The organism is Ruegeria sp. SAZD013 (assembly GCF_059612525.1).
Genome location: NZ_JBXWQT010000024.1, coordinates 56,109 through 113,779, shown reverse-complemented (window position 1 = coordinate 113,779; position 57,671 = coordinate 56,109). Strand labels below are relative to the sequence as shown.

The 57,671-nt window shown below is 57.8% G+C and carries 52 protein-coding genes and 1 riboswitch (2 of these 53 cut by a window edge); of the genes, 17 read left to right on the top strand and 35 right to left on the bottom strand.

Features of this window, described 5'->3' with window-relative positions; translation table 11 throughout:
* From AC2FLU_RS13365 to AC2FLU_RS13335, 7 genes are all read right to left on the bottom strand, one after another.
* On the bottom strand, positions 1-2,284 hold the 5' portion of the coding sequence (locus AC2FLU_RS13365; protein ID WP_496812008.1) for a DUF2339 domain-containing protein. It extends 425 nt beyond the left edge of the window; 2,284 of the gene's 2,709 nt are visible here — the first part of the coding sequence; its start codon is at positions 2,282-2,284; its stop codon lies off the left edge, out of view.
* A gap of 80 nt (positions 2,285-2,364) precedes the next feature.
* Positions 2,365-2,844 (bottom strand): DUF2269 family protein, encoded by a 480-nt coding sequence (locus AC2FLU_RS13360; RefSeq protein ID WP_496808856.1) that lies wholly within the window; start codon positions 2,842-2,844, stop codon positions 2,365-2,367.
* A complete protein-coding gene (locus AC2FLU_RS13355) occupies positions 2,844-4,160 on the bottom strand; it encodes an SDR family oxidoreductase (RefSeq protein WP_496808830.1) in 1,317 nt (438 codons plus the stop codon). The genes AC2FLU_RS13360 and AC2FLU_RS13355 overlap by 1 nt, the downstream gene beginning before the upstream one ends.
* Positions 4,161-4,236: 76 nt before the next feature.
* The gene (locus tag AC2FLU_RS13350; RefSeq protein ID WP_480494812.1) at positions 4,237-4,947 is read right to left on the bottom strand and encodes a VIT1/CCC1 transporter family protein; all 711 of its coding nucleotides are present in this window, start codon (positions 4,945-4,947) and stop codon (positions 4,237-4,239) included.
* A gap of 60 nt (positions 4,948-5,007) precedes the next feature.
* Positions 5,008-5,997, bottom strand: a complete 990-nt coding sequence (locus tag AC2FLU_RS13345; protein ID WP_496808829.1) for a YcjF family protein — start codon at positions 5,995-5,997, stop codon at positions 5,008-5,010.
* Positions 5,990-6,445: a GNAT family N-acetyltransferase gene (locus AC2FLU_RS13340; protein ID WP_480473754.1), complete on the bottom strand. Its 456-nt coding sequence runs from the start codon at positions 6,443-6,445 to the stop codon at positions 5,990-5,992. The genes AC2FLU_RS13345 and AC2FLU_RS13340 overlap by 8 nt, the downstream gene beginning before the upstream one ends.
* A complete protein-coding gene (locus AC2FLU_RS13335; RefSeq protein WP_496808828.1) occupies positions 6,442-7,857 on the bottom strand; it encodes a YcjX family GTP-binding protein in 1,416 nt (471 codons plus the stop codon). Before AC2FLU_RS13335 ends, AC2FLU_RS13340 begins: the two co-directional genes overlap by 4 nt.
* Positions 7,858-7,964: 107 nt before the next feature.
* On the opposite strand from AC2FLU_RS13335, the gene truA reads away from it, so the two are divergent.
* Positions 7,965-8,732: a tRNA pseudouridine(38-40) synthase TruA gene (gene truA, locus AC2FLU_RS13330; protein WP_480518784.1), complete on the top strand. Its 768-nt coding sequence runs from the start codon at positions 7,965-7,967 to the stop codon at positions 8,730-8,732.
* Between the two features lies 1 nt (position 8,733).
* Here the strand turns inward: truA and AC2FLU_RS13325 are convergent, their stop codons facing one another.
* The 3 genes from AC2FLU_RS13325 to AC2FLU_RS13315 are packed head-to-tail and all read right to left on the bottom strand — an operon-like array spanning position 8,734 to position 11,155.
* Positions 8,734-9,648, bottom strand: coding sequence for a nickel/cobalt transporter (locus AC2FLU_RS13325; protein WP_480605039.1), 915 nt, complete (start codon positions 9,646-9,648; stop codon positions 8,734-8,736).
* Positions 9,633-10,307 carry a DUF1007 family protein gene (locus tag AC2FLU_RS13320; protein WP_496715073.1) on the bottom strand — a complete coding sequence of 225 codons (675 nt, stop codon included), beginning with the start codon at positions 10,305-10,307 and terminating at the stop codon, positions 9,633-9,635. The genes AC2FLU_RS13325 and AC2FLU_RS13320 overlap by 16 nt, the downstream gene beginning before the upstream one ends.
* Before the next feature lie 44 nt (positions 10,308-10,351).
* Positions 10,352-11,155, bottom strand: a complete 804-nt coding sequence (locus AC2FLU_RS13315; RefSeq protein WP_496715072.1) for a thioesterase family protein — start codon at positions 11,153-11,155, stop codon at positions 10,352-10,354.
* Between the two features lie 232 nt (positions 11,156-11,387).
* Between AC2FLU_RS13315 and AC2FLU_RS13310 the strand changes: the two genes are divergently transcribed.
* Entirely contained in the window at positions 11,388-12,323 is a 936-nt protein-coding gene (locus AC2FLU_RS13310; protein ID WP_480554513.1) for a 2-hydroxyacid dehydrogenase, read from the top strand.
* Between the two features lie 15 nt (positions 12,324-12,338).
* Here the strand turns inward: AC2FLU_RS13310 and AC2FLU_RS13305 are convergent, their stop codons facing one another.
* A complete protein-coding gene (locus tag AC2FLU_RS13305) occupies positions 12,339-12,695 on the bottom strand; it encodes a hypothetical protein (RefSeq protein WP_480518776.1) in 357 nt (118 codons plus the stop codon).
* Between the two features lie 176 nt (positions 12,696-12,871).
* Between AC2FLU_RS13305 and AC2FLU_RS13300 the strand changes: the two genes are divergently transcribed.
* From AC2FLU_RS13300 to AC2FLU_RS13290, 3 genes are all read left to right on the top strand, one after another.
* Complete coding sequence (locus tag AC2FLU_RS13300) at positions 12,872-13,705, top strand: bifunctional allantoicase/(S)-ureidoglycine aminohydrolase (RefSeq protein ID WP_480554515.1); 834 nt, start codon at positions 12,872-12,874, stop codon at positions 13,703-13,705.
* Between the two features lie 111 nt (positions 13,706-13,816).
* On the top strand, positions 13,817-14,140 hold the full coding sequence (locus tag AC2FLU_RS13295; protein ID WP_480554517.1) for a hypothetical protein: 324 nt from the start codon (positions 13,817-13,819) through the stop codon (positions 14,138-14,140).
* A gap of 53 nt (positions 14,141-14,193) precedes the next feature.
* A complete protein-coding gene (locus AC2FLU_RS13290; RefSeq protein WP_480554518.1) occupies positions 14,194-15,180 on the top strand; it encodes a type I glyceraldehyde-3-phosphate dehydrogenase in 987 nt (328 codons plus the stop codon).
* Between the two features lie 36 nt (positions 15,181-15,216).
* Here the strand turns inward: AC2FLU_RS13290 and AC2FLU_RS13285 are convergent, their stop codons facing one another.
* Positions 15,217-16,152 carry a LysR family transcriptional regulator gene (locus tag AC2FLU_RS13285; RefSeq protein WP_480518770.1) on the bottom strand — a complete coding sequence of 312 codons (936 nt, stop codon included), beginning with the start codon at positions 16,150-16,152 and terminating at the stop codon, positions 15,217-15,219.
* Positions 16,153-16,483: 331 nt separating this feature from the next.
* Here AC2FLU_RS13285 and AC2FLU_RS13280 point away from each other — a divergent pair, with 331 nt between their 5' ends.
* Entirely contained in the window at positions 16,484-18,289 is a 1,806-nt protein-coding gene (locus tag AC2FLU_RS13280; RefSeq protein ID WP_496812007.1) for an autotransporter assembly complex protein TamA, read from the top strand.
* Positions 18,286-22,374: a translocation/assembly module TamB domain-containing protein gene (locus tag AC2FLU_RS13275; RefSeq protein ID WP_496812006.1), complete on the top strand. Its 4,089-nt coding sequence runs from the start codon at positions 18,286-18,288 to the stop codon at positions 22,372-22,374. Before AC2FLU_RS13280 ends, AC2FLU_RS13275 begins: the two co-directional genes overlap by 4 nt.
* Positions 22,375-22,395: 21 nt before the next feature.
* On the opposite strand, the gene AC2FLU_RS13270 is transcribed toward AC2FLU_RS13275, so the two are convergent.
* The 6 genes from AC2FLU_RS13270 to ychF all read right to left on the bottom strand — a co-directional run bounded on the left by AC2FLU_RS13270 (position 22,396) and on the right by ychF (position 30,458).
* Positions 22,396-22,917, bottom strand: a complete 522-nt coding sequence (locus AC2FLU_RS13270; protein ID WP_496808826.1) for a thioesterase family protein — start codon at positions 22,915-22,917, stop codon at positions 22,396-22,398.
* 10 nt (positions 22,918-22,927) lie between these two features.
* Positions 22,928-23,716: a cyclase family protein gene (locus tag AC2FLU_RS13265; RefSeq protein ID WP_496808825.1), complete on the bottom strand. Its 789-nt coding sequence runs from the start codon at positions 23,714-23,716 to the stop codon at positions 22,928-22,930.
* A gap of 111 nt (positions 23,717-23,827) precedes the next feature.
* A complete protein-coding gene (gene fdhF, locus AC2FLU_RS13260) occupies positions 23,828-26,611 on the bottom strand; it encodes a formate dehydrogenase subunit alpha (protein ID WP_496812005.1) in 2,784 nt (927 codons plus the stop codon).
* A 13-nt stretch (positions 26,612-26,624) separates the two neighbouring features.
* Complete coding sequence (locus tag AC2FLU_RS13255; protein ID WP_496808823.1) at positions 26,625-28,328, bottom strand: NAD(P)H-dependent oxidoreductase subunit E; 1,704 nt, start codon at positions 28,326-28,328, stop codon at positions 26,625-26,627.
* An 85-nt stretch (positions 28,329-28,413) separates the two neighbouring features.
* The gene (locus tag AC2FLU_RS13250; protein WP_480476813.1) at positions 28,414-29,295 is read right to left on the bottom strand and encodes a LysR family transcriptional regulator; all 882 of its coding nucleotides are present in this window, start codon (positions 29,293-29,295) and stop codon (positions 28,414-28,416) included.
* Between the two features lie 65 nt (positions 29,296-29,360).
* Positions 29,361-30,458, bottom strand: a complete 1,098-nt coding sequence (gene ychF, locus AC2FLU_RS13245; RefSeq protein WP_496808822.1) for a redox-regulated ATPase YchF — start codon at positions 30,456-30,458, stop codon at positions 29,361-29,363.
* 200 nt (positions 30,459-30,658) lie between these two features.
* Here ychF and AC2FLU_RS13240 point away from each other — a divergent pair, with 200 nt between their 5' ends.
* From AC2FLU_RS13240 to AC2FLU_RS13210, 7 genes are all read left to right on the top strand, one after another.
* Positions 30,659-31,147 (top strand): acyloxyacyl hydrolase, encoded by a 489-nt coding sequence (locus AC2FLU_RS13240; RefSeq protein ID WP_480518754.1) that lies wholly within the window; start codon positions 30,659-30,661, stop codon positions 31,145-31,147.
* A gap of 79 nt (positions 31,148-31,226) precedes the next feature.
* Positions 31,227-32,018, top strand: coding sequence for a tryptophan synthase subunit alpha (gene trpA / locus AC2FLU_RS13235; protein WP_496808821.1), 792 nt, complete (start codon positions 31,227-31,229; stop codon positions 32,016-32,018).
* Between the two features lie 145 nt (positions 32,019-32,163).
* Positions 32,164-33,330: an alpha-hydroxy acid oxidase gene (locus AC2FLU_RS13230; RefSeq protein WP_480546307.1), complete on the top strand. Its 1,167-nt coding sequence runs from the start codon at positions 32,164-32,166 to the stop codon at positions 33,328-33,330.
* 247 nt (positions 33,331-33,577) lie between these two features.
* Complete coding sequence (locus AC2FLU_RS13225) at positions 33,578-34,225, top strand: 50S ribosomal protein L25/general stress protein Ctc (RefSeq protein ID WP_480473778.1); 648 nt, start codon at positions 33,578-33,580, stop codon at positions 34,223-34,225.
* Between the two features lie 143 nt (positions 34,226-34,368).
* On the top strand, positions 34,369-35,049 hold the full coding sequence (pth, locus tag AC2FLU_RS13220) for an aminoacyl-tRNA hydrolase (protein WP_480518747.1): 681 nt from the start codon (positions 34,369-34,371) through the stop codon (positions 35,047-35,049).
* Positions 35,050-35,132: 83 nt separating this feature from the next.
* Positions 35,133-36,296: a serine hydrolase domain-containing protein gene (locus AC2FLU_RS13215; RefSeq protein ID WP_480473779.1), complete on the top strand. Its 1,164-nt coding sequence runs from the start codon at positions 35,133-35,135 to the stop codon at positions 36,294-36,296.
* A gap of 9 nt (positions 36,297-36,305) precedes the next feature.
* Positions 36,306-36,680, top strand: a complete 375-nt coding sequence (locus AC2FLU_RS13210) for a DUF2237 family protein (RefSeq protein WP_480473780.1) — start codon at positions 36,306-36,308, stop codon at positions 36,678-36,680.
* 28 nt (positions 36,681-36,708) lie between these two features.
* Here AC2FLU_RS13210 and AC2FLU_RS13205 read toward each other — a convergent pair whose 3' ends face one another.
* From AC2FLU_RS13205 to rpsA, 6 genes are all read right to left on the bottom strand, one after another.
* A complete protein-coding gene (locus AC2FLU_RS13205) occupies positions 36,709-38,364 on the bottom strand; it encodes an Ig-like domain-containing protein (RefSeq protein WP_496812004.1) in 1,656 nt (551 codons plus the stop codon).
* 698 nt (positions 38,365-39,062) lie between these two features.
* Positions 39,063-40,310 carry a tryptophan synthase subunit beta gene (gene trpB / locus AC2FLU_RS13200; protein ID WP_480554530.1) on the bottom strand — a complete coding sequence of 416 codons (1,248 nt, stop codon included), beginning with the start codon at positions 40,308-40,310 and terminating at the stop codon, positions 39,063-39,065.
* Between the two features lie 98 nt (positions 40,311-40,408).
* On the bottom strand, positions 40,409-41,053 hold the full coding sequence (locus AC2FLU_RS13195) for a phosphoribosylanthranilate isomerase (protein WP_480473783.1): 645 nt from the start codon (positions 41,051-41,053) through the stop codon (positions 40,409-40,411).
* Between the two features lie 5 nt (positions 41,054-41,058).
* Positions 41,059-41,409: a lipopolysaccharide assembly protein LapA domain-containing protein gene (locus AC2FLU_RS13190; RefSeq protein WP_209505811.1), complete on the bottom strand. Its 351-nt coding sequence runs from the start codon at positions 41,407-41,409 to the stop codon at positions 41,059-41,061.
* Between the two features lie 7 nt (positions 41,410-41,416).
* A complete protein-coding gene (gene ihfB, locus AC2FLU_RS13185) occupies positions 41,417-41,701 on the bottom strand; it encodes an integration host factor subunit beta (protein ID WP_050603110.1) in 285 nt (94 codons plus the stop codon).
* Between the two features lie 270 nt (positions 41,702-41,971).
* Entirely contained in the window at positions 41,972-43,648 is a 1,677-nt protein-coding gene (rpsA, locus tag AC2FLU_RS13180) for a 30S ribosomal protein S1 (RefSeq protein ID WP_480473784.1), read from the bottom strand.
* A gap of 629 nt (positions 43,649-44,277) precedes the next feature.
* Here rpsA and AC2FLU_RS13175 point away from each other — a divergent pair.
* Positions 44,278-44,754: a YHS domain-containing (seleno)protein gene (locus tag AC2FLU_RS13175; protein WP_480473785.1), complete on the top strand. Its 477-nt coding sequence runs from the start codon at positions 44,278-44,280 to the stop codon at positions 44,752-44,754.
* A 24-nt stretch (positions 44,755-44,778) separates the two neighbouring features.
* Here AC2FLU_RS13175 and cmk read toward each other — a convergent pair whose 3' ends face one another.
* From cmk to miaB, 10 genes are all read right to left on the bottom strand, one after another.
* Entirely contained in the window at positions 44,779-45,396 is a 618-nt protein-coding gene (gene cmk / locus AC2FLU_RS13170; protein WP_480488256.1) for a (d)CMP kinase, read from the bottom strand.
* The gene (gene aroA, locus AC2FLU_RS13165; RefSeq protein WP_480488258.1) at positions 45,393-46,739 is read right to left on the bottom strand and encodes a 3-phosphoshikimate 1-carboxyvinyltransferase; all 1,347 of its coding nucleotides are present in this window, start codon (positions 46,737-46,739) and stop codon (positions 45,393-45,395) included. The genes cmk and aroA overlap by 4 nt, the downstream gene beginning before the upstream one ends.
* Before the next feature lie 68 nt (positions 46,740-46,807).
* Positions 46,808-47,518, bottom strand: a complete 711-nt coding sequence (gene trmB / locus AC2FLU_RS13160; RefSeq protein WP_480473788.1) for a tRNA (guanosine(46)-N7)-methyltransferase TrmB — start codon at positions 47,516-47,518, stop codon at positions 46,808-46,810.
* Positions 47,519-47,612: 94 nt separating this feature from the next.
* On the bottom strand, positions 47,613-48,794 hold the full coding sequence (metK, locus tag AC2FLU_RS13155; RefSeq protein WP_480518737.1) for a methionine adenosyltransferase: 1,182 nt from the start codon (positions 48,792-48,794) through the stop codon (positions 47,613-47,615).
* Between the two features lie 5 nt (positions 48,795-48,799).
* Positions 48,800-48,848: riboswitch (SAM-SAH riboswitch) on the bottom strand.
* Positions 48,849-48,878: 30 nt separating this feature from the next.
* Positions 48,879-50,393 (bottom strand): apolipoprotein N-acyltransferase, encoded by a 1,515-nt coding sequence (gene lnt, locus AC2FLU_RS13150; protein ID WP_480554532.1) that lies wholly within the window; start codon positions 50,391-50,393, stop codon positions 48,879-48,881.
* Positions 50,390-51,277 (bottom strand): hemolysin family protein, encoded by an 888-nt coding sequence (locus AC2FLU_RS13145; RefSeq protein WP_480476819.1) that lies wholly within the window; start codon positions 51,275-51,277, stop codon positions 50,390-50,392. Before AC2FLU_RS13145 ends, lnt begins: the two co-directional genes overlap by 4 nt.
* A 35-nt stretch (positions 51,278-51,312) precedes the next feature.
* Positions 51,313-51,807 (bottom strand): rRNA maturation RNase YbeY, encoded by a 495-nt coding sequence (gene ybeY, locus AC2FLU_RS13140; protein WP_480473791.1) that lies wholly within the window; start codon positions 51,805-51,807, stop codon positions 51,313-51,315.
* Positions 51,808-51,843: 36 nt separating this feature from the next.
* Positions 51,844-52,866, bottom strand: coding sequence for a PhoH family protein (locus AC2FLU_RS13135; protein WP_480494855.1), 1,023 nt, complete (start codon positions 52,864-52,866; stop codon positions 51,844-51,846).
* 136 nt (positions 52,867-53,002) lie between these two features.
* Positions 53,003-53,824, bottom strand: coding sequence for an outer membrane protein (locus AC2FLU_RS13130; protein ID WP_496812003.1), 822 nt, complete (start codon positions 53,822-53,824; stop codon positions 53,003-53,005).
* 115 nt (positions 53,825-53,939) lie between these two features.
* A complete protein-coding gene (gene miaB / locus AC2FLU_RS13125) occupies positions 53,940-55,259 on the bottom strand; it encodes a tRNA (N6-isopentenyl adenosine(37)-C2)-methylthiotransferase MiaB (RefSeq protein ID WP_480554536.1) in 1,320 nt (439 codons plus the stop codon).
* A 122-nt stretch (positions 55,260-55,381) separates the two neighbouring features.
* Here miaB and AC2FLU_RS13120 point away from each other — a divergent pair, with 122 nt between their 5' ends.
* Entirely contained in the window at positions 55,382-56,245 is an 864-nt protein-coding gene (locus AC2FLU_RS13120) for a hypothetical protein (protein WP_496808818.1), read from the top strand.
* Positions 56,246-56,251: 6 nt separating this feature from the next.
* On the opposite strand, the gene AC2FLU_RS13115 is transcribed toward AC2FLU_RS13120, so the two are convergent.
* Complete coding sequence (locus AC2FLU_RS13115; protein WP_480494864.1) at positions 56,252-57,049, bottom strand: phytanoyl-CoA dioxygenase family protein; 798 nt, start codon at positions 57,047-57,049, stop codon at positions 56,252-56,254.
* Between the two features lie 83 nt (positions 57,050-57,132).
* Between AC2FLU_RS13115 and AC2FLU_RS13110 the strand changes: the two genes are divergently transcribed.
* Positions 57,133-57,671, top strand: partial view of a LysR family transcriptional regulator gene (locus AC2FLU_RS13110; protein WP_496808817.1) — the 5' portion only. The gene runs 385 nt beyond the window's last position; only the first 539 of its 924 coding nucleotides appear in the window; its start codon is at positions 57,133-57,135; its stop codon lies beyond the right edge, outside the window.

Below are 57,671 nucleotides of genomic sequence, written 5' to 3'. Positions count from 1 at the left end.
CCGAGAATCCAATGGTCAGTGCAGGCACCAGATAAGCAAGGACAAGGGTGTTCAGAAACGGTGGGCCAAGCACCGGGTCGGCGTTGGGGTTCAACAACGGGTTTTGTTCGGTCAACGCCAAGGTCAGACGGAACAAGCCATGACCGGCAAAGAACGCCGCCAACGCGTACCGGGCATAATTCAGCTTGCCGCCCAGCCCAAACCTCTGAACCTGAGCAAAGGCCAGCAGCAGCCAGATGACCGCCAGCAGGCCCAGACCCCAATGGCTGTTGTCGGCCCCGCCTTCACCGAAACCTTCAAGCCACCGCAGTAGCAACAGGGACAGCAGAATGCCGCCCGTCGCCCATGCCGCGCTTTCCAGCAGCAGTGCTGCAACCGGCCGCTGCAAGGGACGCAACAGCCACCAACCAGCCACGAAACCCAATGTGGCCGCGCCATAAACCATCGCCATTTCGGACACCGGGGCCGCGTTGGCCCAGTCCAGACCCGGGTCAAGCACCAAGCGCACGGTGACGGCGAAGACACCGGCCCAGATAAACCAACTCATCTGCGGCAAGGTGAATCTGCGATCCAAGGCTGCTGCTGCGACGACGCTTGCCACCAGCGCAATCGTCAGCGCGGCCGAGCTGAGCACGATGACGCAGGCAAAGACCAGACAGGACAGCGCCGACAACGTGGCCAGAGCAGCCCGCATCCGGTCATCGCCGTCGGCGCGACCAAAACGCCCGGCCAGAAACACCATCAGAACTGCCAGGACAATCGCGTGTAGGGCCCAGGCGTACGCACCGATAACCGTGGCGGGATGCCAGCCCATTTCCAAAGCGATGGCCAGCGCTGGTGCAAAAATTACAGCGCCCCCGGCCCAGATTGCGCGAAACTGGTTTGCCCTGAATGACCGCCACGACATCAAAATCGACATGAACGCGCCCCAAAAAACCAGCACGGTGGCCACCATCGGAAAGTCGGCCTCGGGCGTCTCGGCATAGGTGTCGGCGAAGCTGCGCAGAACCGCGCCGTATTCCAGCCCGTGAGAGGCAACAAAAAACACAAGGCCCGTTGCAGGTAGCACGGTCAAATCCTGAAGGGCTGGCGCATCCTTGGCCCACAAAAGCAGCGCCAGAAGTAGGGCGGACAGCAGGCAGACACCCAACCAGAATTCAGCCGCAGAGTCTGCCCAATGCCAGGACAGGATTGCAGTGCTGGCCGCAATCGCTCCGGCTGCGAGCCGAGTTGGAAACTCGGGCCACGGGCGGGTTCCGGGGGTGCGGATTACCTGAGACATCATACGCCCTGCATGATTCGGACAAACGCGCCGCACCGGAATGGCCGTTGCCAGAAGCGCCAGCACTGTTGTCGCAACCAGATACCCCGGTTCCGTATTCGGTGCGCCACTTATCAAAAGCAGGTTTGCCGCATAAACGCCGACCAACGTCAGAACAGAAATCCATGCCCAGCGCCGCACCGTGTCGATACCCAGCCCCAAAACGGCAACCAAAAGAAAATAGGCATAGAGCCACGAGGGATCGTCAGATGCGCCTCCAACCAGAAAGGGTGCAGCAAAAGCTCCGATCAGTCCAACCGCAGCCAACAGCGTGCCGTGGAACCACCCCAGAACAAGACCAACAAGCGCGACAACGACCATCCCTGCCAATGCCGTCTCGGCCCCGATCAAGCCATAGAGCTGCCGCGCAGACAGGATTGCCCCAAACAAGGTGACGAGGCCGGCCCCGGAAAAGACCGATGGCAAATAGGCAGTGGCCACCGCTTCGTCATCCCCGAACCTGCGGCGCAGAACCTCGCCCCCGACAATCAAAGCCGAGCCGAAACCAAGCGCGGCGAAAACGCGGGCCGTCGGAGGTAACAATCCATTCTCAACGCCATATTGCACGAGGAAAATTCCGGCCAATGCCAGCGACAGGGCCGAGACCGCGTAAAACCAGTTCTCACGCAGCCACGTGCCCAGCGCAGCAAACCTGTCATGGCGAAATACAATTGCAGGCGTAGCGGCGTCGGTGTTTACATCTTCGGCGCTTTCGTCTTCCTGTCGCTTTGGCGCGGCCCACGGCCCCGGGCTGTGAACCTGTTCCTCTGCCACAGGTTGCGGTGCAGGTGCATCCTGTTCCGGTTGCAGCGACGCCGGTGCATCACCCGACACCAACGCATTGATCTGCCCTTCCAGTTGTTCGACCCGGCGACGCAATCGGGAATGTCCGACCAGAAGGGCAATCAAGGTCACCGGGATGGCCAGAACAACCAGGCCAATAAGAACAAGCAGCGTTTCCAACCGAGTCTCTCCGATCCGTAATTTCGGCCAAGCTATCTTGTGCTGTCTGTCAGCAACAGTCAGGAAAGCCGTGACAAAGTCTAAAGTACCGAAATCGCCGGACGGGCGATCATCAGCCAAAGGATGGTCAAAACCGCCAGAAATGCCGGAACCCCGCAAGCAAACCAGAACCGAAACAAGCGGTAATACTCCGGTGGCAGTTGCATTCCCCGCTCTGCCGCCGTTCGCGCGTGGTCGCGCAACCGGATTTGAACCCAAACCACCGGCAACCAGTACAAGCCCGTCAAAACATAAAGCACCAGAGACAACACGATCCATCCTTCACCCAAATGCCACCCGATCTGCCAGGCAAGCAGAGCTCCGGTCACTGGTTGCAGGATGACGGCGGTCGTGGTGAACAGAAGATCGGCAAGCACCACGATACCCGCCGTATGGGCGATGACGCGCGGGTCGTTTGTCCGGTGCGCCATCAGCATGAAAAAGGCGATCCCTGCCCCTGTTCCCAGCAGCACACATGCACCGATGACATGCAGCCATCGCAAGATCAGTTCAGGGTCCATCATCGGCTCTCAAACAAAGGCAACGCCACAAGCGACAGGATCATCGCGGGCAGGATTTTCACCAGCGGCCCCAGCGGATCCAACCACAATTCCGGCATCGTGACCGAAGCGGCAATCAGGTAGAATATGGCTACTGTCAACTGCGCCACACAGGCCCGCGCCGCCCATCGGCGCCACAGGATGGCCAGACCAAGTGCAATGTCGATCAGGGACCAGAACACAACGCTGGTCACCGCCATGGCGGATGACCACCCTGCTTCGACCAGCATGCCAGAAGCCGTGGATAAACCCGCCAAACCAAACAGGCCCGACAGCAACCAGAACAGGCTGAGTGTTGCAACGATCAACGGCATCAACAGCGTCATCCGAGCGGTCAACCGATGCTCGCGCGCGAAAGGCCGCTTGGCGTAGACATCAGGCAAGGCGGCAATCCCGCGCCCGGCCGCTGCACGATAGGGGCCGGGGTCGCCATTCACGCCATCCGCCATGACCGTCATCGCCGTGCTGCGCAGCGGAGACCGCCAACCCAACCGGGCCAGACAGTCCGCCATGGACGCAACGGCTTTTGTCAGGACAGGCGGCAGGACCAAATGAAAGCGCGCGGCAGGAAACCCGAGCCACTGCCGCGTGCAGCGCACCACGTCCGACAAACTATGCGGGATATCCTCGACCAGATCGTAATTACCCTGCGGTAGGTGACCGGCAACGACAGCAATCACGACGTCACACAGATCGGGCATCCCGATGCATTGAACGGGTGTATCGGGGTAAGCCAGCGGTTGAACAAAAGGCACGGCAGCCAGCATTCGCAGCAACGCCGTTCCCCCATAATCCGTTTGCCCGATAACTAGCCCCGGCTTCAGGATCCAAAGTGTTACGCCCGATGCACGTAAAGCGGCATCTCCGCGTGCCTTGCTGCGCAGGAAATGCGTGCTCGCGTCCGGCTCTGCCCCGATTGCCGAGATCTGAACAACGCTGATGCCATCTTTAGCGCAGGCCTCTGCAAGGGCTGTGATTGCTGTATGGTGCACCGCTTCAAGGTTGTCCTGCGCGTTTTCCTGCAAAACCCCCGCGCAATTCACCACGACATCGACGTTGGCCAGCAGGTCCTGCCAGTCTTCCTTGTGCAACAGATCTCGCAAATCGCCCTGTTTCAGCGACACCCCCGGCAGGACCTTTGCCCCTTGCTCAGGATTGCGCCCCATGCCCTGAACCGTGGCACCTGCGGCTGACACTGACCGCGTGACGGCGGCGCCGATGAAGCCATAAGCACCCAGAACCAAAACGTTCTTTCCAGAAAGCTCGTGATCTGCCATTAGCCTTTGCACCCGTTTTGCGCCACTCTACCTATCCGGGAAGCTTTGACCAGTCGCGACTACCGAGCTGCGACATTTATGGATGGAACAGAGACCCGACGAGATACGCGATCAGTGCCGCCGAACCACCGATCAACAGCGTTTCGATACCTGATCGCCACCAAGCCGCCAACGACCACCGGCTTTTGAATGCTCCAATCGCAAAGAAAACCCCCAACGTCATCCAGATCGACATCTCAAAAGCGTTCTCCACCGACGCTAAAAACGGCAGCAGCGGGATCATCCCGGCCACAAGGAACGCGAAAAACGTGGCCAACGCGGCTTTCATCGGATGCGGGTCTACACTGCCCAGCCCATATTCACCCTCGATCATCAGGTTGACCCAATGTTCGTGGCTCGACGTGATCGCGGCGGTGGCTTCGTTCAGAATTTCCCCTGACAACCCTTTTTGTGACAGAATTTCACGGACCTCCTCGCGCTCGCCGTCGGGGTAGAGTGCGATGTGGCGTTCCTCGATCGCCCGAATGCGCCGTATGTTGTCCAGTTCGGCCTTCGTGCCCGAATAGTTACCTGCGGCCATGGAAAACCCGTCCGCCAGAACGTTTGCCAGACCAAGCGCCACGATGACAAACGGGGAAAGACCCGCCCCCGCGACACCGGCGACAATGGCAAACGTAGTGACGGAACCGTCAATGCCGCCATACACAACGTCGCGCAACACGCCACGCCCGGGCGGAGCATTGATCCGGTCGGCGATTTCCTGCGGACTGTGACCGTGATCCGTCATGGCTAGCTCCTTTTTCACAGGCAGAGTGCCGAAGGGAGTGTTCTGACGCTTTGCTCTGGATCAACCCTTGGAGAATAGACCCTGCAAGGCTCGCTTGATGATGCCCCGCGTGGAGGGTTTGTGGCGTTTTGAGAATGGTAACGGGCGGCAGACTTCCATCGCGGCCACGCCCACTCGGGCGCTGAGCGCACCGTTGACCAGACCTTCTCCGAACCGTCGGGACAATTTGCTGAGAACGGATCCGCCAAGAAAAGGTTCCAGCAGATCGTCACCAACGGCCACCGCCCCAGTTGCGACCAGATGCACAAAGACGGCACGCGTCAGACGCCAGCTTCCCAACGTGCCAGCCCGCCCCCCGTAGATTTCCGCAATGCGACGGATCATCCGCAGGGACGCAGCCAGTGCCGTTACAACATCCGCCAGTGCCAGAGGGACCAGAGCGGTCACGGTGGCAACCTGCCGTGCCGCGGCCTCAACCTCACGGCTGGCGGCGGCGTCGAGCGGGGCCAACAGCTCATCCTCGGCAAGGACTATAAGCGCCTCGGCATCGAACTGTTCTCCCATACGCTCGGACAATCGCTCACGACCCCAGCGGGTATCCTCGCGCCCTTTGTAGAATGCTATGATGCGATGTGTGACGGCACGCGCCTGAGCCAGGTCTTCATCAGCCAATGCAATATCCGCTGCACGGCGCATCCCATCAACACGGGACAACCGCCCCAAAGCCGCGAGCTCGCGCAGCGCGATGATCACCGCCACCAGAACCAATGCAGCCAACAGTCCGGCAACGATCCAACCCAATACGGGCGTCCGCTCCACCAGAGAGGTTGCAAAATCCCAGGCAGCCACCGATATGGCCGCCCCGACCACCGAAAGCGCAAGCCCCCAGAACCAGCGCGCAAGGGCCGAGGGTTTGCGGGCCGCCAGTCGGGCCGCGCTTTGCATCGCCTGCCCCTGAGGCGGCACAGTATCCGGCACCGGTTTTGCCTGCGCGACATCAGCAGCGGGTTCATCATCGTCAAGATCGATCAGAACCGGACCTTTAGCCATTTGTCGCATCCCTGCTGTGCCAGACAAACCTTATGTCCGGCAGGTTTTCATCGTTTTCTGCCCCATCGCTGCGCGCCACCTCGGCAAAGCCGTTTCGCTCATAGAACCGACAGGCACGGGAATTATCCTGAAACGCGTATAAGCCCAGCCGCCGCTGGCTTGATTTCGCGTGACCCAGCAATTGCTGACCAATCCCCTGCCCCCGAGCTTGCGCATCCAGATAAAGTGAATGGATTTCACCACCATTCAGCGCCAGAAACCCGACCACACCTGTCTCTGCCTCGGCCACAGTGACCCAATCCTGATCAATCATCCGGCCGCAAAAGGCGATGGTTTCAGCACAGCTGTGCAGTTTGGGCATCCAGTCGTTTTCCAAGGCGAAGCCGTGCAGGATCGTACCGATTGTACCGGCATCTGTGGTGCGTGCGGGGCGCAGTGTCGCGATCACAATCTGTCTCCGATCAGAAACTGCGCCGCACGATCCAGTCGGATATGCGGAGGGCCGTCACCGGGTTTCAGGGTTAGTTTTGCCGGGGCAAAGGCCATGAACCCATAGTCTTCGTTCAACCAACTCTCCGCTCCATTTCGCGCCGGACCCAACAGATGCGCCGGATCCTCGGGCAAGTCTCCGGGATAGAAAGCGGCCTGTTTGCCGCTGTCCAACAAAGTACCACGCACGCATGGCAGATCGGTTCCGTCGTGGCTGCGAATCTCTTCGGTCGTTGCACGCAGCGATGCCAGAGACAGGGCCGCGGTCCGGGCCCCGGCGAAATTCGCACGATTGCGCGCCTCGCGCGTCAAAGCCTCGATAATCGCGGTCAGGCGGGGATGTTGCGTGTGGTGCAGGTGGTCCGCTTTTGTCGCTGCAAACAGGATGCGTTCGACCTTTTTGCCCAGCAAAAGCTGGCTCAGCCATGCGTTCCGGCCCGGACGAAAAGCCGACAGGATATCGGCCATCGCGCGGCGCATATCTTCAACGGCCTGAGGACCCTTGTGAATTGCGCCCAGCGCGTCAACCAGAACCACCTGCCGATCAATCCGCGAGAAGTGATCCCGAAAAAACGGTTTCACGACCTGAGATTTATAAGCTTCAAACCGCCGTTCCATCTCGCGCTGAAGGGTCCTGCGCCGCGACGAGCCAGTGATTGCCAGCGGTGCAAAGGTCAGCACCGGAGATCCCGCCAGATCGCCCGGCAGAAGGAAACGTCCCGGCGTACAGTCGTAAAACCCGGCATCGCGCGCTGCGTTGAGATAGGCGGTGAACGACGCGGCCAGAGCTTGTGCGGCAGGTTCGTCGTGCCCTACCGACGGGTCTGTATTTTGGACCAACGCCAGATACGCGGCAGCCTCCGCACGGGTCTCGATCCGTGCCAGAGTTTCCTGAGACCAGTCTGCGTAAGATTTGTCCAGCAAGGCCAGATCCAGCAGCCATTCGCCTGGGTAATCGACGATATCCAAATGGACCGTGCGCGGCCCTTGCAACCCGGCAAGCAGCCCGGCGGGACGGGCCTTGAAGGACAAACGCAATTCAGACACCGCACGCGTGCTGTCTGGCCAGTGCGGTGTCGGTCCCGTCAGGGCAGACAGGTGCGATTCATAATCGAACCGGGGCACAGTGTCATCCGGCTGGGGTTGCAGAAAGGCGGCATTGATCCGCCCCTCCTGCTGCGCAACAAGCCCGGTCATACGGCCCCGATCCAACAGATTGGCAACCAACGAAGTGATGAATACTGTTTTGCCGGATCGTGCCAGCCCGGTGACACCCAAACGGATGACCGGCTCGAAAAATGTCTCGGACACGCTGTCGCCGATACTTTCGACGCCACGCGCAAGACTGTCTGCCAGTGAAGAGATGACCAATCCGCCGCCCCGCAATTTTCCTTTTACCCAAGATAGGTAGCGGTCGCGGCACATACCAGCGCTTTCGCCCCCTTGCCCGATCCTGCGCTGCGCTGTACCAGCGGCACATGCCCAGATATGCGTTGAAAGTTGAATACCAGGGGGAGCCGTTTGCCGGATGGCAGCGGCAAAAGGATCAACCATCCGTGCAAGGTGCCATCGAACAGGCGCTTTCCCGAATTCAGCCGGGCGGCCACACAATTGCCGCAGCAGGGCGCACAGACGCCGGTGTTCACGCTCTGGGGCAGGTTGCCCATTGCGACATGGCAATGGAATGGGACCCGTTTCGCCTGTCTGAGGCGCTGAACTATCATCTCAAGCCTCTTCCAGTGGCTATCGTTAAGGCCGCCCCAGTGGCCGAGGATTGGCACGCGCGGTTTTCAGCGGTTGAACGGCAATATCTGTTCCGCATCCTGATGCGCCGTGCGCCTGCAACCCACGACCGGGGACAGGTCTGGCAGATTAGCCACCAGTTGGATGTTGACGCCATGCAGGAAGGGGCAAACATGCTGCTGGGCCGGCATGATTTCACCACCTTTCGGTCCTCCATCTGTCAGGCGGCCAGCCCGGTCAAAACCCTTGATGAACTGCGCGTTGAACGGGTCGAGGGCTTTTCCGGCCCCGAGGTTCATTTCCACGTGCGCGCCCGGTCGTTCCTGCACAATCAGGTGCGCAGTTTCGTTGGCACTCTGGAACGTGTCGGGGCGGGAGCGTGGACCCCGGACAACGTGCGTGAGGCTTTGGAAGCCACCGACCGCGCTGCCTGCGGGCCGGTATGTCCGCCGCAGGGGCTTTATCTGGCGCGGGTCGGATACCCGGAACCGGTGTTCGACTGATCTAAACCGCGCGCAGAAGCAACCCGCCTGCAATCACCGCAATTGTAAGTCCTGCCACCAGTTCGATGCTGGGTGCCAAAATCGACGCAAAGCGCGTGGCCGAAGCCGAAGCCAGCAGCCCGCCGCGCAGACCAAAAGACGTCCACCCGACCAGCGTAGTCACAGTCGCCGTGCCAAGCGCCATGGCAAAAGCACCCGCGATCCCCACCATGGCGATGCCCATTTGCCACGTCAGGATCAGTACAAACAAGGCACCGGTACAAGGCCGTGCAGCTATGCCTGCGATCAGGATCAGGGCTTCGCGCAATGTGCCGACATTCGCAACCTCGTCCGCGGTTGGACCATGACGATGGCCGCACTCCGCGCAGTCTCCGTCATCATGATGGTGCTGATGGGTGTGATCGTTAGGGACATGCTTTTTTCGTTGTCGTGCGAAATTGCGCACAGACCGTACAACCAACCAAAGCCCAATCAACGCAATGGCTCCGTAGCTGATCGGAGCCATCACCTGTTCGGTCGTCCCAACAAGGCTTTCGCGGGACATCTGAAAGACCAGCACCCCCGCGTAGACCAGCACAACCGCCATCACCGCCTGTCCAAAACTGGACAATACGCTAATCGCCGACAACCGCCAGAAGGCAACACGCCGACCCAAACCGTAGCCCCCGATCAAAACCTTCCCGTGGCCCGGACCCACGGCATGAAAGAACCCGTAGGCGAAACAGACGGTCAGAAGCGTGGCCACCGCCTGAGGCTGTTCCGCACGCGCGGCACGCAAGGACCGCGCTATCTGGTTCTGAAAGTCCCGCTGCTCTCCGGCTGCCCAACTTGCCAGGCTGTCAAACCCACCACTGCCCCAGAACCAAAGAAGCAAACCGAAGGCCAGAGCGACCGGAACAATCAGGAAACGGGACATGAAACGAGGATCTCAGTCGCAAAGTTCTCACCAACCAATGGAATATCGTTTTCCTCCAGGTCGTAATCCGCGTCCAGTGTCAACAGAAACGCCTGCATCTGTGCAAGCTGCCCGTCTATGTCGGGATCGTTACGATCCACCCGGCATAAAGCCGGGCCCGTCACGGTTACAGGGCGCGTAATCTCGTAGGCCGTATAGAAGGACTCATCAAATGCCTTGGCGGAAAGCCCTGTGGCAAGTATCGCGTCGCCTTCGACCGCGCGCATGTGGGTGGTCACGACCCGCCCATCTTCCGTTGTCGCACTGGGCTCTAATGGACCGGACAGAGCAACCAGCGCTCCGTCTTTGGTGAGCACGAGGTCGCCGTCATACCCCTCGACCCATTGCATATCGAACCCGCTCAGACGTTCTTCTTCGCTTTTCGTCAAAATGCCGTCGGCATCCTGATCCAAATTCATGTCTTCCAGAACAAGCAGAGAGTAGAATTCGTCATATGCCCAAGTCACCCGGATATGGGTCAGGTGACCGGCCTCATCCACGATGAATTCCAGCCCGGTGTCGATAAAGACATGCGGGTGCGACAGGGCCGGGATCGGCAGGCAACAGGTCATGACAGTGAACAGCCAGCGCATATGCGCAAGATAGGTCTGAAGGGACACGGCGACAACGGCCTTTACACACGCCTGCGAAAACCAGCCGACCTTCAGACTGGCGGGAACAGCACCAGTGTTTGCAGGGCCGTCCCTACAGGACCCTGCGTGTCAAAAAGCACCGACTGAGACATGCCGATGCCCGTAGGTTGCCAGTGTGAAACCGAACGGGACGCCAGCCAATCTGACACCGGTTCGCGGTGGATATTCACGGTCAGATCGGTGTTCATGAACCCCATCTCCGACGTCGGAGCATTCCACGAGATTCCATTGCCGCAATCCGCCAACGGGCACAGTGCCTGAATGGGCGACTGATCTTCGCTGCTCAACAGCTTTGGGGTGCGCATCCAGACCGTTTTCGGTCCGGCCCCCTGTTTGCCGTCTTTGGGATAAAGGATGTCACTGTAGTGGGCAAACCCCTTCAAATCATGACGAATCTCGCCGATTGGAAAAGGACCTTCTACTGCGTCTTCCAACTGTGGCGCACTGATTTCGACGTTTGCCACCGCGCCCAGATCGCGTCGCGCCAGATGCATGGTGGTGGCCGTGGCGCAGAGTGTGTCATCCAGGTCGTGCACCGTAACCCGTGTGGTCGCCAGCGTCTTGGTATGGCGCGTGGTTTCTGCGGCAACCCGCAACCCGGCCAAGGGCAGAGGGCGCAACAGGTCAACTGTCAGGCGGGTCAGCATCTTTTCGGGGCCAACCTCAGTTTCCGCTGCCCGCACTATCAACCCGCTGACCGGCCCTGCGTGGCAATGATCGGCAGACCACGGACCGCGTGCAGGATCATGTCCTACAAACGCCCCATCCTCGCGCTGATGAAAATAGGTCTGATCCGTGAAGTCGAGCCCTGCCATCAGTCCCCTCTGGTCATTCGCTGCGTTGTGTGCCTCGGCTCACTCATACCGGTAACCGATTGCGATGTAACGTGGTTTCCCCGGTGCGCGGTGAGTGGTATCTTCACGAAACTGTCCTTTTCGGGTTTTGAAACCGGGCTGTACTTTTAGGCACGAGGATGGCTTAACAGACCTGATCCTGTCCACCGCTGTGACGGGACGTCACCACATCAAATCCAAGTGGGGTTCGCATATGGCGTTGTTGATTGAAACCGGGCTGTCGGACTGGATTGGGGATGAGGAAATCGCCGCCACTTTACAGGCCCTGGCGCCTGGTGCCGACATCCGCACACCCGAAACGCTGGGCGACCCCAACGACATTACGATGCTGGCGGTAGTCAGCATGCAAAGCAATCACCCGACGAAGCTGCCCAACCTGAAACTGGTTCAGAAGCTGGGGGCCGGGGTTGAGACCATAGTTGGCCATCCGGACCTGCCTCCGCATATCCGTGTGGCGCGATTGAAGCCAGACGCGCCTGCGCAGGGCATTGCCGAATGGTTTCTCGCCTATATTCTGCGCGCTCAGCGCCACATGGTCTTTCACGAGGCATCCCAGAGTCGCGCCGAGTGGTTGCCGCGCGCGCCCGTTTTCACACCTGATACGGTTGTGGGCGTTCTGGGTCTGGGCCATATCGGGGCCCGCACTGCCCGCATGTTACGTGCCGTCGGGTTTCAGGTCATGGGCTGGAGCCGCTCACCAAAGTCCATCGATGGTGTCACCTGCCAGCATGGGCAAGACGCGCTGCCTCGGCTATTGGGGCAATGTGATCACGTCTGTGCCATCCTGCCTTCGACGCCGCAAACCGTGGGTCTGTTTGACGCACAGACGCTGGCCGCGATGAAGCCGGGCAGTCAGTTGTTGAACGCCGGACGCGGAAACCTGATTGACGAGGCGGCACTGATCGCGGCGCTGGATAACGGTTCTCCGGGCCATGCGGTGTTGGACGTCACATCACAGGAACCGCTGCCGAAGGACAGCCCCTTGTGGCGGCACCCCGCTGTGACGATCACACCGCACGTCTCGGGCTGGTATCTGGGCGATGCACTGTCGGATGTGGCCGAGAACTACCACAGGCTCAAATCCGGCGATCCCCTGCTGCACGAAGTCAGCCGGGACCTCGGGTACTGATAGCCAAGTCAGAGATCAGGGTGTCAGGATCCAGTTTCCGTTACCGTCATTACACCGGCGGGTTCTGATTTCTCGGCTTTGATCGCTGCCTTCCGGCTGGATGACATGCTGAAGGCCGACGCAGTTGCCCTGAACGTTTTGCACCCTGATCGTTCCTTTTGAGCCGGTCTCGTCGTTTTGCCAGGACCGTTCCTGCCCTACAGAGGGCGTGCCATTGTTCAAAAGCGCATTCGAGGTTTCACTAACCACTTCAAAGTCTGCCGGGGACAGCCCCATCTCAGCTATGATTCGGGAGAGTGACTTGGCGTCGGCGGAACCGGTCATCAAAAGGGCGCCACACGCGGCAATGATGGGTAACAACTGGGCTTTCATAGGGGCCTCACAGAACTGAAATCATTTGTGACCAAGGATATACCTCTGTTTCAGCAGGGCCAAGCCCCGGGGTGCCGACCTTCAAAATATCCCGAACAAACCTATCGCGCGTCAGGACCTAATAGCGCCGCGCCTTTGTGCCCATAGTGCCATTCAAACGATCCCGAGGCAGACAAATGACCCATCCGACCTACTTCGCCCCGACCGGCGGCCATCCCGGCCAGAACCAGTTGCTGACCGACCGCGCCATGTTCACCGACGCGTATGCGGTCATTCCCAAAGGTACGATGCGCGACATCGTCACCAGCTATCTGCCGTTCTGGGAAGGAACACGCCTGTGGGTTCTTTCACGCCCGCTCAGCGGATTTGCCGAAACGTTCTCGCAATACATCATGGAAGTGCAGCCCGGCGGCGGCAGCGATCAGCCAGAGACAGACGCGCAAGCTCAGGCGGTGCTTTTTGTCGTCGAAGGAACAGTGACTTTGACACTGAACTCGGAAAACCATGTGTTGGAGACAGGCGGTTATGCCTACATCCCCGTCGGCAGCGACTGGACATTGCGGAACACTGGCCAGACGGCAGCCCGGTTCCACTGGGTCCGCAAAGCCTATGATGCTGTTCCCGGGTTGCCCGCGCCAGACCCGATCATCACCAATGAACGCGATGTGACGCCAGTCGAAATGCCGGGGACCGAAGGCCGATGGTCCACCACGCGGTTCGCAGACCCACAGGACCTGCGCCATGACATGCATGTGAACATTGTCAATTTCGAACCGGGCGGGGTCATTCCCTTCGCCGAAACTCATGTGATGGAACACGGGCTTTATGTTCTGGAAGGGAAAGCGGTCTATCGTCTCAATCAGGACTGGGTCGAAGTTGAGGCCGGAGATTACATGTGGCTGCGCGCCTTTTGCCCGCAAGCCTGTTACGCAGGGGGGCCGGGTCGATTCAGGTATCTGCTTTACAAGGACGTCAACCGGCATATGCCCCTGTCCCTGTCGCACCGCTAAACGCTGGTCTGGCTGGAAATCGCAGTGATTTTTTATCCCAGGGCTTCACACAAGGGTCGGAATTTGCTGAACTCCAGGTAAATTCTTGTTTAGTGCATTGGAGATTTGTCCATGAAACTGCGCCTTGCCCTGATACCCGTTGCCGTACTCTCTACCTCTGCAATCCTACACACAGCACCCGCCATTGCGGGGGAAGAGACCAAATCCGTCTTCGTCATGAGCCGCAACTGGGCTGTGACACAGGTCGCTGACGCACCGGTCATTTATCGCGCCACACGCGACAACAACAACCTGAACCCGTTCGGCCCGCCCCCACGCCTTCGCACGACGCAAGCTATTGTTGCCATTCAACAAGCGACGGGCTGCAAGGTGATCTTCAACAGCATGTACCAGAATATCTCGGGTCAGTTCTTTTCTCAGGTCAGTTGCAAGTAAGCTGTTGCTGATCAGGCATTGAGGTCGCCCCGACGCCCTGCCATAGCTTGCGCATGAAACTCGCGATAAACGGATTCGGCCGCATTGGCCGCACGATCCTGCGGCAGGTTCTGGCCCTGCCCGAAGGGTCGGATATCGAGCTGGTGTTGATCAATGACATCGCGCCGCTGGAGACCTGCGCTTACCTGTTCAAATACGACAGCACCTTCGGCCCTTATCCCGGCGATGTGTCACAGGGGGATGAAACGCTGATCGTGGACGGGCGCTCTGTTCCTATGACCCACAGTGTCGATCTGACACGCGTTGACCTGTCCGGCGTTGACGTGATGCTGGACTGTACCGGGGTCGCGCGCACATCCGACGTGGCGCGTCGCGGGTTATCTGCGGGCGCTAGCAAGGTCCTGATCTCGGGCCCTTCGCCCGCGGCCGACATAACCGTCGTTCTGGGGGCGAACGAGGATCAGTTGGGCAGCGCCCGGATCGTATCGAACGCCTCTTGCACAACCAATGGGCTTGCACCGCTGGTCAAAGTGCTGGACCACATTGGTGGTGTTTTGTCAGGCCATATGACAACCATCCATTGCTATACAAACAGCCAGCCCATGGTTGACGCCCCGCGCGGCGACCTTGCCCGGTCGCGGGCTGGTGCGTTGTCCATGGTTCCGACAACGTCTAGCGCCACACACCTGATCGACGTGGTCCTTCCACATCTGGCCGGGCGCATCTCGGGGGCCGCAGTTCGCGTCCCGACAGCCAGCGTTTCGGCGGTCGACCTCGTGGTCACATTGGAACGCGGCATGAGGGCCGAGGATTTCGATCATGCTTTGCGTCAGGCCATTGACGCGTCGCCGGTTTTGGGTTGGACGGATATGCCGCTGGTGTCCTCCGATTTGCGGGCGCGCCCGGAATCGCTGGTCATCGCCGGGCCAGAAACCCGCATGGTCGGTGAAAATCAGGCGCGCGTTTTTGGCTGGTACGACAACGAATGGGGCTTTTCGGCCCGCATGCTGGACGTGGCCTGCCTGATGGCCGCGCCGTGACCGGACTTACCTTCGTGCACAGCGTCGGGTCAGTGCCTATGGTTTAGGCCCCGCGATAGGGTATTCTGTAACGCGGACTACCTTACTGATCCGTTCAATCATGAAATCCATGAACAGGCGTGCCTTTGGGTCCTGATGGCGCCGATGCGTGTATAGGCAGGCCATCTGAACTGGAACAGGCGGAGTTTCCGTCGCAACCGGTACGAGGCGACCGGATTTCAGATGCTCGGCCACCTCGAAAACCGGCTTCATTGCAATGCCTTGACCGGACAACGCCCAGTCCGTCAAAACATCCCCATCATCACATTCGAAGCGCCCGGACACGGCAAAACGTTTCGGACCATCGGTCGTTTTCAGCATCCACTGAAACTCGGTCGCACCCGGAAAGCGCAGATTCAGGCATTCATGCTTGTCGGCAATCAGGTCAGCTCCGGTTTTAGGCATACCGCGCCGCGCCACATAATCCGGCGCAGTACACAATACACGCTGGCAGTCGGCAATCTTGCGAATACGCAACGTGCTGTCCTCGGGCTGGCCAATGAAAAACGCCAGATCAAGACCTTCCGTCGTCAGGTCAACCGAGCGATCCGTCAGGCGCAAGCGGACATCAATCTCGGGGTATTCTGCAAGAAATTCAGGCACATGCGGTGCCAGCAATCGCCGCCCCACCCCCAGTGGAGACGCCACGAACAACGACCCGCGCGGTGCCTCGGTCAGATGCGTGACCTGAGCCTCGGCCTCGTCCACCGCATCCAGAACCGCCACCGCACCGGGGTAGAATGCTTTTCCCTGCTCTGTCGGGGACAGGTTACGTGTGGTGCGCTGGAACAGACGTACACCCAGATGGTCCTCAAGCTGCGATATTCGCGCCGATGTCACCGCTGGCGAAATCCTCAGATCTCGCCCGGCCGCAGACATGCTGCCCAGATCGTAAACCCTGACAAAGGTTCGGATGTTGTCGAGATAGGACATTTTTTCGGTTTTTTTGATACCAGTTGACAATATATTGGGAATACCGAAGAACCGCCCGTTTGCCTAGTGAATTACACAGGGCCGAAGCCAAGGACTGGCCAGGACATTGGTTGTATACGGTTGGCTTTGGCCCGGACTGCGGCAATTCCGGTCTGCCAATCGAGGTGCGGCAAAGCGATTGTGTCAGCAAAGGCCGGGACAATTCGACCAAAATTTCCCGATCCCGCGTTTATCCCTTTTCCCAACGGCATTCAGATGTTCTAACCTGACACTATAAGACCGTGCATCACACGGTAGCTGAGATCTGGAACTGGGACAGTTGGGGCTATTCATGCAAGAGCGCATGCCGCAAGGCCGTTTGAAGTGCTGGCTGAGTGCCATTGTCATGGCACTGACCCCGACCGCTCTGATGGCGCTGGAAACCTCTCTGACGGCGCCGGGCGCTTCAAAGGAACTTGTTGAACGTCTGAAAAAGACATCATCGGTGACAACAGCGGAAGAGCGGGGTCTGGATACGCCACTTGAGATCCTGTCTGCCGCCTTGTCGGATTACCGCACGCTTGTGCAGATCTTGTATGACGAAGGGTATTTCAGCCCGGTTGTCAGCATTAAGCTTGACGGGCAGGAAGCCGCTGAGTTGAGCTCTTTGACTGTGCCAGCCCAGATCAACAGGGCCGCAATTACCGTTGAAACCGGGCCAAGCTTCAAATTCGGCACGGCCATTGTTCAGCCCTTGGCGTCTGGCACCGTGCTGCCCGAAGGTTTCGCCCCCGGCAAACTAGCAACAACAGGGGTCATTCAAAAAGCAGGCTCGGACGGTGTGCAGGGTTGGCGGAATGCAGGCCACGCAAAAGCAAAAATTGAGGATCAGACCATTATCGCCCGTCACGCACAGGCCCGTCTGGATGCGCAGATTGATCTGGACCCGGGGCGCAGGCTGACGTTTGGCAGAATGTTCATTAAGGGCGACACGGATGTGCGCCACCGGTCCATCGAAAAAATCGCCGGTTTCCCAAGCGGGGAAGTTTACTCACCAGAAAAAATCCAGAAGGTTGGAACGCGTTTGCGCCGAACCGGCACGTTCAACGTCGTCTCATTGCAGGAACATGAGACAGCAAACCCCGACGGGACACTGGATTTCGACGCCACATTCGAAGACCTACCAAAGCGTCAGCTGACCTTTGGGCTCGAGCTGGCCTCGCGCGACGGTCTCGACGTGACCGCGACCTGGACACATCGAAACATGTTCAAACGCGCGGAGCGTCTGCGTTTTGAGGCCGCGATACGAAATATCGGTGGTTCCGAAGATCTTGATGGGCGGATCGGATTGCGTCTGGATCAGCCCGATCGTCTGGGTCCGGACGACAATACATTCTGGAACGTGTTGCTGGAGCGCCGCAACACTGAAAACTACAATGTATCGGTTGCGTCTGTGGCATATGGTGCGCGCCGCACATTCTCGGACACGCTCTATGCCGAAGCCTCGGCTGGGTTACAGTGGTCAGATGCTGACGACGCCTATGGAAGTGGCCGCAAGTTCAGGTACTTTATCCTGCCCTTCCGCTCGGAAAGGGATGAACGCGACAATAAAGTCAGCGCCACGCGCGGCTATTATCTGGATTCCGAAGTCATGCCTTTCATTGGCTTTTCCGGCACCGATACGGGCATTCGCCTGTTTGTCGACGGCCGGATCTATACCAGCCTTGGAACCGGCGGCAGGGTTGTGCTGGCAGCGCGGGCGCAACTTGGATCAGTCATTGGCCCGCCAGCAGATGGCGTTACACCCGACTTTCTGTTTTTTTCCGGTGGTGCAGGAACCGTGCGCGGGCAACCCTATGAAAGCCTTGGCATCCCGGTCGGGACCGGTGTCGCAGGCGGCAAATCGTTCCTTGGACTTTCAGGCGAGATCCGGGGCAAGGTGACAGATTCTCTGTCGTTGGTTGGGTTTTACGACTACGGTGTCGTCGATACCTCTTCCTTTATAGGAAGTGGCGCGGAAGATCATGCAGGTGCCGGTATCGGCGTAAGATATGATTTGGGCGGCTTCGGACCCCTGCGGTTTGACCTGGCCTTCCCGGTAAGCGGCTCCAGCGGCAATGGTCTGCAATTCTATATCGGGATCGGGCAAGCGTTTTGAGGCGGCACCTTTCATACCTTCTGCTGATTGGCACGCTGATGCTTGTGCCAGTGGCCGGCCCCGCGCAGGAGGACGAAGGCGGTAGCATGATCGAGCGGTTCCTACAGGACACGCTGTCGGGCGACGATCAGAATGTTACCGTCAAAGGTCTGCAAGGCGCGCTGAGTTCACGCGCCACCATTACCGAGATCACGGTGGCCGATGATGAAGGGGTCTGGCTGACCATCCGGGGAGCGGAACTGGATTGGAACCGGTTGGCGTTGATTCGTGGGCGGTTCTCGGTCAACGCGCTGACCGCACAAGAAATCGACGTCGCCCGTGCGCCGGGCACCACGACCAAGGACACACCGTCCGCTTCTGCCGAGACCCAAGCTTTTCAACTGCCTGAACTGCCCGTGGCCATCGAAATCGGCGAAATCCACATTGGCGAGCTGGCCTTGGGCAAACCTTTGATCGGCGTTGCGGCGGAACTGGCCGTCAATGGCAACCTGTCGCTGGCCGACGGGACGCTGGACACCAAACTGGACATCACCCGACTGGATCGGGCCGGTGATCAAATCTCCATAGCTGCGGGTTTTAGGAACACTGACAGCCAGATCGATCTTGACCTTCAGGTCACCGAAGCCGCGGGGGGTCTGATCTCGACCGCTTTGAAAATGCCGGACAGTCCCCCGATCGGATTGTCCGCGAAAGGGTCCGGGCCGGTGACGGATTTTACGGCCGATATCGGCCTGAGCAGTGATGGGCAGCCACGAGTGACCGGACAGGTTCGGTTGCGTTCGGCCCCAACAGCCGCGGCTAGCGCGGAGGAGGGCATCGCCTTTACCGCGGATCTGGGTGGTGACCTGACACCTTTTGTTGCTGAAAAAATGGATACGTTTTTCGGCCCCAAAACGCAGTTGATCGTGGATGGACGGACCCTGCCTGAAGGCGCGTTGGATATCAGTGATCTGGAACTCAGTTCTCAGGCACTGAACCTGAAAGGGGCGCTGCAACTGGCGCCGGGCGGTCGGCTGCAACTGGCGGCCCTGCAAGGACGCATTACACCGCCCGAGGGGCAAAGCGTCGTCCTTCCGTTGTCAGGTGGCGACACATCGATCGAAGCTGCGCAGGTCTCTGCGTTGTTTGATGAGAAAAACGGCAATCTCTGGGATCTAAGTCTGACCGCTAACGCGGTAAAATCCGATACCCTGAACCTGCAACGCGCGCAAATTACGGCGCAGGGAACTTTGGAACAGGGTGACGTTTTGCGGATCGACGGTGATTTGCAAGCTGCTTTGGACGGTATCGACCTGACTGACGATGCCCTGAACGCAGCTATTGGAGACCGCATTACGCTGGACGGTACGTTCCAGTATGGCAGGGATCTGACCCTGAACGTGTCCGGGGTCGAGATGGTCGGCTCGGACTATGAACTGGGCGTTGATGCCGAGATCAGCGGCTTGTCCAGTGGTTTGGCCGTCGATGGAACCGCGACATTGCAGGCGACCGATCTGGCACGGTTTTCGGGTCTGGCGCAGCTGGAACTGGGCGGTCAGGCCTCTGCCCGGCTCACGGGCCAGGGTTCGCCGCTTGAAGGCAGTTTCGATGGCAAGCTGGAGGTCGAAGGGCGCGGTCTTTCCACAGGGCGCGATGACATTGACCCAGTGATCCGGGGCAACACAACAATCACGCTGGACGCAAAACGCGGTCCAGATGGCGTAACGATCCGGGATTTTACGCTGATCGGCGATACTCTGCGCGCGCAGGCTGATGGTACGGTTACCACCCCTGACGGCAGCGTGACGATTGACGGGCAAGCAACAGTCAACGCGCGGGATCTTTCCGTGTTCTCGGGCCTCGCCAAACGTGAGCTTGGCGGTGCGGTACAGGCGAAACTGGACGGCAAAGGCACTGTTCAGACGCTCGAGTTTGATGGCACAGCCAGCGTGATGAGCCGGGACATCAAAACGGGCCTACCCGAGATTGACCCGCTGCTGGTCGGTCGGACCGAGATAAATTTCGACGGCGCGCTGAGCCAGAAGCAGATTGAAATCCGCGACGCGGTGATCAAAGGTTCAGCCATTGTGGCAAGCGCCGCGGCAACAATTGATGATCCGACGGATGCATTGGCCGTGGACGGGCAGGTCAGTCTGAACGTCCCGGACCTGTCAACTTTTTCAACTCTTGCCGGGCGAGATCTTGCAGGTTCGATCATCGCGGACGTCGCAGGCAAAGGTACGGTTGGCAGCAAGGCATTTGACATCAAAGGCAACTTGGCTGCTGATGACATCAAATCCGGCATCAATGCAGTTGACAACCTGATCCAGGGGCGAACGAACCTGACGGTGGATGCGGTGAATGACGAGGCCGGTCTGAATATTCGCACATTCCAGCTGATCGGCACCGCCCTTTCTGCGGATGCATCCGGCAAACTGGACCGCGATGCCGGCGGATTGACCTTTTCCGCAGCGCTGGATGATCTGGGGCGGCTGTCAAAAACACTCTCCGGGCCTCTGAAACTGGACGGCAACGTCGCTCCGACACGGTCCGGGCTCGAAGGAACCGCACACTTGCTTGGGCCAGAGAGTTCCTATGCCAAAGTGTCCGGTACGGTGGACACAAATGGATCCTCTGATCTGGACTTCGATGCCAAGTTCAACCGCATCGAAAGGTTTGTGCCAGAATTTCCCGGCACCCTTACCGCTGCGGGCAATGCAAAGCGGGACAGTGGCGTTTGGACCATCGACGCCAAGGCGCAAGGTCCCGCAGACATCGTCAGTACGGTTGCAGGCACCTTTGACGAAACCAGCAGCAATGCAGATATTTCAGCGAAGGGTGGCGTAAACCTGGGGATAGCAAACGTCTTCATCACGCCTAACAAGATTGAAGGGTCCGCACGTTTTGATCTGGCCCTCAAGGGCCCGGCTGATCTGGCATCCCTAAGCGGGTCGATTACCACTTCGGGAACATCCCTTGCACTTCCCGGTGCAGGCCAGACCATCACCGGGATCAACGGACAGGTGGACCTGGCGCAAAGCCGTGCAACCATCACGCTGAACGGTGGTGTGCGGGCCGGTGGTGGCTTTACCGTCAATGGACCTGTCGATCTGACGCCCCCGTTCAACGCGCAGATCAAGACAACAATCGACAACCTCGTCCTGACCGACCGGCTTTTGTATGAGACAACTTTGAATGGCCAGATTGCGATGACCGGCGCCTTAGCCGGGAACAGTTCGCTGGCCGGGCAGATCACCTTTGGTGAGACCAATATCAACCTCGCTGCGGCTTCGGGGGCTGTAGGTGCCGCACCGATCCCTGAGATACAGCATGTCAACGAAAGCGGAGCCAGTTTCATCACGCGTGAGCGTGCAGGTCTGGTAGCCACCGAAGACAAGGGGCAACGCACGTCCCGAATAGCACTGGACATCAACTTGCTGGCACCCAAAGCCGTGTTCGTACGGGGGCGCGGTGTAAATGCCGAACTGGGTGGCCGGATTTCCATTGGTGGCACCACGACCTCGGTGGTCCCATCAGGTCAGATTGAATTGATCCGCGGTAATTTCGATATTCTGGGCCGCAGGCTGGCCCTGACCAAAGGCATCGTGACCCTACAGGGTGACTTGACGCCTTATATCGAGTTTGAATCCTCTGCCAGCACCTCGGACGGCACCGCGACCATCGAAATCGCAGGGCCGCTGGATTCACCCGAGGTCAGCGTGTTTTCCGATCCCGAACGCCCGGCGGAAGAGGCACTGGCGATGCTGCTCTTTGGGAACAGGTTCTCGGAAATCTCACCCTTCCTGATTGCTCAGATGGCCGCGTCGCTGGCGCAACTCAGCGGTGCTGGAGGGGACGCGACCAAGGGATTACGCGACTCTACCGGTGTTGATACGATTGATGTTGGTGCGTCAGACGGTGGCGCGGGCCGATTGGGTGCCGGGGCCTATCTGGGTGAAAACCTCTATACCGACTTTACCGTCAATACCGAAGGCGATACCGAGGTGAACCTGAACCTTGATGTCACCGACAATTTCTCGGTCAAGGGCACGGTTGACGGTCGCGGCGAAACGGGCATCGGAGTGTTCTTTTCAAAGGACTATTAGGATCGCTTCCGACCTCCAAAATTATTCCCGGCGAATTCCTATCGGTTGGCCGATCTGCGAAGCCAGTCCCAGAGACTTATGGTCATCCACCATTTGCGCAAGACGCGCCGCTGCCCAATCCGGATAGGGCTCGGAGCGCCCGGAGCTGTGGCTGACATTCATAAAAAGCGCCTCTTGCGTCGCGCAAATCTCGTCAGTTTCTGCCAAAAGCATCTGTGCGAAATAATGTCCTCTCTTGCTGTCAGCATCCAGCATACGGAACCTGAAATAAAACGATGAACCGTCTTTGACCTCCCGCACGAAATGCAGATGAGACTGCAGGATGTAAGGCCCCTGCCCCAACGCCTTGACCTGCACCTCGCCCAGCCCGAGATGGTCAACCATCAGCTTTTCCAACGCCATGTCAAAGGCGACACCGTAAAACCCAACATTCATATGGCCGTTATAGTCGATCCATTCGGGCCGTACTTCAAAGCCGCGAATTTCCACCGGCGCAGCGTACGGGCCATCATGCCCGCCAGGAGGTGTCGTAGTCGGCTGCATCTGGCCCCCTTTACTGCGCGTCTTGTTCGTCAAATATTGCAACTGCCCGGACAAATCCGGCAGAGGCCCCTTTAATCTTGAAGGGGAAACAGGAAATCTCGAACCCTGAGGGCGGCAAATCTTCCAGATTGGTCAGCTTTTCCAAGTGGCAATACCCGATGTCCATCGACGCGCGGTGGCCTTCCCAGATTATAGATGGATCTCGGGTCTCAGCGTATTCCTGAGCGGTGAGCGGAAACGGGGCATCCCAGCTCCATGCGTCGGTGCCGGTGACACGCACGCCACGTTCAGTCAGAAAAAGCGTCGCCTCGCGCCCCATTCCACATCCTTTGGCCAGATAATCCGGCGCGCCATAACGTGTCCCTGCAGCAGTGTTGACCACGACGATATCCAGCGGGCAAAGGTCGTGGCCGATGCGCTTCAATTCGGCTTCGACATCTGCCGCGGTAACGACATACCCATCCTCGAAGTGCCGAAAGTCCAGCTTGACGCCGGGGTTCATGCACCACTCCAACGGCACTTCGTCGATGGTTATTGCCCGTTCACCTTTGTTCATCGTGGAATGATGGTGATACGGCGCATCCAGATGCGTGCCGTTGTGGGTCGCGATCTGCAACCGTTCGATTGCCCATCCTTCACCGTTCGGCAGGTCTTGCCGTTCCAGACCCGGAAAGAAAGACATGACCTGTTCTGCCGTCTGATCATGGGTCAGATATTCAATTTGCGGCAACATGATTGGCGGGTCAGACACGATCCCGGTTTCCAACGGAACGGACAGATCGACGAAACGGCGTGCCATAAGAAATTCCTCCACCAACATCTACGACAGGGTTGGTCGAGCGCAAGCGCCTGTCAAGAAAAGAAAAAGGCGACCCATCTGGCCGCCTTCTTTGCTTGATATGTGTTGGTTTTACTCAGCCGCAACTGCGCTTTCGATCTTTTCGACGCGAATGGCCGAGAATTTGAACTCGGGGATTTTGCCATAAGGGTCGATGGCCGAGTTGGTCAGAATGTTCGCCGCCGCCTCAACATAGGCAAACGGGATGAACACCATATCCTCGGCAATCGCCCGGTCCGCGCGAACCATGATCTCAATCGAACCACGACGTGTGGTCAGGCGGATCATATCGCCCGGCTCGATTCCCATAAGCTTGAGCGTACGTGGATTCATCGAACAGTTCGCCTCCGGCTCCACCGCGTCCAGAACATTGGACCGGCGGGTCATCGAGCCGGTGTGCCAATGTTCCAGCTGACGGCCAGTGGTGGCGATCATCGGGTATTCCTCGTCCGGGGCCTCATCCGGCGGAATGACGCTGGCGGGAATGAACTTCGCCTTGCCGCCCGAACGGGGGAAACCATCCCCGAACACGATGGCCTGACCCGGATCGGTTTCGCTGAGCGACGGGTAGGTAATCGTCTCGGTCTCCAGACGCTCCCACGTGATGTTGTCAAGCGACGCCATGGTCAGTTTCATCTCGGCAAAGACCTGCGACACATCGGTGTAGTCCCAATTCAGCCCGATGCGCTGTGCCAGCTCAACCGTGATCTTCCAATCTTCGCGCGCCTCACCCGGAGGGGTAACGGCAGGCCGTACACGCTGTACCTGACGGTTGGTGTTCGACACCGTGCCGTTCTTTTCATAGAGCGCCGAGGCAGGCAGGATGATATCGGCATAGTTCGCCGTCTCGGTCAGGAAGATGTCCTGCACGATCATCAGATCCAGTTTGGCCAGTGCCGCGCGGGCGTGGTTCACATCCGGATCGGACATGGCCGGGTTTTCACCCTGAATATACATGCCCTTGATGTTGCCCGCATATGCCTGATCGATGATCTCGGTCACCGTCAGACCCTTCTCGTTCGAAAAGTCATCCGAATGCCAGACATCATTGAACTTGGCGCGAACACCGTCGTCAGTCACCGACTGATAGTCCGGCAGGAACATCGGGATCAGGCCCGCATCCGATGCGCCCTGCACGTTGTTTTGCCCTCGCAACGGGTGCAGGCCTGCGCCGGGTTTACCGACATTGCCGGTCATCAGAGCCAGCGAAATCAGACAGCGCGAGTTGTCGGTGCCGTGAATATGTTGGCTGACGCCCATGCCCCAGAAGATCAGGCCCGCTTTGGCCTGTGCAAAGGTGCGGGCGACCCGGCGCAGTTGATCCGGTTCAATACCACAGATCGGTGCCATCGCTTCGGGCGTGAAGGCGCGCAGGTGCTCTTTCTCGGCCTCCCAGTTCTCGGTCCAGCGATGGATGTACTGGCTGTCATACAGCTCTTCCTCGACGATCACGTTCATGATTGCGTTCAGCATCGAGACATCCGCGCCAGGGCGGAACTGCAGCATTTCGTCGGCGAACTTGCGCATACCAACGCCTCGGGGGTCCATCACGATCAGCTTGCCGCCACGCTTGGCGAACTGCTTGAAATAGGTCGCCGCGACAGGGTGGTTCTCGATCGGATTTGAACCGATGATGATCGCCACATCGGCGTTCTCGATCTCGTTGAAGGTCGCCGTCACCGCGCCCGAACCCACATTCTCGATCAGCGCCGCAACGGATGAGGCGTGGCACAAACGGGTGCAGTGATCTACATTGTTGTGCTTGAAGCCCTGACGGATGAACTTCTGGAACAGATACGCCTCTTCGTTGGTACACTTGGCCGAACCGAAGCCTGCAACCGAGCGTGGGTCTTTGGCACGCAGGGCCATCAGCTTGGTCGCGGCCAGATCCATCGCCTCTTCCCAGGTCGCTTCACGGAAATGGGTCGACAGATCGCCCGGATCGACGTTCAGCCCCTTGGCGGGCGCATCCTCGCGCCGGATCAGCGGTTTGGTCAGGCGGTGTGGGTGGTGGATGTAGTCAAAGCCAAAGCGACCTTTGACGCACAAACGACCTTCGTTTGCGGGGCCGTTGATGCCCTCGACATACTTCACCTTGCCGTCCTTGACCTTCAGCGACACCTTGCAGCCCACACCGCAGAACGGGCATACGCTTTCGGTCTCGCTATCGTAATCCTTGCTGTCCCCCTGCTGCTGTTCGTCCAGCACGGTCGCAGGCATCAGCGCACCGGTGGGGCAGGCCTGAACACATTCACCGCAAGCAACACAGGAGGAGGTACCCATCGGGTCATTCTGGTCAAACACCACCTGCGCCGTATGACCACGACCGGCCATGCCAATCACGTCGTTCACCTGCACTTCGCGGCAGGCCCGAACACAAAGATTGCAGTTGATACACGCATCCAGATTGACACGCATCGCCACATGGCTGTCATCCAGCAGCGGGATTTTCTCGGCCTCTTTCGCAGGAAAGCGGCTGTTGCTGACATCGTTCAACTTGGCCATATCCCAGAAATGGCTGGATAGGTCATGCGGCTGCTCGGGCTGGTCAGCCACGAGCAATTCCATCACCATGGCGCGCGATTTTTCGGCGCGGTCGGTGTCGGTCTTGACCACCATCCCATCGGCCGCCGGGCGGATGCACGAGGCGACCAAAGTACGCTCGCCCTCCACCTCGACCATGCAGGCGCGGCAGTTGCCATCGGGGCGGTATCCCGGTGCAGGCTTGTGGCACAGATGCGGGATCACCAGGCCCCGGCCATTGGCCGCTTCCCAGATCGTGGTGCCCTCGGGCACAGTGACGTCATCGCCGTTCAGGTTGAAGGTGACGGTCTTGGTTGGGCTTGCGTCAAGCATGGCTCTGTCTCCCTCAGATTTCGTCAGCGAAATGTTTCATGACCAGACGGATGGGGTTCGGGGCCGCCTGCCCCAGACCGCAGATCGAGGCATCACCCATGACCTGGCACAAATCTTCCAACAGATCGGTATCCCACTTGTCGGCCTGCATCAGCTTGACCGCCTTTTCGCAGCCTGCCCGGCAGGGGGTGCACTGGCCACAGCTTTCATCCTCGAAGAACCGCAGCATGTTCAGCGCAGCATCGCGGGCGGTGTCCTGATCGGACAGAACCACAACGGCGGCAGACCCGATGAAAGTGCCAAGCGGCTGAAGCGTGTCGAAATCGAGCGGGACGTCGTCAATGCCCGAGGGGAGAAGACCTGACGACGGCCCGCCCGGTTGATACGCCTTGAACACATAGCCATCAGCCATGCCGCCGGCGGCATCAATCACATCAAGAATGGTCGAACCTGCGGGCAGTAGGTAAACGCCCGGCTTCGCCACACGCCCCGAGACCGAATAACTGCGCAGGCCCTTGCGGCCGTTCTTTTCAACAGAGTTCAGAATCTGCGGCCCTTCGCGGCAGATTTTTGAGACCCAATAAAGCGTCTCGACATTGTGCACCAAGGTCGGACGGTTAAAGACCCCAACCTGCGCGACGAACGGCGGACGATGGCGCGGCAGGCCTTTCTTGCCCTCAATCGATTCGATCATCGCGGATTCTTCGCCGCAGATATAGGCACCGGCACCCCGTCGCAGGTCGATGTAACCCTTTGCGACGATACCGGCATCTTCCAATGCCGCAATCTCACGACGCAGAATTTCCAGTACTGCCGGGTATTCGTCGCGCATGTAGATGAAACAGGTCTCGGCCTCGACCGCCCATGCCGCGATCAGCATACCTTCCAAGAAGACATGCGGTGTGCGCTCCAGGTAATAGCGGTCTTTGAATGTGCCGGGTTCACCCTCATCGCCGTTCACGGCCAGATAGCGCGGGCCGTCGTTCATGCGAACAAAGCCCCATTTCTTGCCCGACGGGAAGCCAGCACCGCCCAGACCACGCAGGCCCGAGGCCAGAACAGTTTCCTGGACTTCTTCCCAGTTCCCGCCGTCGCGCAGATCTTTCAGCTTGGTGTAGCCGCCGTTGGCCTCATAGGCCTCGAAGGTCTCATAGTTGGGCAGATGCGCATGGGTGTCCCCTGCCGCAATCGCCGACTGCACCTTTTCGGGGGTCGCATGGTCGATGTGGTTGTGGCCAATCTCCAATACCGGAGCGGTATCGCAACGCCCCATGCAGGGCGCGCGAACAACGCGAACTTCGGCAGGGTCCAAACCGTCTTCCAGCGCCTTCTGCAACTGCTGGGCACCGGCCATTTCGCAGGAGAGGGAATCACAAACCCGGATGGTCAATGCCGGAGGAGGCGTCTCACCTTCTTTCACCACATCGAAATGGGCATAGAAAGTCGCGGTCTCATAGACCTCGGCCTGACCGATCCGCATTTCCACGGCAAGCGCCGCAATATGGTCGGCGCTGATATGACCGTGTTCGTCCTGAATCAAATGCAAAAACTCGATAAGCAGGTCGCGGCGACGCGGGCGATCACCCAGCAGGCGTGTGATTTCAGCCTGCGCCTCATCCGTGAACTGACGGCCCTTGGGTGTGTGCCGCCCCTTGCCTTTACCTGACTTCCAGACGCCCTTGGGTGTGCCTGATGGCTTGGTATCTAATGGTGCCATGATGCCCTCCGATTGAGGTTCCGTCTCTCATCAGGCAAACATATCGTCAAATCGCTTTTCGCAATCGCACGATAACGACGCCTTATCACCGCAAAGAGGTCACCACATCCCGCAAAGCCTTGACGGTTGGCAGCTCGGGATCCCGGCTGAGGGTTGCCAGACAAATCGGTTTGCTGACAACAGGTTCAATCAGCGGCAACACTTTCGTTCCCTTCAAATCGCCCAGCGCGCGCACCAAAACCCGAGGGACAACCGTCGCTGCCAGCCCTTCACGCACCATGACCATCGAAGCCGTGAAACCGCTGGTTTCGGCCACGATGTCAGGGTGCAGCCCCTGTTCGGCAAACACCCGGTCCAGAATTCGCCGGTTCTGCATCTGCGGCTCCAATAGGCTGAGCGGAAATTCTGCGACCTGCGCCCACGGAATCGGGCCGGTCTGGTCCGTCAAATGCGTGGGCACCAACAACACATAGGTTTCCTCGTAAAGGGGTTGAACCTGTCGGAAATCGGTACCGATGCTGTCACCATAGGTTACCCCGGCATCAAGGCTGCCTTCGTCCAGCCGGTGTTGAATTGCGGTGGCGGACATGGTTTCAATGCGTGTGACGATACGAGGATGCGCGTCACGCAGCCTTTTGACCAACCGCCCCGTGAAGGCGATTGCGGTCGGGATCACGCCAAGGATCAGTGTGCCCGTAATCTCGCCCTTGGCAGCAAGCACCTGCTGTTCCAGCGCCTTGGTGTCGTCCAGAATGCGCCGCGCCCGCTGGACGATCATCTCGCCCTCTTCGGTCAGCCCTTGAAAGCGGTTGGCGCGGCGGACGATGGAGACACCCAACCGATCCTCAAGATTGCGGATGCGCATAGAAAACGCAGGCTGTGAAATCCCGCACTCCTCGGCCGCCTTGGCAAAATGCCGATGCCGCGCCAAAGCGCTGAGCAGTTGCAGGTCGCGGATTTCGATCAAGGAAAGCTCCAATGCTGCGGATAGGGCAGGATACCCCGCTCACCCGACAGGAACAGCCCAATTGATCAGGTATTAAACAAAAAGTGCATCACATCGCCGTCCTTGACGATATAGCCTTTACCCTCTGCCCGCATCTTACCCGCCTCTTTCGCGCCGTGTTCGCCATTGGCAGCGACATAGTCGTCATAGGCGATGGTCTCGGCGCGGATGAAGCCCTTTTCGAAATCGCCATGGATCACACCTGCTGCTTGCGGTGCAGCGGTGCCGGTGCGGATGGTCCAGGCGCGGGCCTCTTTCGGGCCGACGGTGAAATAGGTTTCCAGCTTTAGCAGATCGTAACCGGCGCGGATCAGACGGTCCAGGCCGGGCTCTTCCAGTCCCATTTCCTCAAGGAACATCTGGGCTTCGTCCTCATCCAGCAGGCTGATTTCTTCTTCGATCTTGGCGCTGATAATCACATGGGCATTGCCCTGAGCAGCAGCCATACCGGCCACGCGGGCAGAGAATTCGTTGCCTTTTGCGGCGTCTTCCTCGGACACGTTGCAGACGTACAGAACCGGTTTGGTGGTCAGAAGTTGCAACATCGTCCACGCCTTGGCGTCTTCGTCGCTGACGTCGACCAGACGTGCGGGCTTGCCGCTTTCCAGCATGGCCTGCGCCTGGGCCAGCAGGCGATCCTGCTGCTGCGCTTCTTTGTCGTTGCCCTTCAGCTTGCGCACCAGATTGGCCCGACGCTTTTCGATGCTTTCCAAATCGGCCAGCATCAACTCGGTTTCGATCGTGTCAGCGTCCGCAACCGGATCAACGCGCCCGTCTACATGTGTCACGTCGCCGTCTTCGAAACAGCGCAGCACATGGGCAATCGCATCCGTTTCGCGAATGTTCGCCAGAAACTGGTTGCCCAGCCCTTCGCCCTTTGACGCGCCTTTTACCAGACCCGCAATATCCACAAAAGTCATCCGCGTTGGGATGATCTGTTTTGAGGATGCAATCGCCGCCAACTTGTCGAGGCGGGCGTCGGGAACCGCAACATCCCCGACATTTGGCTCGATGGTGCAGAACGGGAAGTTCGCGGCCTGCGCAGCTGCGGTTTTGGTCAGCGCATTGAACAGGGTCGACTTGCCGACATTCGGCAGACCCACGATTCCCATTTTAAAGCCCATCACGGCCTCCTGCATAGAATACGATCGCAGCTTCTATGCAGGTCCGCCTGATTGCGCAAGGGATTGCTGGCGGCTCTTTGGCAGAGTCCATTTCGCCACATCACAAAATTGTTTGGAAAACGTGTTCTTGCCGAAATTGAAAAACGACGGCTACGAATACCAGTTAATAGCGCACGATCACTTTTTGTTGGCGGACACAGATGAAACACTTTTTTCTTGCAACCGTACTGGCGGCAACGGCCTGCGCGTCAGCCCAAGCCCAGACCGTTGTTTTTGGTGCCGGATACGCGGACTATTCTGAAGACACATCTGAAGATCAGGGTCTGATCTCGATCGAATACCACCACACGCCATTTCATCAGGCCACGCGGTTTCGCGCCGGTTTGGGCGCGGCCCTAACCGTAGATGAGGATGGGGACACGCATATCGGCGCGGGCCTGATCGGGCAGTATGCGCTAAGCGATCGCTGGTTCGTGGAAGGCAGCGTGATGCCTGGGTATTATAACGCCAGCAACGACCTGAATGATTTGGGGGGCGATTTCCAGATTCGCAGCCTTTTGGGACTTGGCTATAACCTGAACAATGGCAATAGCGTGTCTGTCGCACTTACCCATAAATCCAACGCCAGCACAAATGACGAGAACCCGGGCGTGAATGCCCTGCTGGTACGCTATCATCTGGGCTTCTGATCCATTCCTGTCTGGGCGGGATTGATTTTCGGTCAAAGTTTCTGCACATCAGGTCGAAACCCGAGTGCAAGGACATCCGATGACCCGTATCGACGCCAAGTTCGCCGCCCTGAAAGCTGAAGGCAAGAAGGCCTTTGTCGCCTATGTCATGGCCGGGGATCCCGACTATGACACTTCGCTTGAAGTGGTCAAAGGCCTGCCTGGTGCTGGCGTGGATGTTATCGAGCTGGGCCTGCCCTTTACCGACCCGATGGCCGACGGCCCTACTATTCAGGCCGCAGGCCAACGTGCGCTTGAGCGGGGCATGACCTTGCAACGCACATTGGATCTGGCACGAACGTTTCGGGAAACGGACGATACAACCCCCATTGTCCTGATGGGGTATTACAACCCGATCTACAGCCGGGGTGTCGACGCGTTTCTGGCCGATGCAAAAGCGGCAGGGATTGACGGTTTGATCGTGGTGGACCTCCCCCCCGAAGAGGACGCAGAACTCTGCCTGCCCGCGCAAGCGGCAGGTCTGAATTTTATTCGCCTTGCAACCCCGACTACGGATGACAAACGACTGCCACGCGTTCTGCAAAACACTTCGGGCTTTGTGTATTATGTCTCGATCACCGGGATCACTGGCGCAGCCGAGGCAGAAGCAACCGATGTTGGCCCCGAGGTTGCTCGCATCAAGGCCGCGACCGATCTGCCGGTGATCGTGGGGTTCGGGATCAACACGCCTGAGAAATCGCGCAATATTGCCTCGGTGTCGGACGGCGCGGTGGTCGGGTCAGCGATCGTCAGCCAGATCGGCGCAGGTAAACCTGTGGCCGAAGTGCTGACCTTTGTGAAATCTCTTTCGGATGGCGCGCACAGCGCCTGATTTCGCAGGCAACATGCGAGAATTGTGACCCGTCGCGGATACCGCGGCGGGTTTTTCGTGTTCCTTCACTGTGACGTCAAGACATTGCAGCCTTGGGAATGAATTGGTAAAGAAAACTAACCAATGAACGCGGAGCCCTGTTTTCATGCCTGTGATCACCAATATCGAAGACCTCAAACGCATATATGAACGCCGCGTGCCCCGTATGTTCTATGACTACGCCGAAAGCGGCAGCTGGACAGAACAGACCTTTCGCGACAACAGCACCGATTTTGAAAAAATACGCCTTCGCCAAAGGGTTGCGGTCGACATGTCCGGTCGGTCGACAACTTCGCAAATGATTGGCGAAGACGTTTCAATGCCTGTTGCGCTGGCGCCGGTCGGGTTGACGGGGATGCAACATGCAGACGGAGAGATGAAGGCCGCCAAAGCCGCCGAAGAATTTGGTGTACCCTTTACGCTGTCCACCATGTCCATCAACTCGATAGAAGATGTGGCCGGGTATACCGACAAGCCATTCTGGTTCCAGCTTTATACAATGAAAGACACGGACTACATCAACCGCCTGATCCAGCGGGCAAAAGATGCCAGATGTTCCGCACTTGTGATCACGCTCGACCTGCAAATTCTGGGCCAACGGCACAAGGACCTGAAAAACGGTCTGTCGGCCCCGCCCAAACTGACGGCAAAAACCATCGCCAACCTGATGACCAAATGGGTATGGGGCATTGAAATGCTGCGGGCCCAGCGGCGCGAGTTCGGCAACATCGTGGGGCATGTGCATGGTATTTCGGACGCATCGTCATTGGGGGCCTGGACCGCAGAACAGTTCGACCCCAGCCTTGACTGGTCCAAGGTTGAAAAACTGATGGAGCAATGGGGCGGGAAAGTGATCCTCAAGGGCATCCTTGATGCGGAGGACGCAAGGATGGCCGCCAAGCTGGGTGCCGATGCAATTGTCGTGTCAAACCATGGTGGGCGTCAGCTTGACGGCGCGCTAAGCTCAATTCGTGTCCTGCCCGAGATCATGGATGCGGTCGGTGGCGATATCGAGGTGCATCTGGACAGCGGCATCCGGTCCGGGCAAGACGTGCTCAAAGCCTTGGCGCTTGGGGCAAAAGGGACCTATGTTGGCCGCGCGTTTGTGTATGGTCTGGGTGCCATGGGTCAGAAAGGTGTCACCACGGCGCTTGAGCTGATCCAGAGGGAGCTTGACACTACAATGGCGCTTTGTGGTGAGAAAAACGTGGCCGCGTTGGGGCGTCACAATCTGCTGATACCTGAAAACTTCGGGGGCCGCTGGCAAGCGTAACCGGTCAAACAGGGGGGCTCTGCCCCCGACGCCCGTTCCGGGCGCCTCCCCCGGGATATTTTTGGCCAGATGAAGCTGGGGATCCTTCATCCGTCCGCCAGATCGACACTCCGGGATAGGCGGTGGAACCCAGCTGAACGCATGGCAAGATTACCTCTTTCCAAATCGGGTGAATCAAGCTAAGGACGCGGCTTCACGCGGGTATACAGCCTTGGAGGATGCCCGCCCTAACATTGGAGAATATATCATGGCTGGTGAGATTCCTGATCTCGTAGCTCTGGAACGGACGGGGACAGGCAAGGGCGCCGCTCGTCAGGCACGCCGCGACGGCATGGTTCCGGGCATCGTATTTGGTGGTGACAAAGATCCGTTGCCAATCCAGATCCCGTTCAACGTCCTGTTCAAGCGCCTGAAAGCGGGCCGGTTCAAGTCGACCTTGTGGAACCTGAAAGTTGAAGGCCACGATGACGTGCGCGTCATCTGCCGCGACGTTCAGCGTGATGTCGTCAAAGACCTGCCGACCCATCTGGACCTGATGCGCCTGCGCCGGACCACCAAGATCGCGTTGTTCATCCCCGTTGAGTTCATCAATGAAGGGGTGGCCCCTGGCATCAAAAAGGGTGGCGTTCTGACCGTTGTCCGCCCGGAAGTCGAACTGATCTGCACCGCCGGTGACATTCCTGAAAAGATCACTGTTGATCTGACCGGTCTGAACATCAATGACGTCGTGACCATTTCGTCGGTTGAACTGCCTGAGGGCACCAAACCGACCATCGATCGTGACTTTGTGATTGCCAACATCTCGGCACCGACTGGCCTGTCCACCAGCGACGACGATGAAGATGGTGAAGTTGCAGCCGATGAAGTCGAAGTTGTCAGAAAAGAAGAAGAATAAGTCTGGAACAATGTTTCCGACTTTGAAGCGGGGCTCGGGTGAGCCCCGTTTTTTTTTGCGGGTTCAGTCATCAGGCCTGACTGGATTTCCTGGCAATTTCCGGGCATGAAATGGCTTTGGAGCTACAGAGGCAAAACGGAAACATGAAGCTGTTTGTTGGATTGGGAAACCCGGGCCAGAAATATGCCCGGAACCGGCACAATATCGGGTTCATGGCCCTGGACCGGATCGCAGAGGATCACGGGTTTGGCCCCTGGAAATCGAAGTTTCAGGGCGAGATTTCGGAAGGTCGACTTGGCACCGAGAAAGTCCTGCTGTTGAAACCGCAAACCTACATGAACCGTTCGGGTCAATCCGTCGGCGAGGCGATGCGGTTTTACAAGCTCGACTCCACCGACGTTGTTGTGTTCCATGACGAGCTGGACCTTGCTCCGGGCAAGCTGCGTGTCAAGGCAGGGGGCGGGCACGCCGGGCACAACGGTCTGCGCTCGATCCATGAGCATATCGGGGCGGCTTATGATCGCGTGCGCCTTGGGATCGGGCATCCGGGCCGCAAGGAAATGGTGTCGGGATATGTCCTGAACGACTTTGCAAAATCCGAAGCCGAATGGCTGGACGACGTTCTTTGGGGTGTTTCGGACGGAGCACCCTACCTGGCACAGGACGAGGGCGGCAAGTTCATGAATGCGGTTGCATTGCGCACTGCCCCGCCGCGATCATCAAAGAACGCTGCCCCAAAAACCGACACACCTTCAACAGGCGCACCCGACGCCGCGGACGATGACCGGTCGGCGATGCAGAAGCTTTTGGACAAATTCAGGTAGCACGTCGGCCTCTTTCCGTTACGTAGAGGTTGCGGAATGTGATCTCCCGCGTTCCAATACCGCCCAACTAGGGAGGCAATGCGATGAAATCCATCTTGAAGTGGGTGCTGCGCATCGTGCTGGCGCTGGTTCTGGCCGCCACTGCCGTCGGGCTGTGGAAACGCGAAGAGTTGCAGCGCCTTTTGGCCGTAAACTCTTTATTTTCTGAAGAGAAGATCGTTCACAATTTCTCGCACATGGACGAAGCTTTTCTAACCGTGAACCTGCCGCGTGGCGACGCACCTACCTGGGACCTGCCTTATGGCGAAGGGTTCGAGCTGCCGGAGGGAACCGACAGCTGGATCGATGAACGCGCGGTCACGTCGTTGCTGGTTATGCAGGACGGCAAAATCAGGTTCGAGGAATATTATCTTGGAACCGGGTCTGATGACCGGAGGATTTCCTGGTCGGTCGCCAAAAGCTATCTTTCGGCGCTTTTCGGTATCCTGCTGCAAGAGGGTGCAATCGGGTCGTTGGATGACCCGGTTGTCAAATATGCGCCCAAACTGAAGGGCAGCGCGTATGAGGCTGCATCGATCCGCAACGTGCTGAACATGGCAAGCGGCGTGACGTTTGATGAAGATTATCTCGACCCAAATTCCGACATCAATCGGATGGGGCGTGTGGTTGCGCTGGGTGGTGAGTTGGACGATTTCGCAGCCTCGCTGCGGGACAGCTTTGCGACGCCGGGTGAAACCTGGCAATACGTGTCGATCGACACCCATGTTCTGGGCATGGTGATACGCGGTGCGACCGGGCGGAACGTGGCAGACCTTCTGACGGAAAAGATACTTCAACCGTTGGGGCTGGAGCGGGACGGATACTACATCACTGATGGTGCAGGGGTCGCTTTTGTTTTGGGTGGCCTCAACTTCACCACGCGTGATTTCGCCCGGTTCGGACAAATGATCCTTCAGGACGGCATCGCGAACGGAAAGCAACTGGTTCCTGCCGAATGGATTTTCGAAGCCACCCAACCCAGCGCACCGACCGCACAAGGAGAGATCGGGTACGGGTATCAATGGTGGATTCCCCGCGGCGCACATGAAGGAGAGTTTCTGGCCCGCGGTGTCTATGGTCAGTACATCTATTTCAACCAGCCCAGGGGCGTTCTAATTGTGACAACTGGTGCAGACAGGCTGTTCCGTGAACCCAGCGTAAATGATCTTAACATCGAAATGTTCCGCAAGATTGCGGAAAGTCTGTAAGATGCCATTATGCAGAAACAAGACAGTGTAAATGTACTGGGTGGCTTTTTGGCCCCTTGCTCACGCGACCCTTTGACAGGGTTTTTCCGGGATGGCGCGTGCAATACCTGCGCCGAGGATCAGGGTAGTCACACAGTCTGCGCCGTGATGACAGCCGAATTTCTGGCGTTCTCAAAATATGTGGGTAATGATCTGAGCACGGCACGGCCCGAATTCGGCTTTCCCGGCCTTCGCCCAGGTGACAGCTGGTGTTTATGTGCAAGCCGGTTTTTGCAAGCTCATGACGAAGGATGTGCGCCACAGGTTCATCTGGAGGCGACACATCAACGCGCGCTTGAGATCGTACCGCTCGACATTCTGCTCCAAAACAAGGCGAAGACCTGACGGACTCCCAAAATAGCACACGGCGGATTCAGAATGCCATTTGCCAGATCAGGCTGACACTGTAGTTTTCAAATCCGCTTTCACCGATACCATCATAGAACAGATTTGCGGCCAGAAGGCTGTCGTTTTCCAGTCGGTAGTCAAAACCCAGATCAGCGCGTGCACGGGCCGTATCCCCTATCGGTGTCACGCCAGGAACAGTGCCTGTGCCGGATGTTGTGCTCCAAATACCAGATAGACCACCGGTCAGCATCATCTGACCGCGCGACACTTGGATTGGATGGCTGAAATCCATGCCCAACCGTGCGGTGGTCAGGCTGAAATCCTGCTGCGGAATCAGGTTGCCCAGACTATCAGTATAAGTCTCCTGATTGTCGCTGGCATAGCTGATGTCCAGCAACGGCATAAGCGTCAGGTTCCCGCGCTTCATCTCTCCGGTTACGCGCGACTGGATCAGCCAGCGCTCGCTATCGAAACTGTCGGTATAGGTGCCCAGCGGGGAAATATCGTTATCGGCCTGACCGTACAGAACGCGCCCCTCGAAAAACACCGGCTGGCTAGGTAGTTTTGCGACGACATAAGGCCCGACCAGCCACCCTTTGCCATCCACGCTGGCCGGGCCGTTTTCGGTTTCGGCATAGTCGATCTGCAACATGGCACCGATCAGAAGGTTCGAGTTCACCCAGCCATGCGCCCCCACCACGGCCAAGGCATAAGAACTGTCGTAATCGTTTTGCGAGCTCCAGTTACCGGACAGATTGAACCAGACCGGTTGAGTTGGATCACTTGCAAATTTCAGATACCCCGATCCCTGCGTCACTGATGAGTCCAACGCACCTGATCCCGATTGCTGAAGAAACTGCGTCAGCTCTGGCTGATTGGTCACAAGGCTGTTGGCCCGGGCGTTCTGAAAGGCCTGCACCAGTCGCTGTGTATCCGTTACGCCCTGTTGTGTGCTGACCCTGTTGGATGCAAGATTCAGGTTCCCGGCGGCATCAGAAAAAACGCCAGCGGGAATAAACAGCTCAATTGTACCGTTATTTTGCGCAGTCAACGTTGCGACATAATTGGTTCCGGACCCTGTCAGGGTGGCTGAAGCATTGGTAACCGACAAGTCGCCCACTGTGAAATCTGTGCTGGGTTCACTAAGTGTGATCACCGCTTGGAACGTACCGTTGCCGATTGTTGTCAGTGCACCGATTGAGGCCGTCGGCTGCGTCGTGTCGGCCAAAGTCCGCGTGTTGATAATCTGGGTATTCGTGACGCCGGACAGCGCGATTTCATAAAGGTAAAGCGGCCCTCCGACGGTTTCGCGCGCGGTGAACATGACTCCAAGATAGCCATCAGTGGCGTAAGTGGAGTCCGCTCCGTTCTGGCTGAGTATCGTCGCGCCAATATACCCCAGATTGGCCAATCCTGCCGGCGTTATAGCAGGTTGAGTCAAAACACCATTGTTGAAATAGAACGATCCTCCGGGGCCTTCTCCCGAAACGCCCAAAGACATAAACGCTGTTGCAGTGCCTTGGAGATTGGAAAAGAAAATCTGCCCGCCGTTAGGTGTTGCGACTGTCTGGGACGGAAAGGACGGGTTGCCAAATGCCAGACCCTCTTTGACGCTTCCCATCAAAAGCGCGGAAACCAGAAGACAGAGACATGACAGCCTCGTGATTGCGGACCAAACCATATTACCTCCTACAGCACCGCGTGGGTGCCAAACACCAGAGTGCCCGGGGTCAAAATCACATCCCAAGCAGCGTCATCCTTGCCCCGTCTTCGCAGAGACATCCCCAGAACCGGCGGCAAATCGCCGGTTAATGAGAAGTTAATTCAATTGGAAGACGCTGTATAGAACGCTGCGGGATTCAACTAGGGCGTGCGGACCACACAGTGTTGTTGGAACAACCGGGTTTTGACCTGAACCAACTCTCAGACAGCTTGAAACACCCAATTTTTACTGTGTCGTCGCGTGGAGAAAGAACCGTGAGACAGGCAGCGCTTGAAATTCGTCTGCAAAGACAGAAGGGACATAATCGCTGTCAGTTCAGCATTTTTGCAACAGTGTGGCTCCAGTTGCTACACTGACCACCATTTGGAAACCTTCTGGCACAAGTTGAACAGGGCGATATCGCTTGTGGACGATTCTTTGCACGGGCTCCATCGGGTCCAAAAGGATCGCTTGCGAGGGCGAGCACGCGTGACAAAACCGGATGCCGGGCCAGGGCAGGAACAACATCCGGCTGCGCCCGGAAAAACAGCAATCAGATTCGAAAGCCATTTCAAAGGGGCATTACAATCACGGGTGGACCGACGGGTTTTCCCCGCTACTTGTTCGATCAAGATTGTCAACCGGGGCATGTGGCCCCGGTGCGGTCCTGGTTGAAATCACCCTGCAGTGCGGCCTTCGGTGTCTGACATATCGAAGTTCAGATATTTTGCGACGGTCTGAACATCCTTGTCACCGCGTCCGCACATATTCATGCAGATCAGGTGGTCCTTGGGCAACTCGGGCGCGATCTTCATGACATGCGCCAGGGCGTGGCTGGGTTCCAGAGCTGGAATTATTCCCTCGGTGGCACAGCACAGCTGGAATGCCTCAAGCGCTTCCGTGTCGGTAATCGAGACGTAAGTCGCGCGACCGACCTCATGCAACCAGGAATGCTCGGGGCCGATACCCGGATAGTCCAGACCGGCCGAGATCGAATAGCCTTCCAGAATCTGCCCGTCATCATCCTGCAACAGATAGGTCCGGTTGCCATGCAGCACACCCGGGCGACCGCCTGTCAGCGAGGCACAATGCTCCATCTTTTCGTTCACACCTTTACCGCCGGCCTCAACACCGATGATGTTGACGTCCTTGTCATCAAGGAAAGGATAGAACAGGCCCATCGCGTTCGAGCCGCCACCGATAGCCGCAATGATCGTATCCGGCAGGCGGCCTTCGGCCTTCATCATCTGCTCTTTCGCTTCCTTGCCAATGATCGACTGGAAATCACGCACCATCGCCGGGTATGGGTGCGGACCGGCCACTGTTCCGATGCAGTAGAACGTATCGCGCACATTGGTCACCCAGTCGCGCAGCGCGTCATTCATCGCGTCCTTCAGCGTACCACGACCCGAAGTGACCGGAATCACCTCGGCCCCCAGCAAGCGCATACGAAACACGTTCGGGGCCTGACGTTGCACGTCATGGGCACCCATATAAACGATGCATTTCAGACCAAATTTCGCACAGACCGTGGCTGTCGCGACACCGTGCTGCCCTGCCCCGGTCTCGGCAATGATCCGGGTCTTGCCCATGCGTCGCGCCAGAATGATCTGGCCCAGCACGTTGTTGATCTTGTGTGCGCCGGTGTGGTTCAGCTCATCACGTTTCAGATAGATCTTCGCCCCGCCCAGATGCTCGGTCAGGCGTTCCGCGTAATACAGGGGCGAGGGACGGCCCACATAGTTGGCCCACAGATCATCCATCTCGGCCCAGAAGGTCGGATCATCCTTGGCTTTGTTGTATTCCTCTTCCAGTGACAGGATCAGCGGCATCAGCGTTTCGCTGACAAAACGCCCGCCGAATATGCCAAAGCGCCCTTGCTCGTCAGGGCCGGACATGAAGGAATTGAAAAGATCGTTGGCCATGGGTGTCTCCCTCGTCGTACCTGACTGTCATAGGTGGTCGTCGCGAGATTTGCCATGGCAAAACGCACCATATTGCCCCCTTGCGGAGGCAAACAAAATCAGCGTGTCGCGTCAATAAATGCCTGTATCAGTCCCGCGTCCTTTACGCCCGGCGCGCTTTCAACACCCGACGCCACATCGACTTGCCGCGCACCAGTCATGCGGATCGCCTCAGCGACATTGTCCGGGTTGAGACCACCGGACAACATCCACGGCCTGCGCCAGTATTTGCGACCTGCCAGCAGCCGCCAGTCAAAAGGAAGACCGTTGCCTCCGGGAAGTTCCGAATTCTTCGGCGGCTTTGCATCGATCAGAAGCTGGTCTGCAACTTCGGAATACAGATCAATCGCTGCCAAGTCCTCGGCCTCCGCCACACCGATCGCCTTGATGACGGGCAGGCCATAGCGCTGCTTGACCTCTGCCACACGCTCGGGGCACTCTCCGCCGTGAAGCTGCAACATATCCAGCGGAACCCCAGCGACAATCTCATCAAGCTGCGCGTCCGAGAAATTCACGGCCAGAGCGACCTTGGCAACGCCGACTGGTACTTCGGCGGCCAAGGCCGCGGCTTGCGGTATTGGTGCGTAACGGGGCGATTTGGGAAAAAAGTTGAACCCGACATAGCGCGCGCCGGCTTCAACCGCAGCACGCACATGTTCTGATGCGGTCAAACCGCAGATTTTAACGGATACATCGGTAGACATAAGCCTCAGCTGGCCTCGTCGAGTAGGGCCAGAATATCATCCTTACCCTCGTTCTGCTTTTTCTTGAGCTTCTTGACTTCGCGTTCAAGCTTGCGGACCTCGCCTTTTTTCACGGTCGCATCGCGGCGGTGTTTATGTTCCCGCAGCCATTCCCACATGAAACCGATGATCAAACCGGCGACAACGCCACCGAGAACGACCAGAAAAAGCGGTAAAGAGGTACTGACGTTAAAGCCCAGAAGCTCGGCCAGAGCATCGGGCATCAGTTTCAGTTCAACAGACTGAACATTCGCCAAGGACACGGAAATCAGAACGATCCCGAGAGTCCCAAGAAAAGCATATCGAAGGTAACGCATCATGAGGTCAGGCTTTACCGTTCAAACGATCCCTGAGCAACTTGCCAGTTTTGAAAAATGGTACACATTTTTCCTCGACCTGAACGGTTTCACCGGTACGGGGGTTGCGCCCTACGCGGGCATCCCGCTTTTTCACCGAAAACGCGCCAAAGCCACGCAGTTCGACCCGGTCGCCGCGCGCCATGGCATCGGTGACTTCTTCGAACACGGTGTTCACAATCCGCTCGACATCACGCTGATAGAGATGCGGGTTTTCGTCAGCGATTTTCTGAATCAGTTCTGAACGGATCATTCGAGATACCCTCCCAGGCAGCCGGTGTGACAGGTCTACTGTTTTGACAGTATAGGAAAAAACCCAGAACGGGGGAACGGATACTCTGCGTGTTGATGCCTTATTTTGCCATATTCTCACGCGAAATTTTGCCCGACAGGCCGATTTACACACTTCAAGCGCGAACAATATCGAGTTTTAGCAGTGTGTTTGGAACATGTTGATTCGCAACAAAAACGGCCCCGCACTTCCATGCGAGGCCGTAAATCATACTTGGGATGCGCCCCGGGCTTAGTCGCCCGACTTCAGCGCTGCACCCAGAATGTCGCCCAGCGACGCGCCCGAGTCGGAAGAACCGTACTGTTCCACGGCTTCTTTCTCTTCGGCGATCTCGCGTGCCTTGATCGACAGGCCCAGACGGCGGGTCTTGCTGTCAACGTTGGTTACGCGGACATCAACCTTGTCACCGACCGAGAAACGCTCGGGGCGCTGTTCGGAACGGTCACGCGACAGGTCGGAACGGCGGATGAACGACTTCATGCCTTCGTACTCGACCTCGATGCCGCCATCTTCGATTGCGGTCACTTCGACAGTGATGACCGAGCCACGCTTCACGCCGCCAACGGCTTCTGCGAACTTGTCACCACCCAGAGCTTTGATCGACAGCGAGATACGTTCTTTTTCGACATCCACTTCCGAGACAACGGCCGAAACCATGTCGCCTTTGCGGTAGTTCTGGATTGCATCCTCGCCACGTTCGTCCCAGGACAGGTCCGACAGGTGAACCATGCCGTCGATGTCGCCCTCGAGGCCAATGAACAAACCAAATTCGGTGATGTTCTTGACTTCGCCTTCGACCTCGGTGCCCTCGGGGTGTGTTTCTGCAAACACTTCCCATGGGTTGCGCTGAGTCTGTTTCAGGCCCAGAGACACGCGGCGTTTGGCGCCGTCGATTTCCAGAACCATGACGTCGACTTCCTGGCTGGTCGAGACGATCTTGCCGGGGTGGACGTTTTTCTTGGTCCAGGACATCTCGGACACGTGCACCAGACCTTCGACACCGGCTTCCAGTTCGACGAATGCGCCGTAGTCGGTGATGTTGGTGACGCGACCCTGATGGACCGAGCCCAGCGGGTACTTGGCGGCAACCAGATCCCACGGATCTTCCTGAAGCTGCTTCATGCCCAGGCTGATGCGGTGAGTGTCTTTGTTGATCTTGATGACCTGAACCTTGATGGTTTCGCCGATCGTCAGGATCTCAGACGGGTGGTTTACACGGCGCCATGCCATGTCAGTGACGTGCAGCAGGCCATCAACGCCGCCCAGGTCAACAAATGCACCATATTCGGTGATGTTCTTGACCACGCCCTCGACGTTCTGACCTTCGGTCAGGTTGCCGATGACTTCGGCGCGCTGTTCGGCACGCGATTCTTCCAGGATTGCGCGACGCGACACAACGATGTTGCCACGGCGGCGGTCCATTTTCAGAATCTGGAACGGCTGCTTCAGACCCATCAGCGGGCCTGCGTCGCGTACGGGGCGTACGTCAACCTGCGAACCAGGCAGGAATGCAACTGCGCCACCCAGATCGACGGTGAAGCCACCTTTGACGCGGCCAAAGATTGCACCATCGACACGCTGGTCGTCGGCATATGCTTTTTCCAGACGATCCCATGCCTCTTCGCGGCGGGCCATCTCGCGCGAGATGACGGCTTCGCCACGGGCGTTTTCTGCGGCACGCAGGTAAACTTCGACCTCGTCGCCGACAGCGATTTCAGGGGCTTCGCCGGGATTTGCGAATTCTTTCAGATCAACGCGGCCTTCCATTTTATAGCCGACGTCGATGATGGCTTGACCGGCTTCAATCGCCAGGATCTTGCCTTTGACAACAGAACCCTCTTCGGGCGTGTCCATTTCGAAGCTTTCGTTCAGGAGGGCTTCGAATTCCTCCATGGATGTGTTAGCCATGTGGCGTTCATTTCCTTTACAGTACGTTTTTGCTGGCCGAGCGGTTGTCTCCGCCGGTCTTGTTTCATGACGTCTTCAGGCGTGATCCGGTGCGCCCCGAGCAAACAAACACAAAGGGCCGAGTTAACCCGGCCCTGCTCAGAAACGTCATCCGGACGTTGACCGCCCTTGTATCGACAGCGCGCGTATAGGCTGAATCTTGAACCGGTGCAAGTGCAAAGCCTATGGTGCGCGGCAGCGCGCGCAGGAACTCCTGCCTAGCGCTGATCCCCAATGCAAGATGGCAACCTGAATGATAGCAGGTTCTGACTGAAAAAGTCTGCATGGTCCGCGGCAGGTTCTTGCCCGAAGGAATCTTGGTACCGGGAACCGAACCACGCGGCTAAGCCTCAGCATGCAACGCAAAAGTGATATGTCTCAACTTTTCGCGCGTCACGCGGCGCCCGGCTTCCTGCGTCACAGGATGGATGGTGGAGAATTGGAGAGTGAACGCCAACCATTCGACTGTTTGTACGATCTGCAAGATTTGGTGACGTATCTGAGATTAAACGTTCCGTATCCTTTCCCTATTTTAGCTTTATCGGTCGACAAAGAGGTCGACCCGAAACCAGAACCAAAAGGAAAATATTATGAAATCTCTCATCTTTGCCGCCATGGCGACTGCAATTGCCCTGTCCACCCCGGCCTTTGCCGCTGACGAAATCAACGTGTCCAACGGCATTTCAGCCGCTGGTGCGCCACTGGCCGCACATGGCGTTGATCTGGTTGCATTGGTCAATGATGGCAACCCGGTCGAAGGCTTCGCCACTCACTCGTCAACTTATGACGGAGCCTCCTATTATTTCACGTCCGCCGCGAACCGTGAAGCGTTCGAGGCAAACCCTGCTGCATACCTGCCGCAGCATGGTGGCTTCTGTTCATTCGGCGTATCGGTCGGCAAGAAGTTTGACGGTGACCCGGATCAATACCTTGTCGCAGACGGAAAACTGTTTCTGTTCCTGAACGCGGAAACCCGGGCAGCCTTTTTGAAGGACGTTGTCGCCACCGCAAAGACGGCGGATGACCAATGGGCGAATATCAAAACCGTCGCCGTGGGCGAGCTGTAAGACCTGCCCCGTTTGCCTGCGGCGTTAACGCGTCGCGGGCAGTTTTGCGTTGATCACCTCAAGGGCTTTGGCCAACGCCGCCTCGATACTCAAATCGGTGGTGTCCAACCGCACGGCATCCTCAGCGGGTTTCATCGGAGCGGTGCTGCGCTCAGCATCTCGCGCATCCCGTTCTCTGACATCTGCCAGAACCTGTTCACGGGTTACGTCAGCGCCTTTTGCACTTAGCTCCAGGAAGCGTCGCTCGGCGCGCACTTCAGCACTGGCTGTTACAAACAGCTTCACTTCGGCATTCGGACAAATCACCGTGCCGATATCACGACCGTCCAGAACGGCCCCACCTGCCCTGCGGGAAAAAGCGCGCTGAAAATTGACCAAGGCCGCACGAACTTCCGGAAGAACCGCCACTTTGGAAGCTGCCTGCGCAATCTCGGCGGTGCGCAGGTCGCCTTGTTCAAGTTCTTCCGCTGTCAGGGCCTGTGCGGCCTCAAGCGCGTCAACCCCTTCCAGGGTCCGCCTTCCGACAGCGCGATACAGCAAGCCCGTGTCCAGATGGGCAAAGCCGAAATGCGCCGCCACAGCCTTGGATATCGTGCCCTTGCCCGCAGCCGCTGGTCCGTCAATGGCAACCGTGAAACTCACGTGCGCTGTACCTTTGCGCCCAGCGACGCCATCAGTGGTTCAAAGATCGGGAACGACGTTGCAATCGGGCCACCATCATCCACGCTTACGGGATTCTGCGCCCCCATACCCATCACCATGAACGACATGGCAATGCGGTGATCCAGAAAGCTTTCGCAGGTGCCGCCGCCCGGAACGTTGCCGATGCCCAGCCCTTCAACCGACCACCAGTCGTCGCCTTCAGCGACTGTCACCCCGTTGGCGCGCAGGCCACGGGCCATGGCGTCAATCCGGTCGCTTTCCTTCACGCGCAGCTCTTTCACGCCGCCCATCATCGTTGTGCCTGTGGCATTTGCAGCCACCACAGACAGAACCGGGTATTCATCAATCATCGAGGCGGCACGCTCGGAAGGAACGTCGATGCCTTTCATGTTGGGCGAGTACTTGGCGCGCAAATCGGCAACCGGCTCGCCCCCTTCTTCGCGTTCGTTTTCATAGGTCAGATCAGCGCCCATCTCGCGCAAGGTTGTAAAAAGGCCCGCGCGTGTGGGGTTCAAACCGATCCCCGGCACCAAAACATCCGATCCAGGTGTGATCAATGCCGCGCAAACCGGAAAAGCCGCGCTGGACGGATCGCGCGGTACAGCGATGACCTGTGGCTTCAGCTCCGGGCGACCGGTCAGAGTGATAACACGGCCCTCGTCGGTATCCTCGACCGTGATTTCGGCACCAAATCCAGCCAGCATCCGTTCGGAATGGTCACGCGTAGCCTCTTTCTCGATCACAACGGTCTTTCCGGGGGCATTCAGACCCGCCAAAAGTACGGCGGATTTCACCTGCGCCGACGGCACAGGAACTTCGTATCGCACAGGGGTCGGGTCCGCAGCGCCGACGATGGTCATCGGCAAGCGCCCGCCGGATCGCCCAACCGATTGTGCCCCAAACAAGGCCAGAGGGTCAGTCACCCGCGCCATGGGGCGTTTGTTCAGACTGGCATCACCGGTAAAGGTCGCCGTGATCGGAGAGGTCGCCATCGCCCCCATGATCAGCCGCACACCGGTTCCCGAGTTGCCACAGTCGATCACCTGACCCGGTTCGGCGAAGCCACCGACACCCACGCCGTGCACTGTCCATTCCCCGTTTCCGTGCTCTGTGACCTCAGCGCCGAAGGCACGCATCGCCTTTGCGGTATCCAGTACGTCTTCGCCTTCCAGCAAACCCGAAATCCTGGTTTCACCCACGGCCATCGCACCAAGGATCAGCGACCGGTGCGAAATCGACTTGTCGCCGGGCACCTCGGCCGTGCCGGTCAGCGGGCCGCAGGGATGCGAGGTCATCGGGATGGGCGTGCCGTGTCCGGACATGAGGGCTCCTTTTGCGCTATCAGTGCTCAAGCCGATTAGCGAATTGACGCCCGTTGGTCCAGCGGCAATCAGCCTTTGCGTCGGAAGGTCAGGTAGTGAGGTGTCCGACCCTCGCGCAGCGCCTTCTGTTCGTATCGCGTGGAGATCCAGTCGCCCCACGGCTCGCGCCAGTCAGAAGGGCGTTCGGCCAGCCATTCAAACCCGGCGCGCGGAACCTCTTCCAAGGTCTGACGCACATAATCGGGAATGTCAGTTGCAACCCGGAAGATCGCCCCGGGTTTCAGCACTTTCGCCAGCGGTTCAAGATGTTCCTGGGTTACAAATCGACGGCGATGATGCCGCGTTTTGGGCCATGGGTCGGGATAGAGAAGGAACGCGCGCGAAATGCTGGCCTCTGGCAGCACGTCGAACAGATCGCGCACATCGCCGGGGTGCACGGCAAGGTTTTCAACACCTGCCTGACGGATTCTGCCCAGCAGCATGGCAACACCGTTGATGTATGGCTCGGCCCCGATGATGCCAATGTCAGGATTGTTTTGCGCCTGGTGCACCAGATGCTCACCACCTCCGAAGCCAATTTCCAACCAGACCGGCTTGCCGCCGAACAGATCGTTCAGGTCCAGTGGCTTGCGTTCGGGATTCGAGGCCCAGTCCACGGCGCCGGGCGACAAGGCGGCCAGATCTTCGTTCAGATAGGTCTTTTGACTGGGCTTCAGGGTCTTGCCCTTGAAGCGGCCATAAAAGTTTCTGCGCGGGCGTTGTGGGGTCTCTGTGCTCATGGCGGTGGCCATACTGCGCAGTGGAGTACGTTGCAAGGGCGTGCACCGCCCCAAAAAAAGCGCGCCCCTGAAGGCGCGCTTTGGATTTTTCAGATCAAACTGCGGATTTCAGCGCGTCGACCAGATCAGTGCGTTCCCAGCTAAAACCGCCATCCGCATCCGGTTCGCGGCCAAAGTGACCGTAAGCCGCTGTACGCTGGTAGATCGGCTTGTTCAGCTGAAGGTGCTGACGAATGCCGCGGGGTGTTAGATCCATGACCTCACCAACTGCTTTTTCGATAGCAGCATCGTCGATCTGGCCCGTGCCATGCGTGTCTGCATAGATCGACAGCGGCTTCGATACGCCAATGGCATAGCTCAACTGAATGGTGCAGCGCTCGGCCATACCGGCGGCTACGACGTTTTTCGCCAGATAGCGCGCGGCATAGGCCGCCGAACGGTCAACCTTGGTCGGGTCTTTGCCCGAGAATGCGCCGCCACCATGCGGGGCTGCGCCACCATAGGTATCCACGATGATCTTACGACCGGTCAGACCAGCGTCGCCATCCGGCCCGCCAATAACGAATTTTCCGGTCGGGTTGACGTGCCATTCGGTATCAGCCGACAACCAGCCTTCGGGCAGAGTTTCACGGATATAAGGTTCAACGATGGCGCGGATGTCATCCGACGTCAGCGCCTCGTCCAGATGCTGCGTCGACAGAACGATCGAACTGACGCCGACCGGTTTGCCGTTTTGATAAACGACCGACAATTGAGATTTCGCATCCGGCCCCAGTGCAGGCTCGGTGCCGTTCTTGCGCACTTCGGCCAGACGCCGCAGGATTGCGTGCGAATACTGGATCGGTGCCGGCATAAGCGCAGGCGTCTCGGTTGTCGCGAAGCCGAACATGATGCCCTGGTCGCCAGCGCCTTCGTCCTTGTTGTCCGCGGCATCCACGCCCTGCGCGATATGGGCGGATTGTTCGTGCAGAAGGTTTGTAACCTCGACGGTTTCGTGGTGGAATTTGTCCTGCTCATATCCGATATCTTTCACGCACTCGCGCGCGATCTCTTCGATGCGGCCCATGTAGTCGTGCAGTTTGTCCTTGTCCGACAGACCAACTTCGCCACCGATAACGATGCGGTTGGTCGTGGCAAAGGTTTCGCAGGCCACGCGCGCTTCAGGCTCTTCATTCAGAAATGCATCAAGGACAGCATCTGAGATACGGTCACAGACCTTATCCGGATGCCCTTCAGAAACGGATTCCGAAGTAAAAGTATAGTTCTGTCGGGACATAAATGTGCTCCATTAAGGTTTCTCCGCCACGCCAGGAAGCCGTTGTGGCAGACCACAGACGCATACGCTTGCCCAAAGTTGGGGTCAATCTCTAATTGCCCGGTTGCCGCGGGTACCAAACAGCGCCATTGCCAGAATAAACAGTAAGACAACAACGATCGGACTGTCCCCGATACGTGCATAAGTCGTGCGACGGTGTGGTTGCGGCAGCACGGCGTCCACATATCCAGCCTCACCCAGAGCCAACGACGCAGTCAAACGACCCAATGGGTCAATCATGGCCGATATACCGGTATTGGCCGAACGGATCATCGGCAAGCCCTGCTCAATTGCCCTCATCCGGGCTTGCACCAGGTGTTGAAACGGTCCCGACCGAGTTCCAAACCAGGCGTCATTTGTGATTTGCAGCAAGAAATCAGCCCGACCCGGCGCACCGTTCACATCTTGCGGGAAGACGGCTTCGTAGCAAATCAGTGGCAACGCCTTTCCCAGCTTGCCGAGGTCCAACAGGGCAGGGCCCGGCCCCGCGCTGAACCCGTGCCCGGTTGTAGTTGCCAGACCACTGATCCCGAAACGCCCCATCAGATCACCCAAGGGGACATATTCGCCGAATGGCGCCAGATGGTGTTTGTCATACACCCCTGCCAGACGCCCGGTTTCATCCAGATAGATCAGCGAGTTGAAAATCCTCGGACCTTCTGCGCGCTGAATCCCCAGTATCACCGGCGCACCCTGCGCGGCATCCGCAATAGTCGACAGAAACGGTTGTGCGCTGCCCAACCATGCGGGAACCGCGGTCTCGGGCCAAACAATCAGGTCAGGTCTAGGAGAGGCTGCAGTATACTCAACCTGACGCGCAAAAAACAAAGGCGCATATGCCGGATCCCATTTTTGATGCTGAGGGGCATTCGGCTGGATCACGCGAACCAGATGCGAACTACCCTGAACGACGGGTCGCGTCGACCCGTAGGCAATCGCCATCGCTGCCATAACGCCGGTAAAACTCAGAGTCCGCACCAAACCGTCCAAGGGTTTGTCCTGCACCAATGCCGCGCCAATTAGGAATGTTGCGGCAAAGGTCAGCACATTCAACCCATACGGCCCGACCAGAGACAGCATCTGCGCCACTGGCGTGTCCACCCAGATTTGCGCGACCCCAGCCCATGGAAAGCCGGTCAACACATATCCCCGCGCCACTTCGGCCAGGGACAAAACTGCAACCAGTAATATGCCTTGACGAACTGGCGTGGCACCAATTCTGCGCGACAGGCCGAATGCAGAGGCCCAGAACAAGGCCAGCCCGCCCGCCATGAACACCAACGCAAACGGGGCCATCCAGGCATGGCGTTCAGCATCTACCTGAAACGGCTCAATGATCCAGCCGAGGGCATGGGCAAAATAGCCGGTCGCGAAGGCCCAGCCGACCCATGCCGCCCGGCCTCGGGTTTCGCTGGCAAGGAAGATCGGGACAATCAGGACAAGAACCAAAACGGTTGCGCCCCAATACAGATGAGGTGCCTGACCAAACGCGCCTACCCCGCCAAGGGCGGCACCGGCCAACAATCTCAACGATAATGGCCAGCCCCGTACTGGGGTCATGCAGCAACGTCCGGCAGCATGACGCGCAGCCGTTTGATACGGCGTGGATCCGCTTCGATCACTTCGAATTCCGGACCCTCTGGATGAATGACAACTTCACCCCGCGCCGGAACGCGGCCGGAGAGCATAAACACAAGCCCGCCCAGAGTATCGATTTCCTCTTCGTCGACGTCTTCATGACTGGTCAGAGACCGGCCAATCTCGGCCTCGAAATCTTCGAGCGGCACACGCGCCTGCACCACATAACATCCGGGCTTTTCCTGCACCCAAAGCTGGTCTTCATCCGCATCGTGCTCGTCAGCGATTTCGCCGACGACCTGCTCGATCAGGTCTTCGATCGTGAGCAGTCCATCAACGCCGCCATATTCATCAATCACCAATGCCATGTGACGCCGCTCGGTTTGCATCTTGGTCAACAAGACGCCGATTGGCATGGATGGCGGCACGAACAATAGCGTCCGCAGCATCGAGGTCAGATCAAACTCTTTGCCGCCACCGTTGAAACCGTGGGTCAGGGCAAAATCCTTGAGATGAACAAAACCAAGCGGTGTATCCAAGGTTCCCTCATAGACAGGAATCCTTGACATACCACTGCTCCGGAAAACATCCGCCAGTTCATCTTTTGTGATCGTTGAAGGTACCGAGACGATTTCAGCGGTAGGGATGGCAACATCCTCAACGCGCATCCGGCGCAGGTTAATCATCCCGCGTGGCTGCGCCACAGCCGCGTTTTGTCCGTTCACCGTCTGGTCCGGTTGAGTATCATCGCTCGAAAACACTTCGAGGATTCGAGAAAACAGACCGGTTTTCTCTTCCGTTTCAGTACTGCTGTCCTGAGGTTGCGCGCTTTGCGCCGCCCTAGAACTGCCTTCTATATCGCCCATTACCTTGTTCCAACTGATCGGGTCTTGAACCCACATTATACCTTATATGGGTCATCAATACCCAATTTGCCAAGTATCTTGACCTCAATCCCTTCCATCAAGGTGGCATCGGGGTCACGAATGTGATCATAACCCAGCAAATGCAACGTTCCGTGAACAAGCAAATGGGTCACATGGTCACTCATTGCCTTGTTGGCCTCGGCCGCCTCGCGGGCACAGGTGTCATAGGAAATCGCAATATCGCCCAGAACAATCTCGCCGGTAAAATCCGGCTCTGGCAGGCGTGGTGATTGCCCTGGCTCATCCGGAGCTAGGTCTTCCGCAGGCCAGCTCAGCACATTGGTGGGCGTCGGTTTACCGCGAAATTCAGCGTTCAGTTCTGAAATCCGCGCATCGTTGCATCCCAATATACTGACTTCGCACTGCTCCGGGGCCAATCCGCAATGGGTCAGAACGGCGTTAATCGCCTTTTGTGACAAGACCTCAAGATCTTGCCACCTTTCGTCTTCGAAAATGAGTTCCAGGGTCATCTTACCGCGCAACAGCCTCGTTAGCGGGCTATGTGTTCACGTGGTTTCACGGCCCGCATCGGCCTCATACGCCTCGATGATCGCAGCGACAAGCGGGTGACGCACCACGTCTTTCGAGGTGAAGTAGTTGAAGCTGATATTCGGGATTGTTTTCAACAACCTCTCAGCATCCGCCAAGCCCGATTGAACGCCACGCGGCAAATCGACCTGTGACCGGTCGCCAGTTATGACCATGCGGCTTCCTTCGCCCAGACGGGTCAGGAACATCTTCATCTGCATCGTGGTGGCGTTTTGCGCTTCATCCAGAACCACAAATGCGTTGGCCAGCGTACGACCGCGCATAAAGGCCAGCGGAGCGATTTCGATTCGTTTTTCTTCGATCAGCTTGGCCAACTGTTTTCCGGGCAGAAAATCGTTCAGCGCGTCATAAAGCGGCTGCATGTAAGGGTCGACCTTGTCCTTCATGTCACCCGGCAGATAGCCCAGTTTTTCGCCCGCCTCGACCGCCGGACGGCTCAGGATGATTCGGTCCACATGCCCGCCGATGAACATCGAAACCCCGACCGCCACCGCCAGATAGGTCTTACCCGTCCCCGCCGGACCAATTCCAAAGGCCAGCTCATTCTTGAACAGTGACTGGACATAGGCTTTCTGGGCGTCGGTGCGCGGTTCAACCAACTTCTTGCGGGTTTTGATCTCGACCGAACCGCCCTTGAACATCTCAAGCTGATCGCCATCGCGGCTACCGGTTCCCTGTTCCGAAACACCCATCCGCAACTCGCGATCGACGTCTGCGGCCTCAACCTCGCGCCCACCTTCAAGCCGAGTGTAAAGCGATTGAAGCACCTCAACCGCCTGTTTCTGAGCATCTTCATCGCCCATCACAACAAGCTGATTGCCGCGGCGTACAATCTGGACCGAAAGCTTGGTTTCGATCTCAGCCAGATTGCGGTCATATTCACCGCACAGGTCAATCAGCAATCGGTTGTCGGGAAATTCTACGAACGCCTCGTGTTGGGGCATTTCATCTTGCGGTGGGGTCAGGGCACCGATGGCCAATCCGCTCTCCTGTCTTGGCTGTTCACCCCGAGCGTAGACAACAAATCTTGGTAGGCGCAAGCCACAGTTTAAAAAATAAATGCTGAGATGTCATAACAGCCGATTTAACGGTGATTGGTTGCCGATTGGATGAACATCAGAAGGTGTAATTCAGCCCGAATCTTAATCCGCTGTATTTTGGTGTGGACTTTGTGGAGAAGCCAGAACTGAACTGGATGTCTTTTGATTGGAACTGGACATATTCATATTCGCCCGTAATCGACCAATTGTCGGACAACCTATGCTCGGCCCCTATGCTTGCCGAATAGCCGTTCCGCCGATCTGACACCGGGAAATTCTGAACCGAGGTGGCCGATGCAATACTGTTGGTTGTTTCCACATCGCCCCACAGATATCCGACGCTAAAAAAATACAGAATTCGTCCGCTGCGGTTCGTCAGACCATTGCGAAATCGGACTGCCAGAACATCCGATATCTTTGTTCCGCCCTGCACATTGACGCTGCCGATCCGCCTGCTGACAGTGTCGTCAAGAGATCCGAATTCATACCCGATTTCGAAGCCGTAGACATAGTCGCGCCCTTCCCTTGCAGGTAAAATGCCACGCCAGCCGCCCCGGAAACCCCCGGATGCTCCCGACAAATCCTGATCACCGATATCAAACTGTCCGCCGGGTGTTGTCAGGCCAAATCGATCGTCCCCACCAGCGCCATAACCACCAGTAAGCCCCAGATAAAAAGCACTGACATCGCTGCTGAATCTTTTCGGGCTGACCACTTCCGGATCGCTTATCTCACCTTTCAAATCACCGGCAATGGATGCGCTGGCAATCAGTGTAACAGCGGCAGTTAGTGTCAGCGTTTTCAACCTGCTCAGGCTCGTAAAGCTATTGAAAGTCGTCACTCGTACCTCCCTCATCCCGTTTTCCGGGACCGGCATATTGCCGATTTGCAGGCGCAAATCCTTGCGCCCCGAAAACCATGGCTCCTCTCGGAGCATAGTTCCAAGCAATAAATCAAGGGTAAATTTTGGAAACAAACACCAACTATGGTGTCCGGGAGGTGTAAACACCGATCTACAGCAACTCACCGGCCAGAGAATTCGCCCCCGACGCAGTGATCCGGACCTCTCTCAAGTCACCCGTGGCGATCTCTGGTCCTTTTACGTGCACCGAATGCAGGTATTCGGACTTTCCAACCATCTGTTCGGGCAGGCGACCCGGTTTCTCGAAAAGAACGCGGACTGTGCGTCCAACCATACCGTCCTGAATTTCTCGCTGATGACGCGTGATCAAGGCCTGAAGCCGCTGCAACCGTTCATCTGACACTGCCGGATCAACCTGGGCTCGTTCAGCCGCTGGGGTTCCCGGACGTGTGGAGTATTTGAAGGAATAGGCGTAGCCGTATTTGACCTCTTCGACCAAATCCATCGTGGCCTGAAAATCATCTTCGGTTTCTTCGGGGAAACCAACGATAAAGTCTCCCGACATCACGATATCAGGCCGCGCCGCGCGAATGCGTTCGACCAGCCGCAGATAGCTTTCCGCCGTATGGCTGCGGTTCATCCGCTTGAGGATACGGTCCGAACCCGACTGAACCGGCAAGTGTAGATAGGGCATCAGCTTGTCACAGGTGCCATGCGCCTCGATCAGGTCGTCGGCCATGTCGTTCGGGTGCGAGGTCGTAAAGCGGATGCGTTCCAGCCCGTCGACCTTGTTCAATTCCCAGATCAAGCCGGCAAGTGTAATGTCACCATTTGCCCCGGCACCGTGATAGGCGTTGACGTTTTGGCCCAGCAACGTGATCTCGCGCACCCCGCGCTCGACCAGATCATTGGCTTCGCGGATGATGCGATCCGCTGGACGGCTGACTTCAGCACCGCGCGTATAAGGAACCACGCAGAAGGCGCAGAATTTATCACAGCCCTCCTGAACAGTCAGAAACGCCGTCGGGCCGCGCTTGGCCTTGGGGCGGTTTTTCAGTTTTTCGAACTTGTCCTCTTCGGGGAAATCCGTGTCCAGCGCCTTTTCGCCCGCTCGGGTCTTTGCCTCCATCTCGGGCAGGCGGTGATAGCTTTGCGGACCGACCACCAGATCAACCAGCGGCTGGCGGCGCATGATCTCTTCGCCTTCAGCCTGAGCGACACAGCCCGCCACGCCGATTTTCAAATCAGGCTTCTCGGCCTTCAGACCCTTGAAGCGCCCCAGTTCGGAATACACTTTCTCTGCCGCTTTCTCGCGGATGTGGCAGGTGTTCAGCAGGATCATATCCGCATCTTCGGGGGTCTGGGTTTCAACATAACCCTGCCCGCCCAGCGCCTCGGACATGCGTTCGCTGTCATAGACATTCATCTGACAGCCATAGGTCTTGATAAACAGCTTCTTCGGTTCGGACATGAGACGGGCCTTTGCATTCGCTGGACCGGCGTCGTCTATCTGCTTCGAACGCCGCTTGCAATGCGGGCGCAATTACCCGAATTTGGCGGAACTTTCCAGCAAGACAAAACCGAAAACAGCCGATGCAATACGATTCCCTCGACCATTTCCTGAAAGCCGGGCAGCCCGCAATGGCGCAAGGCCCCATTGCGATGGTCTTTGCCGAGGACGAGGTCGAGTTGGAAAGCACTCTGCATCACCATCTGAAGCTAGGGTTCAAATCCGTTATCGCCTTCATGCCTCAGGAGTTCCGACTAGAGCCCGCGTTGACCGACCGAGTGCATCGGGTCACCTTGAAATGCGTTCCCCGAACGGTGGTTTTCGATACCCTGAACAGAATAATTCAGGCCGCACCCGGCATCTGGATGTATTACTGCTATAACGCCGAATACCTGTTCTTTCCGTTTTGCGAAACGCGCAGCATTGGCGAAATGCTGGCCTTTCACAGCGAAGAACGCCGCAATGCGATGCTGAGCTACGTCATCGACCTTTATGCCGAGGACCTGACCGCTTTTCCCAACGGTGTCGCCCCCGAACAGGCTTTGTTCGACAAAACGGGTTACTACGCCCAATCACGCCACGACCCTGATGGCCAACCACTGGACCGTCAGGTGGACCTGTCAGGTGGCTTGCGCTGGCGGTTCGAGGATCACATTCCCTATGAACGCCGTCGCATCGACCGCATCGCCCTGTTCAAGGCGCAAAAGGGCCTGATCCTGAAATCCGACCACACGTTCAATGAGCCGGAATACAATACCTATTCCTGCCCATGGCATCACAACGTGACCGCGGCTATCTGTTCCTTCCGCGCCGCGAAGGCGCTCAAAACAAATGCCGGGTCGACTTTTGACATTCCAAGTTTTAGCTGGCGCAACTCCGTGCCTTTTGAATGGCACTCGCGGCAGCTGCTGGATCTGGGCCTGATCGAATCAGGCCAATGGTTCTGAAGCGCCTCAGCGCTGAAACAGGACCGGAAACCAGTCTTCTCGCAGACGCTGCCCCGGCGTCATGTCATGGCCGGGAAACGGTGGAGAGGTTCTGCCTGGACGCTCTACATACCTTGCGTCATCGCCGACCAGCCGCAGAGAAAAGGCGCGGCGACGGCTGTCCGAGTGGTTTCCTCGCGCACCGTGAAGGGTGCGATAATTGAAGGCAACGGCGTCACCGGGGTCCATTTCGAATTCGACGACCTTCATGCCCTCGGCATCCGGGTCCGGTACGGGGATGTACTGGCCTTCATCCGGGAAAAAACCTTCCTCAGAAACCCAGCGGGTTGGCAGCACCTCTTTCTCCCACCGGTGAGAGCCCGCGACACAGCGCAACGTCGCCTGCCTGACCGGATCCAGCGGAGACCAGAAGCTGATGGTTTGCTGACCCTCAACGAAGTAATATGGGCCATCCTGATGCCAGGGCGTGGCCATGGATGTCCCGGGCTCTTTTACCAATACGTGGTCGTGAAACACCTGAACACTTTTCGACTGCATCAGGTCCGCTGCGACCTCGGCCGCGGGCGAGTTTTCGATCACCTCGCGGAACTGCGGGATGCGGGTCCAGTTGCAATAATCGTCAAAGAACAGACCCGTTTGACCCTCTTTCTTGTTTTCTGATGCATACGGGCCAGGCTCTGCCATATTCGCGGCAATGCCGTCGCGCAGTTGATCCACATAATCTGCAAACAGCCCTTTGATCAGAACGACGCCATCATCCTGATACGTTGTGATCATCTCTTGAGTTACAAGCGGGTGAGGCATCCGGGTCTCCATTCGTTTTCCAATCTTTTGCGTTGAAGGAGTGTTCTGTTCAAATCATATCTTTCGAAGTTATAATTAACTTTATGTTATACATTTCACTGCGTCAGTACGAATATGTTTGCGCGGTCGGGCGCCACGGCAGCCTGTCCGCAGCCGCACAATACCTGAATGTATCGCAACCGGCCCTGTCCACAGCCCTGACGCGTGTCGAAGCACATTTGGGACACCCGCTGTTTATCCGCCGCCGAGGCTCGGCCATGGCGCTGACGCCTCAGGGGCGAAAATTCATCGATCAGGCCGAGACCCTTCTGAAAGACGCAGCCCAAATCGAGTCATCAGAAACTCCATCGCCGGGCACGACACGTCTAAGACTGGGGTGTTTTACGGACCTCGCCCCATTCCTGCTGGCACCCGCCCTGCACCATTTGCGCAATGCTTTTCCAAACATCACTATCACTTACTTTGCCGCCTCCTTCGAAGGGCTGCTGAACAGATTGATTGATGGCCAGATCGATATTGCCATCACTTACGAGCTGACAATGGATGCGGGGTTCACACGAGCAAAACTGTTCGACAGTCGGCCAAAGGCCCTTATCCCCCCAGATCATCTATTGGCGACAGC

What these genes read in the sequence shown, in the direction of transcription:
- AC2FLU_RS13360 (WP_496808856.1), bottom strand. Translation starts at nt 2,844, where the DNA reads ATGGACCCTGAACTGATCTTGCGATGGCTGCATGTCATCGGTGCATGT.
- AC2FLU_RS13350 (WP_480494812.1), bottom strand. Translation starts at nt 4,947, where the DNA reads ATGACGGATCACGGTCACAGTCCGCAGGAAATCGCCGACCGGATCAAT.
- fdhF (WP_496812005.1), bottom strand. Translation starts at nt 26,611, where the DNA reads ATGCTTGACGCAAGCCCAACCAAGACCGTCACCTTCAACCTGAACGGC.
- AC2FLU_RS13310 (WP_480554513.1), top strand. Translation starts at nt 11,388, where the DNA reads ATGGCGTTGTTGATTGAAACCGGGCTGTCGGACTGGATTGGGGATGAG.
- AC2FLU_RS13280 (WP_496812007.1), top strand. Translation starts at nt 16,484, where the DNA reads ATGCAAGAGCGCATGCCGCAAGGCCGTTTGAAGTGCTGGCTGAGTGCC.
- AC2FLU_RS13240 (WP_480518754.1), top strand. Translation starts at nt 30,659, where the DNA reads ATGAAACACTTTTTTCTTGCAACCGTACTGGCGGCAACGGCCTGCGCG.
- AC2FLU_RS13355 (WP_496808830.1), bottom strand. Translation starts at nt 4,160, where the DNA reads ATGGCAGATCACGAGCTTTCTGGAAAGAACGTTTTGGTTCTGGGTGCT.
- AC2FLU_RS13145 (WP_480476819.1), bottom strand. Translation starts at nt 51,277, where the DNA reads ATGGGCGATATAGAAGGCAGTTCTAGGGCGGCGCAAAGCGCGCAACCT.
- AC2FLU_RS13325 (WP_480605039.1), bottom strand. Translation starts at nt 9,648, where the DNA reads ATGTCCCGTTTCCTGATTGTTCCGGTCGCTCTGGCCTTCGGTTTGCTT.
- AC2FLU_RS13215 (WP_480473779.1), top strand. Translation starts at nt 35,133, where the DNA reads ATGAAATCCATCTTGAAGTGGGTGCTGCGCATCGTGCTGGCGCTGGTT.
- rpsA (WP_480473784.1), bottom strand. Translation starts at nt 43,648, where the DNA reads ATGGCTAACACATCCATGGAGGAATTCGAAGCCCTCCTGAACGAAAGC.
- metK (WP_480518737.1), bottom strand. Translation starts at nt 48,794, where the DNA reads ATGTCCCGACAGAACTATACTTTTACTTCGGAATCCGTTTCTGAAGGG.
- miaB (WP_480554536.1), bottom strand. Translation starts at nt 55,259, where the DNA reads ATGTCCGAACCGAAGAAGCTGTTTATCAAGACCTATGGCTGTCAGATG.
- AC2FLU_RS13300 (WP_480554515.1), top strand. Translation starts at nt 12,872, where the DNA reads ATGACCCATCCGACCTACTTCGCCCCGACCGGCGGCCATCCCGGCCAG.
- AC2FLU_RS13195 (WP_480473783.1), bottom strand. Translation starts at nt 41,053, where the DNA reads ATGTCTACCGATGTATCCGTTAAAATCTGCGGTTTGACCGCATCAGAA.
- AC2FLU_RS13270 (WP_496808826.1), bottom strand. Translation starts at nt 22,917, where the DNA reads ATGCAGCCGACTACGACACCTCCTGGCGGGCATGATGGCCCGTACGCT.
- AC2FLU_RS13230 (WP_480546307.1), top strand. Translation starts at nt 32,164, where the DNA reads ATGCCTGTGATCACCAATATCGAAGACCTCAAACGCATATATGAACGC.
- AC2FLU_RS13345 (WP_496808829.1), bottom strand. Translation starts at nt 5,997, where the DNA reads ATGGCTAAAGGTCCGGTTCTGATCGATCTTGACGATGATGAACCCGCT.
- trpA (WP_496808821.1), top strand. Translation starts at nt 31,227, where the DNA reads ATGACCCGTATCGACGCCAAGTTCGCCGCCCTGAAAGCTGAAGGCAAG.
- AC2FLU_RS13290 (WP_480554518.1), top strand. Translation starts at nt 14,194, where the DNA reads ATGAAACTCGCGATAAACGGATTCGGCCGCATTGGCCGCACGATCCTG.
- trpB (WP_480554530.1), bottom strand. Translation starts at nt 40,310, where the DNA reads ATGGCCAACGATCTTTTCAATTCCTTCATGTCCGGCCCTGACGAGCAA.
- truA (WP_480518784.1), top strand. Translation starts at nt 7,965, where the DNA reads ATGCCCAGATATGCGTTGAAAGTTGAATACCAGGGGGAGCCGTTTGCC.
- AC2FLU_RS13315 (WP_496715072.1), bottom strand. Translation starts at nt 11,155, where the DNA reads ATGGCAGGGCTCGACTTCACGGATCAGACCTATTTTCATCAGCGCGAG.
- AC2FLU_RS13255 (WP_496808823.1), bottom strand. Translation starts at nt 28,328, where the DNA reads ATGGCACCATTAGATACCAAGCCATCAGGCACACCCAAGGGCGTCTGG.
- AC2FLU_RS13115 (WP_480494864.1), bottom strand. Translation starts at nt 57,049, where the DNA reads ATGCCTCACCCGCTTGTAACTCAAGAGATGATCACAACGTATCAGGAT.
- AC2FLU_RS13190 (WP_209505811.1), bottom strand. Translation starts at nt 41,409, where the DNA reads ATGCGTTACCTTCGATATGCTTTTCTTGGGACTCTCGGGATCGTTCTG.
- pth (WP_480518747.1), top strand. Translation starts at nt 34,369, where the DNA reads ATGAAGCTGTTTGTTGGATTGGGAAACCCGGGCCAGAAATATGCCCGG.
- ybeY (WP_480473791.1), bottom strand. Translation starts at nt 51,807, where the DNA reads ATGACCCTGGAACTCATTTTCGAAGACGAAAGGTGGCAAGATCTTGAG.
- AC2FLU_RS13205 (WP_496812004.1), bottom strand. Translation starts at nt 38,364, where the DNA reads ATGGTTTGGTCCGCAATCACGAGGCTGTCATGTCTCTGTCTTCTGGTT.
- AC2FLU_RS13285 (WP_480518770.1), bottom strand. Translation starts at nt 16,152, where the DNA reads ATGTCCTATCTCGACAACATCCGAACCTTTGTCAGGGTTTACGATCTG.
- ychF (WP_496808822.1), bottom strand. Translation starts at nt 30,458, where the DNA reads ATGGGCTTTAAAATGGGAATCGTGGGTCTGCCGAATGTCGGCAAGTCG.
- AC2FLU_RS13175 (WP_480473785.1), top strand. Translation starts at nt 44,278, where the DNA reads ATGAAATCTCTCATCTTTGCCGCCATGGCGACTGCAATTGCCCTGTCC.
- AC2FLU_RS13265 (WP_496808825.1), bottom strand. Translation starts at nt 23,716, where the DNA reads ATGGCACGCCGTTTCGTCGATCTGTCCGTTCCGTTGGAAACCGGGATC.
- trmB (WP_480473788.1), bottom strand. Translation starts at nt 47,518, where the DNA reads ATGAGCACAGAGACCCCACAACGCCCGCGCAGAAACTTTTATGGCCGC.
- lnt (WP_480554532.1), bottom strand. Translation starts at nt 50,393, where the DNA reads ATGACCCCAGTACGGGGCTGGCCATTATCGTTGAGATTGTTGGCCGGT.
- AC2FLU_RS13305 (WP_480518776.1), bottom strand. Translation starts at nt 12,695, where the DNA reads ATGAAAGCCCAGTTGTTACCCATCATTGCCGCGTGTGGCGCCCTTTTG.
- ihfB (WP_050603110.1), bottom strand. Translation starts at nt 41,701, where the DNA reads ATGATCCGTTCAGAACTGATTCAGAAAATCGCTGACGAAAACCCGCAT.
- AC2FLU_RS13295 (WP_480554517.1), top strand. Translation starts at nt 13,817, where the DNA reads ATGAAACTGCGCCTTGCCCTGATACCCGTTGCCGTACTCTCTACCTCT.
- AC2FLU_RS13225 (WP_480473778.1), top strand. Translation starts at nt 33,578, where the DNA reads ATGGCTGGTGAGATTCCTGATCTCGTAGCTCTGGAACGGACGGGGACA.
- aroA (WP_480488258.1), bottom strand. Translation starts at nt 46,739, where the DNA reads ATGTCCGGACACGGCACGCCCATCCCGATGACCTCGCATCCCTGCGGC.
- AC2FLU_RS13120 (WP_496808818.1), top strand. Translation starts at nt 55,382, where the DNA reads ATGCAATACGATTCCCTCGACCATTTCCTGAAAGCCGGGCAGCCCGCA.
- AC2FLU_RS13210 (WP_480473780.1), top strand. Translation starts at nt 36,306, where the DNA reads ATGCAGAAACAAGACAGTGTAAATGTACTGGGTGGCTTTTTGGCCCCT.